The organism is Promicromonospora kroppenstedtii, assembly GCF_044389675.1.
GTDB classification, from domain to species: domain Bacteria; phylum Actinomycetota; class Actinomycetes; order Actinomycetales; family Cellulomonadaceae; genus Promicromonospora; species Promicromonospora kroppenstedtii.
In genome coordinates this window covers 513,320-570,313 of record NZ_JBIRYI010000001.1, presented here as the reverse complement: position 1 = coordinate 570,313, position 56,994 = coordinate 513,320, and the positions used below count along the sequence as shown (strand labels likewise).

Below are 56,994 nucleotides of genomic sequence, written 5' to 3'. Positions count from 1 at the left end.
CCGGGCGGGTAGCCGATCTCGGCGTTGTCCAGCCCGATGCCGACGACCGGCGCGTCCATGGCGAGCAGCCGCTCGAGGACGTCGAGCGCGTCGGCGACGGGCTTGTCGCGGTGGAACGCGGCGATGAGCAGCGTGGAGATCCCGTGGTCGGCCTCGGCACGCTCCAGGACGCCGGTGATGCCGCCCACCACGGCCTCGAGCGGCACGTCGCGCACGAGGTGCGCCTGCGGGTCGAAGCTGATCTCCGCGTGCCGCACCCCGGCGCGGGCGGCGCGGACGAGGTAGGCGCGCGTGAGGTCGGCGAAGTCGGCCTCCGTACGCAGTACCGCCATGTTGGCGGTGTACAGGTCGAGGAACGCGGGCAGGTCCGCGAAGTCGTAGGCGGCGCGCAGGCTCTCCGGGTCCGGGTACGGCAGCTCGACGCCGTTGCGGGCGGCGAGCTCGAAGGCCAGGTCCGGCTCCAGCGTGCCTTCGAGGTGCACGTGCAGCTCGGCCCGGGGCGGGCGGGACGACGGCGCGGGTGAGGTCATGAGGGCAGGTTACGTGCCGGACTTTCGTGGGGGCTGTCAGTGTGCGCCACTAGCATCGCGCCCACCATGACGACGCAAGAGACCCCGACGGATTCACCGCACACGTTCCAGGTCGACCTCCGCGGGTTGGTGGACCTGTTGTCCCAGCACCTGTACGCCAGCCCGCGCGTCTACGTCCGCGAGCTGCTCCAGAACGGCGTCGATGCCATCACGGCGCGGCGCGCCCTCGACCCGGACGCCCCGGGCACGGTACGCATCCAGGCCACCGGCACGTCGGTGCGGGTCACCGACTCCGGGATCGGGCTGACCGAGCCGGAGGTGCACCAGCTCCTGGCCACGATCGGCCGCAGCTCCAAGCGTGACGGCCTGGCCGAGGCCCGCAAGGAGTTCCTCGGCCAGTTCGGCATCGGACTGCTGGCCTGCTTCGTCGTGGCCGAGACCATCCGGGTGGTAAGCCGGTCGGCCCGCACGCCGGACGCGCTGCCCGTCGAGTGGGTGGCCCGCGGCGACGGCTCGTACACGGTGCGCACCCTGGACGTCGCCGAGCACCCCGAGCCGGGCACCACGGTGCATCTCGCGGCGCGCCACGGCAGCGAGCAGTGGTTCGAGGCCGACACCGTGGCCGACCTCGCCGCCGACTTCGGGGCGCTGCTCCCCTACGACGTCCGCGTGGGCGACGAGCCGATCACCGGGCAGCGCCCGCCGTGGGAGACCCCGCACGCCAGCCCGACCGCGCGGGCCGCCGCCCTGTCCGCCTACTGCCAGGACACGTTCGGCTTCGCGCCGCTCGACTCCATCGAGCTGGACCTGCCGCTGGTCGGCATCCGCGGCGTCGCCTACGTGCTACCCGGCGTCGTCAGCCCGGCCCAGCGCGGCGGGCACCGCGTCCACCTCAAGGGCATGCTGCTGACCGATCGCGCCGAGACGCTGCTGCCCGACTGGGCGTTCTTCGTGCGGTGCGTGCTGGACACCGACGCGCTGCGCCCCACGGCCAGCCGCGAGCAGCTCTACGAGGACGAGACGCTCGCCGCCGTCCGCGACGCGCTGGGCGACCGGGTCAGGGGCTGGCTCGCGCAGCTCGCGACCGCGTCGCCGGAGCGCCTGCGGCGCTTCCTGGCCGTGCACCACCTAGGGGTCAAGGCGCTGGCCCTGCACGACGAGGACGTGCTGCGCACCATGCTGCCGTGGCTGCCGTTCGAGACGTCGGAGGGCGAGCTCACGCTCGACGACCTGGCCCGGCGGCACGCCACCGTGCACTTCACGCGTACCGTCGACGAGTTCCGGCAGGTCTCCGCCATCGCGGCGGCGCAGGGCATGGCCGTGGTCAACGGCGGGTACACCTACGACGCCGCCCTGGTGCAGGCGCTCCCCCTGGCCCGGCCCGGGGTGGCGGTCGAGGAGCTCGACGCGTCGGTCGTGACGGCGCACCTCGACCACCTGGACCCGGCGGCCGAGCTCGCGCTGGCCCCGTTCCTGGCCACGGCCCGGGTCCGCCTGGACCCGCTGGACTGCGACGTCGTGGTACGTGCCTTCCACCCGGCGTCGTTGGCCGCGGTGCACCTGGACGACCGGTCCGCGCGGCACGAACGAGCCCGGGCCGAGGCCGAGAGCGAGGCCGACGACCTGTGGGCCGGCATCCTCGGGTCCCTGCGCGACGAGGCGCCGCGCGCCCGGCTCGTGCTGAACCACCTCAACCCGCTGGTGCGGCGCATCGCGGGGCTGCCCGACCCGGACCTGACGGGCGTGGCCGTCGAGGCCCTGTACGGGCAGTCGCTGCTCCAGGCGCGCCGGCCCCTGCGCCCGGTGGACCAGGCCCTCGTGAACCGTGCGTTCGGCGAGCTCCTGGAATGGGCCACGCCCACCCCGACCCGCGACGACCGGCCCGGTGACCGCGCCGACGACACCCAGGAGAACGACCGATGAACCAGATCACCGACCTCGCGACCCTCCAGGAGGCGATCTGGGAGAACAACCAGCGCCCCCACGGCACCTCGCAGGCCGCGGCCGCCGAGAACATCCTCGACCAGGCGGCACAGCTCGGCCCGGAGGCCGAGATCAAGGCGGTCTTCCACCTGATCAGCGCCTACGAGTTCAGCGCCGACCGGCACAAGGTGCTGGTCCCGTTCGCCCGCGCCCTGCGGCTGTGGGACCAGGACCCGAGCGTCTTCGACGCGTCCGCCACCCACTCCCTGTTCTGGGACTTCAAGTGGGTCACCACGGGCATGCTCGACCTGCCGCGGGTGCCCCTGGCCGCGATCGAGAACTGGCTCACCGAGATGGACCGGCGCTACCGGCTGGCGGGGCACACGGAGCGCGCCGTGCGGATGTCCGAGTTCTACATCGCCGACCACATCGGTGACACCGAGCGGGCGCAGCGGGCATTCGACGGCTGGCTCGCCGCAGAGCGCGGCGAGCTCGCCGACTGCCACGCCTGCGAGACCGCGCGGCAGGGCGAGTTCTTCTCCGACGGCGGCGACGACGCGAAGGCGGTGCGGCACTGGACCCCCGTCCTGGACGGCCGGCTGACCTGCGCCGAGGAGCCGCACCGCGCGCTGGCCCGCTCGCTCCTGCCGCTGGTGCGGCTCGGCCGCCTCGACGAGGCCCGGGCGAACCACATGCGCGGCTACCCCATGGTCAAGGGCTCGGAGAGCCTGATGCACTCGGTGGCCAAGCACATCGAGTTCTGCACGCTGACCGGTAACGAGGCCCGCGCGCTGGAGCTCCTGGCCGACACCCCCGGCTACTTCCAGGCCGACGGCGAGCCCGAGCCGCGGATGGGCTTCTACGCCGTGACCGCGCTGCTCATGGACCGCCTGGTCGCCCTCGGCCGCGGCGACCTGCCGGTCACCGGCCCCGCCGGGCGCACCTGGACCGCCGCCGAGCTCGCCGGGCACGCCCGGACCGAGGCCCTCCGCATCGCCGCCGCGTTCGACGAGCGCAACGGTACGACGGCGGTCAGCGAGCGGGTGCGCTCGACCCTGGACGCCGAGCCGCTGCTGGACCGGCTGCCGCTGGGCCTGCGGGCGGTGCTCCCCGCAGCGGGGTCCGAAAGCGCTGTTCCGGTGGGCGTCGCGGGCGCGGCGACCATCGACGACGCAGACGCTGGCGGGCCGGCAAGCGGCCGTGGCGAGGCCGCAGCGGCGTCCGGACCCGACGTCGCCGACGGCCCCGCCGACGAGATGCCCGCCGCCGTCCGCGAGGCGATCGACCGGTACGAGAGTGCCCGGGACGCCGAGGACCTCGACGGGATGCGAGCGGGGATGTCCGAGGCGATCGACCGCGCCGGTGACTCCGCCGCTCCGGGCTGGCGGGCGGGCGCGCACCTGCAACTCTCGGAGGTGCTGGTCGTCGCGGACGACCTCCCCGGCGCCGTGCACCACGGCTACGAGGCGGTGGCCTGGGCCGACCTCGCCGACCCGCGGTTCGCCGTGGTGGCGCGGACCCGGCTCGGCGGCCACCTCATGGCGGGCGGGCGGCACGACGAGGCGGCGCCCGTGCTGGAGCAGGCCCTGAGCGACCTGGACCCCTCCCCCGAGGTGCACGGCGAGGGCAACCTCGTGCAGGTGCGCTGGTGGCTCGGCGAGTGCGCGGCCAACCGCCACGAGCCCGCGGAGGCCGCCCAGCACTGGCTCGCGGCCGCGCAGGTGGCGCAGCACTGGCCGGACCAGGCCGACCACGCGATGCTCGCCACGCTGGCCGCGGAGGCACTCGAGCGGGCGGGCGAGGGGCTGTCGGCCGAGCTGGCGTACGAGCGAGCCGCCGACCTGTGGGCCGAGGTGGGCGACGCGCTGCACCAGGTCCGCACCACCCGCGCCTGGGCGTGGGCCGTGCGGGACCGCGACGTCGCCGAGGCGAGCCGGATCATGACGGGCGCGACCCGCGCGTGCGAGGCGGCGCTGGCCGACTCGACCGACGAGGACGAGCTCACGGAGCTGCGGGTCCAGCTGCCCGAGACGCTGGAGCAGCACGCGCGGCTCATCGCCGACGAGGACCTGGACACCGCCCGCTTCCGCGGGCTCTACGAGGGCGCCCTGGCGGAGGCGTGCGCCCTGGCGAGTCGCGCCGAGTCGCTCCTGCGGGAGGGCGACGACGTCGCGCGCTGGTGCCGCAGCGCCCTGCTGGCCGCCGAGCTCGCGGTGGAGTCGGGCAGCACCGCGGCCGGCCTGGAGCTGGTCGCGGCCGTGGAGGCCCGGATCGAGGGCGACGAGGAGCTCAGCGGCTTCGGCGGCCACGCCGGCTGGATCCGCGACCAGGTCAGCGCCTGATACGGCCGGCGGCCGGCCCGCAAGGGCCGGCCGCCGGTGCCTCAGCGCCGCGCCACGACCGGGTGCGGCACGGTCATGTACATGCTGACCGAGGCCAGCAGGAGCCAGGCGAACCCGGCCACGACCGCCAGCCACAGGCCCGCCACGCCCGCGGGTCCCAGCGCGACCCCGCCGACGAACCCCACGAGGACGACCACGCCCGCGGCGCGGGACCAGACGGCCGCCCGCCCCTCGCCGCGCCGGGCGAACCAGCGCCCGAGCAGCAGGGCGGCCACGCCGAGCGAGACGAACCCGATCGCACCGAAGGCCAGGTGCAGGACGCCGGACATGCTCGGCGTCGTCGCTCCGTCCTGCCCGGGCGGGAACCCGGGCATGGGATCGGGCGGGAAGATCGCGCTCGCGATCATCGCGGCGCCGTAGACGCCCACCCCGATTCCCGTGCCCCGTGCGTGCGCCCGGGCCATGCCCACGCCCGCGACCAGGACCATCAGGCCGCTCAGCGCCAGGTTGGTGACCTGCATCCAGCCGAGGTCGCCCAGCATGAGCACGCTGAGCGGGTGCCGCGAGAAGTCGAAGCCGTCCCGCGTGAGCGCCAGGACCAGCCCGACCACCAGGTAGAACGGCCCGGCCACCACACCCCAGCCGAGCATCGACCGCGTGACCGCGGCCGCCGTGTCGAACTCCGTCTCCTGTGCCATCTCGCCCTCCGGGACCGTCGCGCCGGCGGGGTGCCGGCGTCCTACCCCATAGACGACGGCGGGAGCGCGGACTGAGCGGCGAGGGCCCGGCCGGTTGCGCCCGGAGGTTCAGCCGGCCACGCCGTCGAGTGCCGCGACGTGCGCCCGCTGCGCCACCGTGAGCTCCCGGACGATCCGGAGCCAGCAGACGAAGGCGATCAGCAGGGTGACCGCGGCGACGAGCTCGTAGAAAGGCAGCATCACGGGGTCCCCACCGCGCATGGTCACCAGGGTCGCCTGATAGCTGGCGAAGTTGCCGATCAGCCATGTGGACCACCAACCGGCGAGGCCCGACGACTCACGGATGGTGCTCCGGCGCACGTCCCGAACCACCTGGTACGGGAACCACAGGGACACGACCGGGACCACCCAGCCGAGCCACACCCAGACCGGACCACGCTGGTGGCGGTAGGTGGGCTTGACGGCGACCGCGAACTTCCGGCACTCGTTCAGCCACAGGCACGAGACGATGAAGGCCGCGAACATGACCGCGCTGAGCAGCCCGGCCACGGCGTCGTACGCCGTGAAGACGTCCATCGGGTCGGCGGCGGCGGCGTACGCCTCCACGGCCCCGAACGACAGCGCGGTCGAGACTACCTGGACGGCCAGGAAGACCGACGACAGCACGACCACCGCGGTGGCGAGGCCCTCTGGAACCCGCAGCCTGCGCGCCTGGTTCGCGGCCGCGCAGGCGTCGTAGAGCGGCGTGGTGCTCGGTGCCGGGGCTCCTGCGGGAGGCGGGGCGTAGGGATCGAACGGCTGCGTCACGGATGGTGCCCTTCACGGGTGCGTGCGGTGTGAAACACCCGAACGCTAGCCCCGGGAAACCATGACGTTGAGCCAATTAGCGGGTGATCTTCGCAGATCACGACATTCGGCCCTGCCGGGGAGACGACAACACAACGGGCGGGGTAACACCAGAGGTAGCAGTGCTACCTCAGCGTTACCCCGCCCGAAGGGTGGTGCTCAGCTGCCGATCACGCCTCGACGACCACCGGCACGATCATCGGCTTGCGCCGCAGCCGGGTGGCCACGTAGCGACCGATGGTCCGCCGCATGATCTGCTGAAGCTGGTGCGTGTCCGTGGCCCCGCCCGCGATCGCGTTCTCCAGCGCCGCGGTGACCTCCGGCATCACCTTGTCGAACACCGAGGCGTCCTCGGCCATACCCCGCGCCAGCACCTGCGGGGGTGCCAGCACCTTACCCGTCGCCGTGTCGATCACGGCGAAGACTGAGACGAAACCTTCCTCGCCCAGGATCACGCGGTCCTTGAGCTCGGCCTCGGTGATCTCGCCGACCGAGGAACCGTCAACATACACGTAGCCGCACGGCACGGCGCCGACCACGGAGGCCTTGCCGTCCACGAGGTCGACCACGACGCCGTCCTCGGCGAGCACCACTCGGTCGGCCGGCACACCGGTCCGGACCGCGAGCGCCCCGTTGGCCACGAGGTGGCGCACCTCGCCGTGCACCGGCATGACGTTCTTGGGCTTGAGGATGTTGTAGCAGTACATGAGCTCGCCGGCCGAGGCGTGCCCGGAGACGTGCACCTTGGCGTTGCCGCCGTGCACGACGCGCGCGCCGAGGCGGGTGAGGCCGTTGATGATGCGGAAGACGGCGTTCTCGTTGCCCGGGATGAGGGACGACGCGAGGATGACGGTGTCGCCGTACTCGACCTGCACCTTGTGGTCACCGTTGGCCATGCGGCTCAGCGCGGCCATCGGCTCGCCCTGCGAGCCGGTGGACATGTAGACGATCTGGTCGTCCGGCACCGAGTCGGCCTTCTTCAGGTCGATCAGCACGCCCGGCGGCACGTCGAGGTAGCCGAGGTCCGCTGCGATGCCCATGTTGCGCACCATGGAGCGCCCCACGAGGGCGACGCGCCGACCGTGGGCGTGCGCGGCGCGCAGCACCTGCTGCACGCGGTGCACGTGGGAGGAGAACGACGCGACGATGATGCGCTTGTCCGCGTGGGCGAACACGTTGTCCAGCACGGGGCCGATCTCGGCCTCGGGCGTCACGAAGCCGGGCACCTCGGCGTTGGTGGAGTCCACCATGAAGAGGTCCACGCCCTTCTCGCCGAGGCGGGCGAAGGCGCGCAGGTCCGTGATGCGGCCGTCGAGCGGCAGCTGGTCCATCTTGAAGTCACCGGTGTGCAGCACGGTGCCGGCGGCGGTGGTGACCGCCACGGCGAGCGCGTCCGGGATGGAGTGGTTGACCGCGACGAACTCGCAGTCGAAGACGCCGAGCTTCTCGCGCTGCCCCTCCTTCACCTCGAGGGTGTAGGGCTTGATGCGGTGCTCCTTGAGCTTCGCCTCGATGAAGGCGAGGGTCAGGCGCGAGCCGACCAGCGGGATGTCGTTGCGCAGGCGCAGCAGGTAGGGCACGGCACCGATGTGGTCCTCGTGCCCGTGCGTCAGCACGATCGCCTCGATGTCGTCGAGACGGTCCTTGATGTAGTCGAAGTCCGGCAGGATCAGGTCCACGCCGGGCTGGTTGTCCTCGGGGAACAACACGCCGCAGTCGATGATCAGCAGCCGTCCGGCATGCTCCAGGACCGCCATGTTGCGTCCCACCTCGCCCAGGCCGCCGAGGGCGACCACACGCAGACCGCCGTCGGGCAGTGCGGGGGGCAGGGACAGTTCGGGGTGAGGATGACTCACGTGGCCTCCAAGGCCTCGTTCCAACAGAAAAGTTTCAGTGCCCGGCGGAGCTCGCCCGAGCGAGCTCGTTCACCTCGGGCTGGTGTGCGTCGCCGTCGCGCAGCAGGCCGGCCTCGGCCAGCACCGCGCGCAGGGCGGCGACCTCGTCGTCCGACGCGGCGACGTTGGGCAGACGCAGGAAGCGGTTGTCCGTGACGCCGAGCAGCTCGACCGCCGCCTTGGCCATCACGGCCTGGGCGCCCGCGCCGTTCAGCGCGTCGATGACGCCGGTCGTCGTGCGGAAGACCTCGATCGCTCCGGCGATGTCACCGGCGTCGAACCGGCGGACCGTCTCCGCGAAATGGGCGCCGACCACGTGGGCCGACACGGACACGATACCCGCACCGCCGACGCTCAGGAACGGCAGGAGCAGCCCGTCGTCGCCGGAGTACCAGGCGAGGCCGGTCTCGCCGATGAGCTTGCTGGCCGCGTAGACGTCGCCGGTGGCGTCCTTGTTCGCGATGATCCGGGGGTGCCGCGCCAGGCGCCGGTAGGTGTCGGGGGCGATGCGCACCACGGTGCGGCCCGGCACGTCGTACAGCATCACGGGCAGGTCGGTCGCGTCCGCGACGGCCACGAAGTGCTGGTACAGCCCTTCCTGGCTCGGCCGGGAGTAGTACGGGGAGACGACGAGCAGGCCGTCCGCGCCGGACTCTGCGGCCTGCTCGGCCATGCGGATCGCGTGCACGGTGTCGTTCGAGCCGGCACCCGCCACGACCGCGGCGCGGCCGCCCACGGCCTCCACGACCGCGGCGACGAGCTCCTCCTTCTCCGGGGTGTGCGTCACCGGCGACTCGCCGGTCGTGCCGGACAGGACGATGCCGTCGTTGCCGTCGTCCACGAGCTTCTTCGCCAGCTTCGCCGCCGCCTTCAGGTCCACGGCGCCGTCGGGCGTCATCGGGGTGACCATGGCAGTCAGTACCGCGCCGAACGGGCGCGCGGGATCAGTGGGAAGAACCATGGGCCTACCGTACCGTTCCCCGCCCCCGCGACGGGCTCTGGCCCGCCGACCCGCCGGGTGTCACACCAGCCTCCACGAGCACCTCCAGCGCCGCGACCGCGCGCGCGAGATCGTCGTTGACCAGGCGGAGCACGCCGGGGGTCCGCGCCACCTCCCGCAGCCCCTCCGCGTAGGCGTCCGTCAGCGCCGCCCCGAGGTCGCCCCGGTGGGCCGCCGCGTCCCGCCGGAGCCGCTCCGCGACCACCCCGCGCGGTGCCTCCACCAGCACGTGCGTCCAGCGGGCGGACGCCGCCTCGGCCGCCTCCGCGAACCGGCGTACCTGCTCCGGCCGCGCCACGAGCTGCGGGACGACGACGTCGTGCCCGGCGCGCAGGTGCTCCACCGCCATGACGAGCCCGAGCGACCGGGCCGGGCCGGCTGTGTCTCCTGGCGGGCCGCTGATCAGCGCGCGGACCACGTCGATGTCGAGGCTCAGCGTGCCCGGCCGGCGGGCCGCCCAGGCAGCGGCGAGCGTGGACTTGCCCACCCCGGGCAGGCCGTTGAGCAGGACGAGCCGGGTCACCGCTCGACCAGCACGCCGTCCTCGTCCGCGTGGACCATGGCGCCCGGGCGGAACAGCACACCGCCGATCTCGACGGGCTCGTCCAGCACGCCCGCGCCGGTCTTCGCCGACTTGCGCGGGTTGGTGCCGAGCGCCTTGACGCCGAGCCGCAGCCCGCCGATCGCCACCGAGTCACGGATCGCGCCGTGGATGATCGCCCCGGCCCAGCCGTTCTCGACCGCCGCCGCGGCGATGAGGTCGCCCATCAGGGCGCTGCGGAGCGAGCCGCCGCCGTCGACCACCAGGACCGCACCCTCGCCCGGCGTCTGCGTCACCGCCTTGACCAGCGCGTTGTCCTCGTGGCACCGCACGGTGCGCACCGGGCCGGAGAAGGTCCGCACCCCGCCGAAGTCGCGCAGCTGCAGGGCGAGCGAGGCCAGCGCCTCGCCGTGCTCGTCGTAGAGGTCGGCCGTCGCGGTCATCGTGATCCCCCGTCTCGTTGGCGTGGGCCAGACGATACTCGGTCCCGGTTCCGGGGCCCGACGCGCTTGCGCCGGAGTGGATACTCGGAATATGACGGCGACGACGCTCTCCCCCGCCCTCGTGGCGCACCTGCCCACCGGCCTGCTCATCGACGGGCACTGGGGCCCCGCGTCGGGCCGCGCCACGTTCGAGGTCACCGACCCCGCCACCGCCCAGCCCATCTTCGACGTCTCGGACGCCACCGCCGCCGACGCCGTGCGCGCCCTCGACGCCGCGCACGCGGCCGCCCCTGCCTGGCGCGCCGTGCCGCCGCGCGAGCGGTCCGAGCTGCTGCGCGCCGTCTTCGACCGCATCGTCGCCCGCGCCGACGACGTCGCCGCGCTCATCACCGCCGAGGCCGGCAAACCCCTGGCCGAGGCCCGCGCCGAGGTGGTCTACGGCGCCGAGTTCCTGCGCTGGTTCGCCGAGCAGGCGGTGCGCGCCGACGGCCTGGTGCGCACGGCGCCGTCGGGCGGCAACAAGCAGTACGTGAGCCGCCGGCCCGTGGGCCCGTCGCTGCTGATCACGCCCTGGAACTTCCCGATCGCGATGGCGACCCGCAAGATCGCGCCCGCGCTCGCGGCCGGCTGCACCGTGGTGGTCAAGCCGTCCGAGCTCACCCCGATGACCACCCTGCTGGTCGCCGAGATCATCCGCTCGGAGGCCGAGTCGCGCGGCCTGCCGACAGGCATCGTCAACGTGGTCCCGACCACCCAAGCCGGCGCCGTCACCGAGCCGCTGTTCGACGACCCGCGCCTGCGCAAGGTCTCGTTCACCGGCTCCACCCGGGTGGGGCAGGTGCTGCTGGCCCAGGCCTCGAAGAACGTGCTGCGCAGCTCCATGGAGCTGGGCGGCAACGCGCCCTTCGTCGTGTTCGAGGACGCCGACGTCGACGCCGCGGTGCAGGGCGCGCTGATCGCCAAGCTGCGCAACGCCGGCCAGTCCTGCGTCGCGGCCAACCGCTTCCTGGTGCACGACGCCGTCGCGCGCACCTTCGCGGACAAGTTCGCCACCGCGGTGGGCGAGCTCGTGACCGCCCCGGGCACGCAGCCCGGCGCCCAGGTGGGCCCGCTCATCAACGAGGCCGCCGTCGAGAAGGTCTCGGGCCTCGTGGACGACGCCGCCGCGCACGGCGCCCAGGTGCTCACCGGCGGCTCCCGCCTGGAGCGCAGCGGCCACTTCTTCGAGCCCACCGTGCTCACCGGGGTCAGCGGCGACGCGCGGATCGTCACCGAGGAGATCTTCGGCCCGGTCGCGCCGATCGTGGCGTTCGGGTCCGACGACGAGGCCTACGAGCTGGCCAACGGCACCCCGTTCGGCCTGGCCGCCTACGCGTACACGACCTCGCTCGCCCGCGCCCAGCGCGCGATGGACGAGATCGAGGCCGGGATGATCGGCATCAACCGCGGCCTGGTGTCCGACGCGAGCGCGCCGTTCGGCGGCGTGAAGTCCTCCGGCCTGGGCCGCGAGGGCGCGGAGGCGGGCATGGAGGAGTACCAGGAGACCGTGTACGTGGCCCTGTAGCGCGTCCGGCCTGCGGTCGCCGCACCGGGCCCGGTGCGGCGACCACGTAGCCTCACGGCGTGAAGGTCCTCCCCACCGAACCGGCGGCCCGGGCCGCCGTCCGCCAGGGCGTGAGCGTCTCCGTGGCCACCGGCCTCTACGGCATCTCGTTCGGCGCCCTGTCCGTGGCGGCCGGCGTCGGCCTCGGCCCGACCATGGCGCTGAGCCTGCTCATGTTCTCCGGCGGCTCGCAGTTCGCGCTGGTCGGCGTGATCGGCGCCGCGGGCACACCCGTGGCCGCGATCGCCACCGCCACCCTGCTCGGCCTGCGCAACACCCTGTACGGCGCCGTGGTCTCGCCGCTGCTCCAGGTGCGCGGCTGGCGCCGGCTCGCGGCCGCGCAGGTCACGATCGACGAGTCGACGGCGGTCGCCGTGGCCCAGCCCGACCCGGCCGTGTCCCGCATCGGGTTCTGGGTCACCGGGCTCGGCGTCTACGTGCTCTGGAACGCGTTCGTGCTGCTCGGCGCCCTGGCCGGCGACGCACTGGGCGACCCGCGCGCCTGGGGGCTGGACGCCGCCGCCGCGGCCGCGTTCCTCGCACTGGTCTGGCCCCGGCTGGCACCACGCCGCGCCCAGCTCGTCGCGGGCCTGGCGGTGGCGGCCACGGCCGTGCTCATCCCCTTCGTCCCGCCCGGCATCCCGGTGCTCGCGGCGGCCGCCGTGGCGATCGTCGTCGGGCTGGTGGCGCCGGCATCGGTGCCTGCCGAGGCGCCGTCCGACCCGGCCGGAGACACACCCGCCGACGAACCCGAGACCGACCGGGAGCCCGCCCGATGACCACCGCCGCCCTCTGGACCACCGTGCTGGTGGCCTCCCTGGCCTGCTTCGCGCTCAAGCTCGGCGGGCACCTGGTCCCGCGCTCGTGGCTCGCCTCCGAGCGGGTCTCGCGCGTCACGACCCTCGTCACGGTGGCGCTGCTCGTGTCGCTCGTCGTGGTCCAGGGCTTCGCGGACGGCCGCACGCTCGTGGTCGACGCCCGTGTCCCCGCCCTCGCCGTCGCAGCCCTCGCACTGGCCCTGCGTGCCCCGTTCATCCTGGTGGTGGTCCTGGCGGCCGCCACGGCTGCCGGCCTCCGCGCCCTCGGCTGGGGCTGACCCGACGCCGGCCGGCGGGGTGCCGCTAGGGTTGAGCGTGGCCCTTTTTCGCGAGACCGCCGATGTGTCCGTCCGCCCAGCCGTCGCCGGTGACGAGGCGGCGGTGACCGACGTCCAGGTCGCCGCGTGGCGCGCCACGGGTGTGCTGGGCGAGGGGGTGCTCGACCAGCTCGACGTCCCCGCGATGCGCGAGCGCTGGGCCTCGGCGATCACGTCGCCACCCGGACCGGGGTTCGCCGTGCTGGTGGCGCTCGCCGGCCCCAAGGTCGTGGGGTTCGCCGCGGTCTCCCCCGGCCAGGTGCTCTCGCTCGAGGTGCTGCCCGAGTCGCAGCGCGGCGGGCACGGCTCTCGGCTGCTGGCGGCCGCCGTCGACCGGCTGCGCTCCGACGGCTCCGACACCGTGACCACCTGGGCACTGGTGGACGACACCGCCCGCGCGCAGTTCCTCGCGGCCAGCGGCCTCGGCGAGGACGGCCGCAGCCGCACCCTGGCCACCGGGGTGCGCGAGGTCGTCGAGCACCGCTGGTCCGCCCAGATCTGACGCCGCCGCGGCGCGCGGCCGGAACGGTCGCGTTCGGCAGGCGAACTCAAGGTTTCACGCCCGCGTGACAGTCCCGTGACACGACCTTGCGACCATCGACTGCATGGGGATCCGCACGGAGTACTTCGCAGCACCCACCGACGAGGTGGCGGCGACGGCGCTCCACACGCCCGGAGGGCCGTCAGAGCCCGACCTGCGCACCGACCAGCCCCGGTTCGACGCCGTCGCGGTGCCGTCCGTGGACCCGTTCGTGATGCTCGGCGGGCTCGCCGGCGTGCTTTCCGGCCGGCCGTACGCCGAGGTCACGGCGCACCCGCGGCACGGCGCGCTGGTCGGCAGCGGCGGCGAGGAGGGGCCATGGGTGGTGACCGTGTCGCAGATCCTCGTCGACGACCTCGCCTCGGCCGGCCCCATGCGCCTGGCCGCGGCAGCCCGCGAGTGGTCCGGCGACGCGACGCCCGCCGTCGCCCCGCAGGTACTCGTCTCGGCGCTGCTGTCCCTCGGGGCGCTCGCCGCGCGGGCCACGGACGAGCGCAAGGGCGTGTACTGCTGGACGAGCCTGACCGACTGAGCCGGAGCGCAACCGCAGGCTCCGTCGGCACCAAGCAGAGACCGGGAGAAGCAAGACCTTGAGCACCACCGATGCCCCGTCCGTCGTCGTCCACCGGTTCGACCCCGACTCACCCGGCGACGGGGTCACCGCGCTGCTGACGGCCTACCACCTGCGGACCGAGGCCGAGAAGGGCGTCCCGGTCGACGACGTCGCCGCACTGCCCGCGCGCTATCTGGCGGAGATCGTGGACCCGAGCTCGGCGTTCGCGGGCGACACGGTGCTGGTCGCCCGGCACGGGAACGCCGCGGTGGGCTGCCTGGTCGTCACCGCGCCCGTCGCGGGCCGCGCGGAGCTCAAGCGGCTCTGGACCGACCCTGAGCTGCGCGGCCGGGGCATGGCCTCCCGGCTGATCGGCACCGCGCTGACGGGCCTGGCCGACGGCGGCGCGCACACGGCCGCGCTGTCGGTCTGGCGGTGGCGCACGGGCGCGATCGCCCTCTACGAGGGGCTCGGCTTCGCCGTCGTCGACCCGTGGGACGAGCGGGCCGACCTGGTCTGCATGGAACGGGTCCTGTAGTCCGGCTGCCCGAGGGACGAGGCGCGTGCGCGACCGGGTTCGCGGAGGTGCTTCACTTGCCCCGTGAACCGCGCCCGTAACCCGCTCTGGCGGACCCTCGTCGAGCTCCGCGGCAACCCCCGCGCCTGTGTGTGGACCGAGCCGCTGTGGGGCCTGTCCATGGCCCTCGTGCTGCCGTACGCGTCGGTGTTCATGCTGGCCCTGGGCCTGCACGACGCGCAGATCGGGTTCCTCGCGACCATCGGCATGATCTCCCAGGTCGGCTTCGGGCTGGCCGGCGGGATCATCACCGACCGGCTCGGCCGGCGCGCCACGACGGCGTGGTTCGACGTGATCGCCTGGGTGATCCCGTGCGTGCTGTGGGCGTTCGCGCAGGACTTCTGGTTCTTCCTCGCGGCGTCGCTGGTCAACGGCGCGCTGCAGGTCACGCAGAACTCGTGGGACTGCCTCATGGTCGAGGACGCCGAGCGGGGCAAGATCACGCGGATCTACTCCCTGGTGAAGGTCGCGGCCGACTGCTCGGCGCTGTTCGCGCCGCTGGCCGCCGTCCTGGTCGCACAGCTCGGGCTGGAGCCCGCGGTCCGCATCCTGTACATCAACGCCGCGGTGGTGATGTCGGTGAAGATCGTCTGGCTCTACCTGTGGTCCAACGAGACCCGGCAGGGCCGCGTCCGCATGGCGGCCACGCGCGGGCAGAGCGTGTGGAGCCTGCTGGCCGGGTACCGGGGCGTGCTCGGGCTGCTGCTGCGTTCGCGCGGGTCGCTCCTCGCGCTGGCGGTGGCCGCGCTGACCGCAGCGGTCACGCTCGTCAACGGCACGTTCTGGCAGGTGGTGGCCAGCCAGCACCTGGGCGTGCCGGACGCGCTGCTGCCGTTCTTCCCGATGGTCCGCTCGGTGCTGTCGGTGGTCTTCTTCTTCACGCTGATCCCGCTGCTGACCACCGCCGTCGACCTGCGGCGCGCGACGCTGCTGGGGTTCGGGGTGCACCTCGCCGGGCAGGTCGTGCTGGTCGCGATCCCGGCGGCGAACGGCGGCGCGACGGCGTCCACGTACGCGTTCCTCGGCCTGTGCCTGCTGCTGGACAGCTTCGGCGCGGGCATGCTGTTCATGCTCTCGGAGTCGCTCGTGGCGCTGCACGTGGACGAGGGCGAGCGCTCGCGCGTCATGGCGATCCAGCGGACGTGCGTCATGCTGGCCGCGGCGCCGTTCGGCTGGATCTCCGGCTGGCTGTCCGGGATCGACCGCACCTACCCGTTCGTCCTGACGTCGGCGCTGCTCGTCGTCGGCCTCGTGCTGGTGTCGCTGCGCTGGGTGCCGACCCACCCGGGCGAGGAACCCGCGCTGACGGCCGACCCGGCCTGAGGTCAGGCGCGGAACAGCCGGGCCGCGTGCCGCAGCGCCTCGCGCGCCCGGCGGCGGTCGCCCGCGGCGTCGTATGCGAAGGCCAGGCGGTACCGGGCGCGCCAGTCCTCGGGCGCGGCCTCGACGGCCACCCGGTACGGCTCGAAGGCCTCGTCGGCGGCGGCCCGGTCGATGCGCCCGCCGGGTGAGCGCGGCAGATCGTCCACGGGCAGGTTGCCCTCGGCGAACAGGGTGTCCGCCATCTTCTGCACGGTGGCGGCCAGCCAGTACTCCTTGGCGATCAGCCCGATGACCAGCAGCGGGATGACCAGCACGCCCAGGCCGATGGCGATCAGCACCGGTTCGCCGGTGCGCACCATCGAGACGCCGCGGCCCGCGATCTGCCAGATGTACAGCGCGAGCAGCGCCGTGACCGCGATGGCCCCGGGCAGCCCTCGCGGCAGCTTGCGGCCCGACGTCGGCCGCTCGACCGGTCGCCCGGACCCCGGCTCGCTCATGACAGGTCCAGCACGTTCTCGAGGCCGACGGTCAGCCCGGGGCGGGAGACCACGGAGCGCACGGCGAGCAGCACGCCCGGCATGAACGACGCCCGGTCGAACGAGTCCTGCCGGATGATGAGCTGTTCCCCCTCGTTGCCGAAGAGGATCTCCTCGTGCGCCACGAGCCCGCGCAGGCGAACGGCGTGCACCCGCACCCCGTCGACGTCGGCACCGCGGGCCTCCCAGCCCGTCTCGGTCGCGTCGGGCGACGGCCCGCGGCCGGCCTCGGCGCGGGCGCCGGCGATGGCGGCGGCGGTGTGGCGGGCGGTCCCCGAGGGCGCGTCCACCTTGTTCGGGTGGTGCAGCTCGACGACCTCGGCAGACTCGAAGTACCGGGCGGCCTTGGCGGCGAACGTCATCGCCAGCACCGCCGAGAGGCCGAAGTTCGGCGCGATCAGCACGCCGAGCGCGCCCGTGCTGCCCGAGCCCCCGGGCGAGAGCTCGGCGAGGTGCGCCGAGACCCGGGCCCGCGAGGCGTCGTCCCACCCGGTGGTGCCGACCACGGCGTGCGCGCCGGCGTCGAGCACGGCGTGCACGTTGGCCTCGGTGACGGCCGGGACGGTGAAGTCCACGGCGACGTCGGCTCCGGCGAGGGTCTCGGCAGAGACGGTGTCGCCGCGCCCGAGGCGGGCCACGAGCCGGAGCCCGTCGGCCGCCTCGACCGCGGCGCAGGCCTGTGTGCCCATGCGGCCGGTCGCACCGAGCACGGCCACCTTGATGTCACTCACGATCTACACCCTAGTTCCTCGTTGAGTGCTGGATATTTGTCGTCCCGGAGGCCCCGGGACCACAAATACCCAGCACTCAGCGGCGCGGTTCAGTTGTCGAACGGGCCCACGCGGACCACCGAGCGCGGCCGCGCCGCGAGGTCCTGCGCCAGGTCCTGCACGTCAGCCGCGGTGACCGCCTGGATGCGCTCCAGCGACTCGGCCAGCGACAGCAGGTCGCCGTACACCAGCTCGGCCTTGCCGAGCCGGCTCATGCGCGAGCCGGAGTCCTCCAGCCCGAGCACCGTGCCGCCGCTGAGCTGCCCGACGGACCGCTTCAGCTCGGCCTCCGTGATGCCGTCCTGTCCGAGCTTCTCCAGCTCCTCGACGAGCAGCTCGGTGACCTGGTCGGCCTTGGCGGCCGCGCAGCCCGCGTACAGGCCGAACGTGCCGAGCCCGCCGTGCGCCGAGGCGAACGAGTACGTCGAGTACGCCAGGCCCCGCTTCTCGCGGATCTCCTGGAACAGTCGCGACGACATGCCGCCGCCGAGCACCGCGTTCAGCACGGACAGCGCGAAGCGCCGGTCGTCCGTCGCCGAGATGCCTGTGGACCCGACGATGATGTTGGCCTGCTCCACCGAGCGCTTTATCGTCAGCTCGGTGCCTGCCTCCGGCACACCGGCTCTGTCCTCCGTGGTGGACCTGCGGTCCCGCGGCGCGGTGGCCGGGTCGAGGTCCCAGCCGCCGTCGGTCAGCGCCTGGGTGACCTGCTGCACGAGCTTGTCGTGGTCTATGCCGCCGGCCGCCGTGATCACGAGGGTCTCGGGCCGGTAGTTCCAGCGGTAGTGGTCCCAGACCGCGTCGCGCGGCACTGCGTTGATGGTCTCCGGCGTGCCGCCGATGGGGCGGCCCAGCGCGTGGTCGCCCAGGACGACGGCGGAGAACTGCTCGTGCACGACGTCGGTCGGGTCGTCGTCGTTCATCGCCAGCTCTTCGAGGATGACGCCGCGCTCGGTCTCGAGCTCGTCGGTGTCCAGCCGCGCGGAGGTGACCATGTCGGCGATGACGTCCACGGCCATCGGCAGGTCGGAGTCGAGCACCCGCGCGTAGTAGCAGGTGTGCTCCTTGCCGGTGGCCGCGTTGGCCTCACCGCCGACCGCGTCGAACGCCTCGGCGATGTCCATCGCGGAGCGCCGCGCGGTGCCCTTGAAGAGCAGGTGCTCCAGGAAGTGCGTCGAGCCGAAATGTCCGTCGGTCTCGTCCCGAGAGCCGACGCCGATCCATGCGCCCATCGTTGCCGAGCGCTGGCCCGGCATGTTCTCGGTGAGCACACGGACACCGCCGGGCAGGACGGAGCGACGAATCGTCGCCCCGTCCTGCCCGGCGGTCAGCTCGGCACCGGGCTCGCCCGTGGGAACGAGCGGCAGGTGCCACGTCATGTCAGGCGTCCGCGGGCGCGGTGGCCTCGGCGGCCGGCTCGGCGGCGTCGGACGTGGCCGACTCCTCCTCGTCGGTCACGGCGACCAGCGAGAGCTTGCCGCGCGGGTCGATCTCGCCGATCTCGACCTGGACCTTCTGGCCGATGGACAGCACGTCGTCGACGTTCTCGACGCGCTTGCCGCCCACGAGCTTGCGGATCTGGCTGATGTGCAGCAGACCGTCCTTGCCCGGGGACAGCGAGATGAAGGCGCCGAACGACGTCGTCTTGACGACGGTGCCGACGAACCGCTCGCCCACCTCGGGGACGTGCGGGTTGGCGATCGCGTTGATCGCCGCGCGGGCGGCCTCGGCCGAGGGGCCGTCGGTGGCACCGATGTACACGGTGCCGTCGTCCTCGATGGAGATGTCCGCGCCCGTCTCCTCCTGGATCTGGTTGATCATCTTGCCCTTCGGGCCGATGACCTCGCCGATCTTGTCGACCGGCACCTTCACGGTGATGACGCGCGGGGCGTTCGGGGACATCTCGTCGGGGACGTCGATCGCCTCGGCGAGGACCTCGAGGATCGTCAGGCGGGCGTCGCGCGCCTGGCCCAGGGCGGCCGCGAGGACCGACGCCGGGATGCCGTCGAGCTTGGTGTCGAGCTGGATGGCGGTGACGAACTCCTTGGTGCCGGCGACCTTGAAGTCCATGTCGCCGAAGGCGTCCTCGGCACCCAGGATGTCCGTCATCGCGGCGTAGCGGGTCTCGCCCTCCACGGTGTCGGACACGAGGCCCATCGCGATGCCCGCGACCGGGGCGCGCAGCGGCACACCGGCGTTGAGCAGCGACAGCGTGCTGGCGCACACCGAGCCCATGGACGTCGAGCCGTTGGAGCCGAGGGCCTCGGAGACCTGGCGGATCGCGTAGGGGAACTCCTCGCGGCTCGGCAGGACCGGCACGATCGCGCGCTCGGCGAGCGCGCCGTGGCCGATCTCGCGGCGCTTCGGGCTGCCCACGCGGCCCGTCTCACCGGTCGAGTACGGCGGGAAGTTGTAGTTGTGCATGTAGCGCTTGCGCGTCTCCGGACCGAGCGAGTCGATCTGCTGCTCCATGCGGAGCATGTTCAGCGTGGTGACACCCAGGATCTGGGTCTCGCCGCGCTCGAAGATCGCGGAGCCGTGCACGCGGGGCAGCACCTCGACCTCGGCCGAGAGGGTGCGGATGTCCGCGAGGCCACGGCCGTCGATGCGGACGCCGTCGGTCAGCACGCGCTGGCGCACGAGCTGCTTCTGCAGCGAGCGGAAGGCAGCGGAGAGCTCCTTCTCGCGGCCCTCGAACTGGCCGTCGAGCTGCTCGTGGACGGTCGCCTTGATCTCGTCGAGCGTGTTCTCGCGCTGCTGCTTGTCGGCGATCGTGAGCGCGTCGCGGGTGGTGCCGGAGACGGCGCCCTCCACGGCGGCGTAGGCGTCGGGCTGGTAGTCCGGGAAGAGCGGGAACTCCTGCGTCTCCTTGGCGGACTGGCCGGCGAGCTGGGCCTGCGCGTCGCACAGGGCCTTGATGAACGGCTTGGCCGCCTCGATGCCCTCGGCGACGACCTCCTCGGTCGGCGCGGCGACGCCCTCGTTCTTGATGAGGTTCCAGGCACCGTCGGTGGCCTCGGCCTCGATCATGGCGATCGCGACGTCGTCACCGACGACACGGCCGGCCACGACCATGTCGAAGACCGCGCGCTCCTTGTCGGAGTACTTGGGGAACGCGACCCACTGGCCGTCGATCAGCGCGATGCGGACGGCGCCGACCGGGCCGTCGAACGGCAGGCTGGAGATCTGGGTCGACGCCGACGCGGCGTTGATCGCCAGCGTGTCGTAGGCGTCGTCCGGGTGGATCGCCATGACGGTGATGACGACCTGGACCTCGTTGCGCAGGCCCTTGACGAACAGGGGGCGCAGCGGGCGGTCGATCAGGCGGCAGGCCAGGATGGCCTCCGTCGAGGGACGGCCCTCACGGCGGAAGAACGAGCCGGGGATGCGGCCCGCGGCGTACATCCGCTCCTCGACGTCCACCGTCAGCGGGAAGAAGTCGAACTGGTCCTTGGGGTGCTTGCCGGCCGCGGTGGTCGACAGCAGCATGGTCTCGCCGTCGAGGTACGCGGCGACGGAGCCGGCGGCCTGCTTGGCGAGGCGGCCGGTCTCGAACCGGACGGTACGGGTGCCGAAGCGACCGTTGTCGATCACGGCCTCGGCGAACTGGATCTCGGGACCCTCCACGGGTGCCCTCCTTCTCTGTGGTGTTCTCTTGGAACGCCCCCGTGCCTGACGGTCATCGATCGAGGCCCACCGAGCCGCCGCTCGCGTGGAGCGGGAGACTCGGGAAGCCACTACCGAGGACCGGACGAGGTCACGGGCGGCGCTGTTGCGTTGTCGTACTACAGCATCTCACCAGACCAGCCCGGCCCCCGCGACGGGGGCCGGGCTGGTGGGAAGCATGATCAGCGACGCAGGCCGAGCTTGTCGACCAGGGCGCGGTAGCGCTCGATGTCGATCCCCTTGAGGTAACCCTGGAGACGACGGCGCTGACCCACGAGGAGCAGCAGGCCACGACGGCTGTGGTGGTCGTGCTTGTGCTCCTTCAGGTGCTCGGTGAGGTCCTTGATGCGCTGCGTGAGGAGCGCGATCTGCACCTCCGGCGAACCCGAGTCGCCCGGCTTGGTTCCGTACTCGGAAATGATCTGCTGCTTCGTGGCAGTGTCGAGCGGCATGGCTCTCCTTCGGTGTCGTTGCGCGGTGCTCCGGGACTTGATTCACCGGGGCGCTCTGGATCCGCGGCCGTTCTGACGGCGGTACCACATTACCAGTGCTTGACGACCCCGCCTGCCCGCGGATCCGGAGACCTCCGCCACGTGTCGGACGTACAGGTCACCCGGGTGACCTGTACGTCCGACACGGGCGGGGCTCACGCGCCGTCGTGACCCGCGGCTTCGCGGATCGCCCGGATGCGGGCCTCGTACTCCGCCTCGGTGAGCCAGGGCTCGCTGGCGAGCCGCACGATCCGGCCTGACTCACCGTCGACGTGGTCGATCTCTGGCGGTCTGATCATGAAGTTGGGTGCGTAGGGCGACGTCGTGTAGCCAGCCGCATGTTCGACCTCGCGTTGTCCCTGGATGGAGAGAAGAACCAGGCGCCCTCCGACCAGCGAGAACCCCGCAGCGGTCCACGCTGCGAGACCAAGAATCCCGTACGCCCACACAGCCCATGCCGGGTAGACAAGGTCATCGCGCTGAGCAAGGAGGGCACCACCCCCGGCCCAGGCAATCGACGCCAGCAACCCGGGAACTCCGATGCGATCCAGCCTCCGGAGAGTGCGGTACCGGTCATGGGCTGAACGGCCGGGCAAGAGCTCGCGGGTCATCTTCGAATGCCACTCGGTCATCGTGCCGCCGTCGTCTCCCTGGCTGCCTGGAAATGTGAGTGGTCGGTAGTTTGTCAGCTGATCGGCACCCCGGGGTGCCGATCACCTGACAAACTACCGACCACTCACATCCCTGCCGTGAGCACGGCAGCGGGCTCACGCGCCGTCGTGGCCCGCGTAGCCCTTGCCGTTGCGGCGGAAGACCGGGCCCTCCTCGTCCTGGCCGATCGGGAAGACCCCCGCGAACGCCAGGAGGTCCGAGATCGTCGTGACGAGGCGGCCGTCCTCGAACCGGACGCCGTACGCAGGCGTCCAGTCACCGCCGGGACGGCGCATGAACGACTCGGGGTCGAGCCGCAGCAGGTAGACGAACGTCTCCGCCAGGATGCGGCTGCCGACCTCGCCCAGGAAGTTGCCGTTGCCCTGGACCTCGGCCTCCTTGAGCACGTAGTACCAGAGCGGCGTGCCGTCCAGGTCGTCGAGCGCGGCCACGACCTCGGGTGCGGCGTTCTGCCGCAGCTGGGCGGGCGTGAGCGGGCGGGCCCGCAGCTCCTGGGCCACGGCCTCCCCCGTCGGGAGCGCGAGCATGTAGCCACGCAGCAGGTTGCGCTGCGCGAGCTGCTTGAGCAGCGCCTTGATCGGCTCGGAGGCCGCGTTGCCCTCGTTCAGGAGGTGGCCCAGGCCGTCCGCAAGGAACGGGTCGATCTTGCGGGCCATGCGGAACGACAGGGGGTCGCCCTTGTCGGTCAGCCGCGGCCACTCGACGGGCCAGTTGGACGGCAGCGCTGGCGCAGGGTTCGCCGGGTTCGGGGACAGTCCGCCGTTGCCGGTGAACCGGAACAGCAGGTCGAGCGAGGCGACCCCGCCCGGGCCATTGCCGGTGAAGTTGACATTGAAGTCGTAGGCGCCGCGCACCATCGAGTGCCCGAACCGGAACGCCGCGACCGCGAACTCCAGCGGCATCGCCACCCGCCGCGCCGGCCGGAACAGCGTGGGCCCCGTCGCCAGGACGGAGTCCAGCACGCCCGACTTGGTCAGGGTGCGCAGGTAGTCGTTGACGACGAGCCACTGGTAGTGGAACCGCACCAGCTCCCGGGCCCGGTCGAACAGCTCGCGCTGGGTCACGGCGCACCACGGCTCGTACCGCGCCACCCAGTCCACGACGGCGTTGTGGAACCGGATCATCGCCACGTGGAACTGCGCCACGATCAGGTTCTCGTCGTTGCGGCTGTCGGGGATGAGCGGCATCCGCTCGCCGCCCGGGGCGGTGCTGCGCGGCAGGTCGCGCTGCGGGTCGTCGCCGGGGGCGACGAGCGAGAACGGCCCGAACGGCTCGGTGCCGATGCGGCCGAGCCGCAGCTTGGCCGAGTTCGGCACGTACGCGGCCTCGCTGCGTGTGGTGCCGCGGTCCTTCTCGCCCTCGAACCGGGGACCGGACCCGTACAGGCTGTCCAGGTCGAGCAGCGGGTTGCGCCCGTTGTGCAGGCTGCGCCGCACCACGTCGGGCTCGAACGGGCGGAACGGCTCGCTCACGATGTCGCCGAGCGCCTGGTCGCCGCCGGGGCCGGCGCCGTCGTCCGGGCCATTGGTGTTGAGCGTGATGTCGTGGTCGATGAACTGGCCCCAGTAGGTGTAGATGCCGGGGATCGTCGAGTCGCGCGGCGGCGCGGCGGGCGCCCCTGGAGCCGGTGCCCCGGCGGGCGCCTCGATCATGCCCGCGCCGAGCCGCAGCAGGGCGTCCCGGGTGCGGGCCACGTCGTCGCCCACCGGCAGGTGCGCGGCCGGGAAGTCCCGCGCGAGGTCGCGCAGCAGGTAGTCGAACGACGTCGTCGCGTCGAACCGCTGCTCGCGCAGGTCGCGGCGCACCGCGGCCTCCGTGCGCGGCATGAGCGTGGCCGTGCTGTCCTGCGGGTCCTGCGGAGCGTCCGGGTCGGCGGGGACGAACACACCCCCGTGACCGATCCGCCGGACCGTGCGGCCGGTGGGGGTCTGCGCGAGGTCGACGGCCTCGTGCGGGCTGTGGTTCGGGTCGCCCTGCGGCGGGGCTTGCGTGGTCTGGACCATGGGTCTCTCCTTCGCTGGGGTGAAGGTCCTCCACCACACACGGAGTGACGAGGATCACAGCCACGTACACCTCGGCGGGTGAACGCACCGCGCCGGGCCGCCGACCTGCGCCGACGGCCGGGCGCCCGGTCAGCGCGCCGCGCGCCACACCGCCGTCGCGGCCGCCAGCACCTGCGCGACGACGAGCGCCGGCGTCACGCCCGTGACCACCGCCCACGCGAGCGGGATCGTGCCCAGCAGCGCCAGGTCGGGCCCCTTGATCCGGTGCAGCACCAGCCCGGTCGGGAACGCGCCCGCCGGGGTGGCGATCATCGGCACGTCCCACTGCACGGGCCCCCGGTACGCCGCGCGGATCGCGGCCGCCCCGAGCACGACGGCGGCGGGCGCCGCGACGCCGAGCCACGGCCCGACGCCGCCCACCACGGCGACGAGCAGCAGCACAACGCCCGCGGAGAGCACCGGCCACACCGCGCGGACGGCGCGGGTGGTCCGCGCACCGAGCGGCAGGAGGGCGTCCAGCCGCGGGTTCTCCCCCGCCGCGCGCGGCCCTCCGGCACCCGCGAGCGCCCCGGCGTATCCGACGCCGGCCAGGACCGCCCAGAGGCCGATCCCGTCGGCGAGCGCGGGCACCTGCACGGCGACGGCCCCGGTGCACGCCAGTGCGAGCAGCGCCGCGAGGGACGCGGGCGAGCGCAGCAGCAGGCTGGCGTCGGCGGCGAGCAGGGCGCCCACCGGACCGCGCGCCGCACGGGGCACCCAGCCGAAGGCGCGCGACGCCGTCGGCCCGGTGCCCAGCGCCCGGCTGACGCCACCGCCGTCGAGGGAGAGCAGGGCGGCCGAGGCCTGCAGCGCGGCCGAGGCACGGGCGCGTAGTGCCCCGGCCCGGAGCCGGTCCAGGCCCCGCGCCCAGACGATGAGGGCGACGACTCCGACGGCGGCCAGCACCGCGGGCACGCTCCACGGCACGGCCCACGCCGCCCACGCGGGGGCCCAGAGCGCCAGGCCGAGGCCGGCCACCGGCACGGCGGCGAGCAGCAGGTCGAGCACCCGCCCGGGCAAGCTCCCCGAGGCGATGCCGGTCACCTGTAGCACACCGGCACCCGCGACGACCAGGAGCCCGACGGCGCCGCCGAGCACCGCGTCCACGACGATCCCCGCCGGGGCGAGCCCGGCGAGCGCCGCGGGCGCACCGCCCACGACCAGGCCCGCGCCGATGCCGACGAGCACCGAGCGGACCATCGACGGCGAGATGAGCCCCGTCCGGTCGGCGGCGGTGGGCACCCACCACCGCACCCCGGCGGCGGGCAGCCCGGCCGGGCCGAGCCGCAGCGCGACGGACGCTCCCCCGACCACGGCGAGAGCCAGCACGAGGGCCTGGACCAGGCCTGGGCCGAGCCCGAACGCGGTGGCGTCGGAGCCGAGCAGCTCCCGCACCGGGCCCCCGAAGCCCCACAGGTACAGCACGACCAGGGCGAGCGAGATCACGACCTCGGCGATGTCCAGCGCCACCCGGCCCGGTTCGGCGGGGAGGTTGTGCGCCCGCACCCGCGCGGTCAGCCGGCGCAGCTCGGCGCCGGTGAAGCTCTCCTCGTCGCTGCCCACGAGCCGCGGGAGCGGCTCGGTCCCGACCGGGCCGGCGTCGGCCGCGGCGCCCGCCGCCTCGCCGGTCACCGGAAGCCCGCCAGCACGCCCGGCGCCTCGGCCGGATCCAGGAGCGCGGCGTCGTCGTCGGACAGGTGCACGGCGCTCGCGCCCGAAGCCGCCAGCAGCCGGTCGTCGTGCGTGGCGAACAGGACGGCGGTGCCGGCGTCCGCCTCGGCGCGCAGCGTCTCGCCCAGCCGGGCGCGCATCGCGGTGTCCAGGCGCTGCTCCGGCTCGTCGAGCACGAGCAGGTCGCGCGGCCGCACCAGGGCGCTCGCCAGCAGGAACCGGCGGCGCTGCCCGGACGACAGGGTGTGCGGCATGGCGCGCCCGTGCCGTCTGATGCCCACGTGGTCGAGCACCTGGTCGACGACGGCGCCGGCATCCGGCACCCCGTGCCCGCGGGCGGTGAGCACGAGGTGCTCACGGACGGTCACGCCGGGAAAGAACGCGTCGTCGTCCAGCACGCCCGCGACGCGCGCGCGGAACCGCCGCTCCCGTTCGTCCACGCGGCGCCCGAAGGCACTCGCTCTTCCGGAGAGCGGCTCCTGGAGGCCGAGCACGGTGCGCAGGAGGGTGGACTTGCCGGTGCCGTTGGCGCCGATCACGGCGACGATGTCGCCCGCCCCCAGGGTGAGGTTCACGGGTGCGCAGACGGCGTTGCCGCCGTACCCGACCACCAGGTCGGACAGCTCGAGGTAGGTCATGCCCAGCCCAACGCACGAGGCGCGGAAAGGTCTCCCGACCAGCACCTCATCGCCAGGCCGCGACGATCTCGTCCGGGCCCCAGTGCGCGTCCAGCGGAAGGCCTGCCTCGAAGCCGCTTCGAGCCACGGCGACCAGAGGCGTGGCGGCGTCGGTCCCGGGCACAGCGCCCTGCGCCCGGGCGAGCTCGTCGAACTCGTGCCTTCCGAAGCGATCCGTCTCGTACCACTTCACGGAGCCGATGAACTCGACTCTTCGTGCCGTCGGAGCACGGTCCGCACCGACCAGGTCCACCTCGGGGTTGTTCTGCCGGTTCCACCAGCCGCCGACGGCTTCGACCTCAGGCCAGGGCGAGTCGAGCAGGATGCGCATCAACGACTCGCGCACGAGCGGTTCGACGGCCCGGCCGCGCCAAGCGGTCCAGGACCGCTCTATCCGGTCGAGCGCCACGTCCCCGCGCCCGCGTTCCACGAACGGGATCGCCCGGCGCAGGAAGGCGAGCCAGAAGCGCAGGTAGGGATCTCCGAGGCGGTAGCGCTTGTTCTTGGTGTCCGACGCCGTCGACAGCGGCAGGTCGGTCTCCAGGATCCGCTTGGCCTCAAGCGTCTTGAGCAGCGGGTTGAGGGTGCCGGCCGGCAGCGACCCCGAGTTCCCGGCAGCGGCGGCGATAGCCGAGAACGTCCGCTCGCCGTCACCCACCGCTTCGAGGATCGCCCTGCTGCGCGAGGACTCCGGGAACTCGCCGAGCAGCGAGAGCTCCCCGGCGACCAGCAGCGGTGAGAGCGGATCACCGAGTGCGTCGCGCAGGAACTCCGCTCGCGGCTGGCCAGGCGCCCAGGTCTGCACGATCTCGGGGAACCCGCCGGTGATCAGGTGCGCGTCGATCGCCTCCGCGGCGCCCAGGTCCGCCATCGTCTGGACGTCCGCCACGTTCAGCGGTGCGATGTCGATCTTGGTCGCGCGGCCGAAGAACGGCCGGCCGTAGGTCTGGAGCGCCTCCATGACCGACAGGTCGCTGCCGATCAGGAGCAGCAGCACGGGCTTCTGCGACAGGTACTTGTCCCAGACCGTCTGCAGCGCCCCCTCGAACTCGGCGTCCTGCTCGACCAGCCAGGGCACCTCGTCGAGCACCACGACGGCAGGCCGGTCGTCCGGTAGGAACTCGGCGAGCGCGCGGAGGGTTCCGTTCCAGTCCGGCGGACTCAGATGCGCGAAGATCTCGGGTGCCCGGAGGCTCGACTGCGTGAGCGTCGCGAGGAACTCTCGCCGCTCGGCCATGGCGTTGCGCCCTCGCGTCGCCTGGAACACGAAGTACTCGCGCCCGGTGCGGTCGCAGAACTCCTGCGCCAGTCGGGACTTCCCGACACGGCGCCGGCCGGTCATGATCAGCACCTTGCCGCGCGACGCACCCGTGCCCGCCTTGACGCCGCCCAGGAGCCCTTCGAGCCGGCGCAGGTCCGAGTCGCGTCCGCGAAACTCCATCGCCACCCCAAACTAAGATCGAATCTTACTAAGATCCAATCTTAGTTTACCGAGCACGTTGGCGCCTCAGGGCCGCAGGATCTTCCGGGCCCGCGCGACGTCGTCGTTCATCTGGGCGATCAGCGGCTCCATGCCGTCGAACCGCAGCGTCGGGCGCAGGTGGGCCACGAACTCGAGCACGACCGTCTGGTCGTACAGGTCGAGGTCGGTGCGGTCGAGCACGTAGGCCTCGACGCGGCGCTCGACGCCGTCGAACGTGGGGTTGGTGCCGACGGAGATCGCGGCGGGCAGGATCTCCTCCTGTCCCAGGCCGGCGCCGGACGCGGCCGCCCGGTCGTGGTCGGGCCCGGCGAGGCTCGCGCACGTCGCGGCCGTACCGCGGCGCAGCCAGCCCGCGTAGACGCCGTCGGCGGGCACCAGTCCGGTGATGTCGCCGAGGTTGGCGGTCGGGAAGCCCATCTCGCGGCCCCGGGCATCACCGTGCACCACGGTGCCGCGTACGAGGTGCGGGCGGCCGAGGACGTCGGCGGCCTGGTCCACGTCGCCCTCCGCGAGCAGCGCCCGCACGGCGGTCGAGGACCAGCGCTGGTGGCCGTCACCCTCGGCCACCGAGTCGCCGACGTCCTCGATGGCGACGACCTCGAACCCGTGCTGCCCGCCGAGCTCGACCATCGTGGCGAGCGTCCCGGCGTTCTGCTTGCCGAACCGCACGTCGTGCCCCACCACCACGGTCCGCGCCCGCAGGCCGTCCACGAGGTACCGGGAGACGAACTCCTCGGGCGTCTGCGCCGCGAAGTCGAGCGTGTAGTTGACCAGCAGGGTCGCGTCCAGGCCGGTGCGCTCCATGAGCGCCAGGCGGTCCTCCAGGCCCGTGATCAGCTCGGGCGCCGACTCGGGCCGGTGCACTGCCGCCGGATGCGGGTGGAACGTCACGGCGACGGCGCTGGCCGCGTCGCCCCGGGCGAGCCGGAGGATGCGGCCGAGCACCGCCTGGTGGCCGCGGTGGACGCCGTCGAAGTTGCCGATCGTCACCACTGATGGCCCGAAGTCCGGGGGAACCTGTTCCAGGTCCGTCCACAGCTGCACGCGGGTTGCTCCTCATGAATCGGGTGGCGCGGGTGCGGGAGCCGCTCGCGCCGCGCCCCGCACCGGTCGCCAAAAGCCTACGGCGTGTTTCGGCGGTCGTGCGCCCGCCCGCCCGGTCAGGGCGCGGGGGCGAGCACCAGGACGGGCTTGGCCAGGCTCTCGCCGCGGCGCTTCGTGTCCTCCAGCAGCGCGACGAGCGTGCCCGACGGAGAGAGAGCCGCCACGACCTCGGACCGCCCGGACGGCTCGACCCACTGGCCGTAGCCGAGGGCGCGCACCTCGACCTCGTCGAGCTCGCGCACCGGGAACGTGCCGCGGGCGGCGTCGGCGAGCGGGAGGGTGGCCAGCGTGCCGTCGGCGTCCGCCTGGGCCTCCAGCTCCTCCAACGTGCGGGCCCCCGCCAGCGGGTAGCCGCCCACGCGGGTGCGGCGCAGCGCCGTGAGGTGACCGCCGGTGCCGAGCGCGGCGCCGAGGTCACGTGCCAGGGCGCGCACGTAGGTGCCGGACGAGACGGTGACGCGCACGTCGACGTCGACCACGGGCACCTCCCGGGTGGGGCCGTCGCCAGGTTCAGCGGCGGTCGGGGCGAGGCCGGGCTCGGCGGCGGGGTCGGCGGCGGGGTCGGCGGCCGCGTCGTCGGCCTCGACATACACGTCCGCCAGGTCGCCGTCCGGCACCTTCGCCGTGGCCCGGCGGACGTCCAGCACCTCGAACCGGGAGACGGTGACAGGCCGCGCCTTGAGCGCGACCTCCTCCCCCGCCCGGACGCGCGCGTAGGCGCGCTTGCCGTCCACCTTGATCGCGGACACGGACGTGGGCACCTGCAGGATGTCGCCGGTCAGGTCCGCGACCGCCGCGTCCAGCGCGGCCCGCTCCACCTGTCCGACGGCGCCCGGGTCGGCCACGGCGACGACGGACCCCTCCGCGTCGTCCGTGGCGGTGGCCACGCCCAGCCGGATCGTGGCGTCGTAGTCCTTGTCCGCGCCCACGACGTACGTGAGCAGGCGGGTCGCCTTGCCGATGCCGAGCACGAGCACCCCGGTCGCCATCGGGTCCAGCGTGCCGGCGTGGCCGACCTTGCGGGTGCCGGCGAGGCGGCGCATCCGGCCGACGACGTCGTGGCTGGTCCAGCCCTGCGGCTTGTCGACCACGACGAACCCGTCGGCCGCCGTCGGACGGCGGGCCGGAGCCTGCGGGGAGGGGGAAATCATGGGTACCAGTATCGCGCGGGCCGGGTGTGCCGCACGGCACACCCGACCCGCGCGAGCGTGAGGGCCAAGGTCACTCGGACTCGTCGTCCTCGCGCGGCTTCTTGTAGGGGTCCTCGTCGCCCGCGTACCGGGCTCCGGCACGCAGTGCCTCGAGCTCGGCGTCCCGCTTGCGCGCCTCGATCAGCGCGGCGTCGAGGTGGGCCGCCGTCTCGGGGACCGAGTCCAGGTGGAACTCGATGGTGGGCGTCAGGCGCACACCGGTCTGCTTGCCCACCTCCGAACGGATCATGCCCGTGGCGCTCTTCAGCGCCGCGGCCGTGCCGTCCCGGTCCTCGTCCGAGCCGTAGACCGTGTAGAACACCGAGGCGTTCTGCAGGTCGCCGGTGACCCGGACGTCCGTGACCGTCACGAAACCGAGCCGCGGGTCCTTGATCCGCGTGTCGATCATCTGCGCGACGATCACCTTGATGCGGTCGGCGAGCTTACGGGCTCGCGGGTTGTCGACCATCACTGCTTCCTTTCCGGGATGACCGAGCCGGAGCCCGGCGCACCTGTCAGCAGCTCTCGGAGGTGTCAGACGTACAGGTCACTCTGGTGACCTGTACGTCTGACACGTGAGATCGGGTCTGACACGTGCACCGGGCTCCGGCTCGGTGAGGAACGTCAGTCGCGCGGCTTCTCGCGCATCTCGAAGGTCTCGATGGTGTCGCCCTCGGTGACGTCGTTGAACGACCCGAGACCGATACCGCACTCGAAGCCCTCGCGGACCTCGGTGACGTCGTCCTTCTCGCGGCGCAGCGACTCGATCGAGAGGTTGTCGCCCACGACCGTGCCGTTGCGCAGCACGCGCGCCTTGGCGTTGCGGCGGATGACGCCCGAGCGGACCACCGAACCGGCGATGTTGCCGAACTTCGAGGAACGGAAGACCTGACGGATCTCCGCGGTCCCGAGCTGGACCTCCTCGTACTCCGGCTTGAGCATGCCCTTGAGGGCCGCCTCGACGTCCTCGATCGCCTTGTAGATGACCGAGTAGAACTTGACGTCCACGCCCTCGCGCTCCGCCAGCTCCTCGACGCGCTCGCCGTACTTCACGTTGAAGCCGATGATCACGGCGCTGTCGACGGTGGCCAGGTTGACGTCGTTCTGCGTGATCGCACCCACACCACGGTGGATGACGCGCAGCTCGACCTCGTCGCCCACGTCGATCTTGAGCAGCGCGTCCTCGAGTGCCTCGACGGCACCGGACACGTCACCCTTGAGGATGAGGTTGAGGCTCTCGACCTTGCCCTTCTTGAGCTCGGTGTCGAAGTCCTCGAGGCTGATCCGCTTGCGACGCTTGGCCAGCGTCGCGGCGCGCTCGGCCGCCTCGCGCTTCTCGGCGATCTGCCGTGCGGTCCGGTCGTCCGGCGCCACGAGGAACGTGTCGCCGGCGCTCGGGACGCTCGTCAGACCGAGCACCTGCACCGGACGGGCCGGCAGAGCCGCCTCCACCGCGTTGCCGTGCTCGTCGAACATCGCACGGACACGGCCGTGGGCCGTACCGGCGACGATCGAGTCACCGACGTGCAGCGTGCCCGACTGGACCAGCACCGTGGCCACGGGGCCACGGCCCTTGTCGAGGTTGGCCTCGATCGCGACGCCGCGCGCGTCCTTGGTCGGGTTGGCGCGCAGGTCGAGAGCCGCGTCGGCGGTCAGCAGGACGGCCTCGACGAGGTCGTCGATGCCGATCCCCGGCTTGGCCGCGACGTCGACGAACATCGTGTCGCCGCCGTACTCCTCGGCCACCAGGTTGTACTCGGTGAGCTGCTGACGCACCTTCGCCGGGTTGGCACCCTCGACGTCGATCTTGTTGACGGCGACGACGATCGGCACGCCCGCGGCCTGCGCGTGGTTCACGGCCTCGACCGTCTGCGGCATCACGCCGTCGTCGGCCGCGACCACGAGGATCGCGATGTCCGTGACCTGCGCACCACGGGCACGCATGGCGGTGAACGCCTCGTGACCCGGGGTGTCGATGAACGTGATGGCGCGCTCGACGCCCTCGTGCTCGTGCGTGATCTGGTAGGCACCGATGTGCTGGGTGATGCCACCGTGCTCGCCCGCGACGACGTCCGACTTGCGGATGGCGTCGAGCAGCTTCGTCTTACCGTGGTCGACGTGACCCATGACGGTCACGACCGGCGGACGCGCGGCCAGGTCCTCGTCGGACTCGCCTGCCTCCTCGGCCTCCAGGTCGATGTCGAAGGCCCCGAGCAGCTCGCGGTCCTCCTCCTCGGCCGAGACCATCTCGATGACGTAGCCGAGCTCCTGGGCCAGCGTGCCGAACGTGTCCTCGTCCAGGGACTGCGTGGCCGTGGCCATCTCGCCCAGGTGGAACAGCACGGTCACGAGCGCCGCGGGGTTCGCGTCGATCTTGTCGGCGAAGTCGTTCAGCGACGCGCCGTGGCGCAGCCGGACGACCGTGGTGCCGTTGCCGCGAGGAACCTGCACGCCGCCGAGCGACGGCGCCTGCATCGCCTCGAACTCCTGGCGCTTCGCCCGACGCGACTTGCGTCCGCGGACCGGCTTGCCGCCGGCGCGCCCGAAGGCACCCTGGGTCGCACCGCGACCACCGGCACCGCGACGCGGGCCACCGAAGCCACCGCCGCCACCGGGACGACCCGGGGCACCGGCACCGGCGCCACCACCGGCACCACCCGGACGACCGCCACCACCGGGGCGACCGCGGCCGCCACCCGGTGCCGGGCGGTCACCCGGACGCGGCATGTTGGTCTTGCCCGGCATCATGCCGGGGTTGGGGCGCGGACCACCAGTGCCACCGGGACGGGGCGCCGAGGGACGCGGGCCACCAGGACGGGGACCGCCCGGGCGCTCGCCGGACGACTCGCCGGACCGCTCGGGACGCTGCCCCGGACGGGGCATGCCCTGGCTGGTCGCGAAGGGGTTGTTGCCCGGACGCGGGTTACCGCCACCGGACCGGTCGCCGGCGCCGGGCGCCGGACGGCCACCACGGCCACCGCCACCGGGCCGGGGCATGCCCTGGCTGGTCGCGAAGGGGTTGTTGCCCGGACGCGGGTTACCGCCCCCCGGACGGCCACCACGGCCACCGTCGCGGCCGCCGTCACGACCACCCGGGCGCGCGCCGGAGGGCGCGGCGGCCGGCTTCGGGGCACCGGGCTTGGGAGCCGCGGCAGCCGGACGGGGTGCGCCGGGCTTGGGAGCCGCACCGGCAGGCTTGGCGGACGCCGCAGGCGCCGCCGGGGTCTCTGCGGCCGCGGGCGCCGGGGCGGGAGCCGCCGGTGCGGGGGCCGGGGCCGGGGCGGGCGCAGGCGCGGGTGCCTCGGACTTGGGGGCCGGGGCCGGGGCGGGAGCCGGGGCCGGGGTCGCCTCAGCGGGCTTCCGGGCCGCGGGCTTCGCGGCCGGCTTCGGCGCGGGCTTGGCCGCCGCGCCCTTGTCGGACGCGCCGCCGGCGCCGCCGACGGGGAACTTGTCGCGCATCGCTCGCTCGACGGGGGCCTCAAGGGTCGAGGACGCCGAGCGGACGAACTCGCCCGCGGCCTTCAGCTCGCCCATCAGGGTCTTGCTCTCCACTCCGAGCTGCTTCGCAAGCTCGTGAACGCGGATCTTCGCCACATCTCTCCTGTCTCGGTCCGTCCCGGGACAGGGAGGACCACCGTTAGTACTGCGTACTCATCGCTGGGGACTCATCGGGTGCCCATCGGCTTCAAACCCGCTTCCTTGTCGACGAACTTCATGATTCGGCCGGGCGCTCTGTCGCGCCCGGTCGGAACGGTCTTGCGGTCGGCACCCTCACCGGCCGAGGTGTGCTCGTACCTCGCCGAGATCGAGAGGACCGTCGGTGCGCAGTGCGCGGGGGACGGCCCTGCGGCGCTCGGCGAGCTCCAGGCACTGCGGCTCTGGGTGAACCCAGGCACCGCGACCCGGCAGACAGGCGCGGACGTCGACGACGATGCGTCGTGGCTCTGCCACATCGGCATCATGCATCGCGGAGTCCAGCACCAGACGCAGGAGTGCAGACCGCTGGTCGCGCCCCCGGCACCCGACACACGTACGCACCGGGCCCGTGACGGGTGGTGTGGGGTGTGCCGAAAGACGGGCGCGTGGCCCAGACTCGGACAGTCTACCGCGCCGACCCACCGGGCGTTACCGACCGCTCTGCGCGTCGGCGGCGGCGCCACCTGCGTCGGCGTCCGCCGCCTCGTCCGAGCGGATGTCGATCCGCCAGCCCGTCAGCTTCGCGGCCAGCCGGGCGTTCTGCCCTTCCTTGCCGATCGCGAGGGACAGCTGATAGTCGGGGACGATCGCCCGTGCGGCACGCGCGTCGGCGTCCACCACTGTGACTGACGACACACGAGCCGGGGACAGCGCACTCGCCACGAAGGAGGCGGGGTCGTCGCTGTGGTCGACGATGTCGATCTTCTCGCCGTGCAGCTCGGCCATCACGGCACGCACTCGCGCGCCCATCGGGCCGATGCAGGCACCCTTGGCGTTCAGCCCGGACACGCGGGACCGGACGGCCATCTTGGTGCGGTGCCCCGCCTCACGGGCGATGGCGGTGATCTCCACCGAGCCGTCCGCGATCTCCGGGACCTCGAGCTCGAAGAGCTTGCGCACCAGGTTCGGGTGCGTACGGCTCAACGTGATCTGGGGGCCCTTCATTCCGCGGCTGACCTCGACCACGTAGGCGCGCAGCCGCTCTCCGTGCACGTACTCCTCGGTGGGCACCTGCTCGTGCGGCGGAAGCACGGCCTCGGTACCGCCGACGTCGACGAGCACCATGCGCGGGTCGCGGCCCTGCTGGATGACGCCGGCCAGGACCTCGCCCTCCTTGCCGCGGAAGGTGCCGAGCACCTGGTCGTCCTCGGCGTCCCGCAGGCGCTGCACGATCACCTGACGGGCCGTCGCGGTGGCGATGCGGCCGAAGTCCTGGGGCGTGTCGTCGAACTCGGGGCCGAGCTCCACGGCGGGGCGGGCGTCCGGGTCCTCGGGGTCCGCCTCGACGGGCAGCTCCTCGCGGGCCCACACCGTCACGTGGCCCGACGCGCGGTCCACCTCGACGCGGGCCCGGTTGTAGGCGTCCGGGGTGCGGTGGTAGGCCGACAGGAGGGCCTGCTCGATGGCCGCGACGAGGACGTCCAGGCTGAGGTCCCTCTCGCGCTCCAGCATCCGGAGCGTGGTCATGTCGATGTCCATGTCAGCCTTCCTCGTTGCGGCCGGGGCGAGACCCGGTCGGGTTGTCCGTACCAGCACCGTCCGAGTCCTCGTCGGTGTCTTCACCTGCACTCTCGCCCAGTTCCGAATCCTCGGCATCCTGGGCGTCCTCGAGCCGTCGGAGCTCGACCTCGACCTTGCCCCGGGTGACGTCCGCGACGGGGATCCGCCGGTCGTCGTCGAGCACCAGGACGGCGCCGTCGGCGTCGTCGAGCACGTCGGTCAGCCGGCCCTCGGCGCGGCTGCCGTCGGTGAGCTTGAGCGTGACCATACGGGTCCGGGCACGCTTGAAGTGACGCAGCTCGGTCAGCGGCCGGGACGTGCCCGGCGTGGAGATCTCGAGCGTGTACGCACCGGCGACGACATCGTCCGTGTCCAGCGCCGCGGAGATCCCGCGCGACACGTCGCCGAGGGCGTCGGAGTCCAGGCTGCCGACGGCGTCGTCCGGCAGGTCGACCGTGACGCGGACCACGGACTTGCTGCCCGCCCGCGTGGCGCTGACCTCCTCGAGGTAGAGCCCGGCGGCCTCGACCACCGGCCCCACCACCCCGCGGACCGCATCCGCCTGCTGTGTCATCGAGTGCCTCCCGTCGGCTCCCCCATGCGCGGGGGCACGGTTCGAGCCGGAACGGTTCGACCGATGTGCTGTTGTTGTCTGCGTCAAGCGTAACGAAGCCTCCGACCTCGGCACTTCGCGAAGAACGTGATATTCGTGACCCGACCGCAATCGGCCCGGCGACGAACGGGGTTCCGGAACATGACATCATCGGCCACGATGAACCCCTTCGGCCGAACGGCCCGTACCCGTCGCAGGTCTGGCCTGACCGCGCTGGCCCTGACCTGCGCGATCATTCTCTCAGGTTGCGGGCTGCGGCTCGAGACACCGCCGCCGACCGAGCCGGTGCCCGACGCGGCGGAGGTGCTGCGACGGACCGCGGTGGCCGACGCGCTGCTCGTGGCCGACCAGGCCACCGCCGCGGCCGAGACCGACGGGGTCGAGCCCGCGGTCGAGTCGGAGCTGACCGAGATCGCCGAGTCCGCGACCGTGCAGGCGGAGCAGCTCGGCGGCGAGTACGACTCCGGCCTCGGGGACCTCGTGTCGGAGGGCTCCGGCGCGTCCCCCTCCGCACATGTCCAGGAACAGACGCCGCGGGCCGTCGTCGCCTCCCTGCGCGACGCGGCCACGCGCACCCGGGCCGCCGCGAACCAGGCGCAGTCCGGACCGCTGGGCCGGCTGCTCGCCTCGATATCGACGTCGCAGACGCAGCACGCGCAGGAGCTCGCGCGGCTCACCGACGTCAAGGGCCCGACGCTGCCCTCCACGCAGATCCCCGAGCCCGCCGACCCCGCCCCGCAGCCCAGCGAGGGCGACGACGACGCCGCGACCCCGGCGGCCACCGCGAGCGAGGCCCCCGTTGCCCCCACCGGGCTGTCCGCCGAGGACCTGAGCGCCCTGATCCTGGCCGAGGACACCGCGGGCTACGCGCTCGAGGTGCGCGCCGCGCAGTCCAGCGGCGACACCCGCACCAGGACGCACGACCGCGCGGCGCTGCACCGCGCGCGGGCGCAGGCCTGGGCGCTGGTCGCCGGTGTCGACGGGACCGACCAGGACCCGCGCCGCGTCGCGTACGACGTCCCCGGTTCGGAGACGCCGACGACGGACCTGGCCCGCGACCTGGAGACCGGCCTCGCGCAGGACTACGCGACCCTGGTCGGCCTCGCCGAGTCGGGCACCCGCGCCGTCCTGGTCGCGCTGCTGACCGACTCCACGCTGTCCGCCGCCCGCTGGGGCGCCCCGGCGGTCCCGTTCCCGGGGCTGCCGGAGCAGGCCTAGCGACCCGAAACGCACCGGGCCGGCCCCGCCGAGGGGCCGGCCCGGTGGAGGGAATCAGGCGAGGAGCGCCGCGACCTTCTCGGCCACGGCGTCCACGATCCCGTCGACAGGGAACTGCTCCGCCTCGCCAGCACGCGGCCGGACCTCGACCACGCCGTCGGCGAGGGCCTTGCCGACGGTGACCACGAGCGGGGCGCCGAGCAGCTCGGCGTCCTTGAACTTCACGCCCGGCGACACCTTGCCGGTCCGGTCGTCGTAGAGCACCTCGACGCCGCGGGCCGCGAGCTCGTCTGCGATCTTCCCGGCCGCCTCGAACACCGCGGCGTCCTTGCCCGCCGCGACCAGGTGCACGTGCGCCGGAGCCACGTGGGCCGGCCACGCCAGGCCGCGCTCGTCGTGGTTGGCCTCGGCCAGCGCGGCCAGGGCGCGCGTGACGCCGACGCCGTACGAGCCCATGGTCACCACGGCCTGCTTGCCGTTCTCGTCGAGCACGACCAGGCCCAGGGCCTCCGCGTACTTGCGGCCGAGCTGGAAGATGTGGCCCATCTCGATGCCGCGCGCGAGCTCCAGCGGACCGGAGCCGTCGGGCGCCGGGTCACCGGCGCGCACCTCGGCGGCCTCGACGGTGCCGTCGGCCGTGAAGTCGCGGCCGGCCACCAGGTCGAACACGTGCTTGCCGGGCTCGTTGGCGCCGGTGATCCAGCGGGTGCCGGGTACCACGCGGGGGTCCAGCAGGTAGCGGATGGCCGGGACCTTCTCGCCGTCCTCGCCCTCGATCTGCTCGCCCTGAGGGCCGAGCGCCTGCGGTCCGATGTAGCCCTTGACGAGCTGCGGGAACTTCTTGAAGTCCTCCTCGGTGGCGGCCTCGGGCTCGGCCGGCGTCAGCGCCGCCTCGATGCGCTTGAGGTCGACCTCGCGGTCGCCGGGCAGGCCGACCACGACCAGCTCGCGGGTGCCGTCGGGCTGGGCCAGGGCGAGCACGACGTTCTTCAGGGTGTCGGCGGCGGTCCAGGGCCGGTCGGGACGCGGGAACTTCTCGTTCGCCACCGCGACGAGGGTGGCGATCGTGGGGGTGTCGGGCGTGTCCTCGACGTGCGCGGCGGGGGCGTCGTCGTACGGGATGGCCTCGGGGACGGGCGTGACCACGGCCTCCACGTTGGCGGCGTAGCCGCCGGGCGAGCGCACGAAGGTGTCCTCGCCGATGGGCGAGGGCGAGAGGAACTCCTCGGAGCGCGAGCCGCCCATGGCGCCCGACATGGCGGACACGATCACGTAGTCCAGGCCGAGGCGCGTGAAGATCTTCTCGTACGCCTCGCGGTGCTTCTGGTAGCTGACGTCCAGGCCCTCGTCCTTGACGTCGAAGGAGTACGAGTCCTTCATGATGAACTCGCGCCCGCGGATCAGTCCCGCACGGGGACGCGCCTCGTCGCGGTACTTGGTCTGGATCTGGAAGAGCGTGACCGGCAGGTCCTTGTACGACGAGTACAGGTCCTTGACCAGGAGCGCGAACATCTCCTCGTGCGTGGGCGCGAGCAGGTAGTCGGCGTCCTTGCGGTCCTTGAGCCGGAACAGGCCGGCGCCGTACTCCTCCCAGCGGCCCGTCGCCTCGTAGGGCTCCCGCGGCAGCAGCGCCGGGAAGTGCACCTCCTGGCCGCCGATCGCGACCATCTCCGCGCGGACGATCGCCTCGATCTTGGCCAGCACCCGCAGACCGAGCGGCAGCCACGAGTAGATGCCCGGGGCGGCCCGGCGGATGTACCCGGCCCGCACGAGGAGCTTGTGGCTGGCGACCTCGGCCTCGGCCGGGTCCTCGCGCAGGGTACGGACGAAGAGGGACGACATGCGCAGCACGTCGCCCTGAGTGAGGCGTGCGGAAGACATGGGGCACAGCCTATCCGCGCGGGGCCCTGCGGCTCGCCCGGAATTAGTGGTGCACGCCTTGCCGTGCGCCGCGAAGTCTCGGAGGATGAGGCCATGCCGGAGCTGCCCGAGGTCGCCGCGCTCGCCGACTTCCTGCGCGCGCGGACCGCGGGACGCACGGTCAGCGCGGTGGAGGTGGGCTCGATCGCGGCGCTCAAGACGTTCGACCCGCAGCCCGCGGCGCTCGCCGGAGGCCGGGTGTCGGACGTCGCCCGGCACGGCAAGTGGCTGGACCTTGAGGTCTCACCCGCCGGCTCGGAGGCCGACGGCGCCCCGCTCCACCTGGTCTTCCATCTCTCGCGCGGCGGCTGGGTACGCTGGTCGGACGCCCTGCCCACCACACCGGTCAGGCCGTCGCTGGGCGGTTCCAGCCGGGGCGCCGTGCTCGCGCTGCGCGTGCGACTGGACGACGGCTCCGGCTTCGACCTGACCGAGGCGGGCACGCGCAAGCGGCTCGCCGTGCACGTGGTCCGCGACCCTGCCGAGATCGAGATGATCGCCTCCCTGGGCGTGGAACCGCTCGACCCCGGGTTCACGACCGAGGTGCTCGCCGGGCTGCTGGCGGCGAAGAACCAGCAGGTCAAGGGCCTCCTGCGGGACCAGCGCGCCATCGCTGGCATCGGCAACGCCTACAGCGACGAGATCCTGCTCGTGGGCCGGTTCAGCCCGTACAAGCTGACGGGGTCGTTCACGCCCGAGGAGACCGCCCGGCTGCACACCGCCATCGGCGACGTGCTCACGGAGGCGATCGCGGCGGCGTCCGGCAAGCCGGCCAAGGAGCTCAAGGACGCCAAGCGCGCGGGGATGCGGGTGCACGGCCGCACGGGTCAGCCCTGCCCGGGGTGGGACGGGACGCCGTGCGGCGACACGGTGCACGAGGTGTCGTTCGCGGACCGGTCGATGCAGTACTGCCCGACGTGCCAGACGGGCGGTAAACCGCTGGCGGACCGCCGGATGTCCAAACTGCTGCGCTGACCGGCGTCGCCGGCGGCGGTCCGGGTCCCCGGTCAGCGCTCGCCTACTTCTTCTTCGAGGCCCAAGTTTCTTCGCTTTGCGGCGCGCGAAAGCGAAGAAACTTAGGCCTCGAAGGGGAGGGTCAGCCGGCGAGAAGTCAGAACAGGACCGTCGCGAACGTGCCGACCTGCTCGAAGCCGACACGCCGGTAGGCCGCCACGGCGCGCTCGTTGTAGGCGTTCACGTAGAGCGACACGATCGGCGCGACGGTGGCGCGGGTGGCGTCGACCACTGCCGCCATGCCCGACTCGGACCAGCCACGGCCGCGGAACGCCGGCTCGACCCAGACGCCCTGCACCTGGGCGACCCCGCCGGCCACGGCGCCGAGCTCGGCCTTGAAGCCGACGGCGGGCCGCCCGTCGCCATCGGGCACGAGGCGGACGAACGACCGGCCCTCGGTGATGAGCGAGCGCACCCGCTCCGCGTAGGCGGAGCCGCCCGAGGCGATCGGCGAGTAGCCGACCTCCTCGGTGAACATGCGTACGCAGGCGGGCAGCACGAGGTCCAGCTCGGCCGGCACGGAACGGCGGACCGTGGGCTCGGCCGGCACGGCGGGCGCGGTGCCGATGGCCATCGACGGCTGGTCGGCGCGCACATCACGGGCCGGGGGCCAGTACGGGGACAGCCGCTCCCACAGCCCGAGCGCCGCCCGCTGCTCCCCCACGATCGACGACGACCGCCGCCCGTAGAGCCGGGCGACGGTCGTGAAGGCGGCGATCGCCTCGGCGCGGCGGGCGGGATCGGGGATCGGGACCACGGGCACCAGGTTGGCGCCGGACCAGCAGACCGCCTCCAGCGGGCCGACGGCGGGGAACCCCCACGCCTGGCCTGCCGCGGCACCGAACCCGGAGCGGAACGCGATCTCCAGCCGGGCGGTGGCGAGGACCGAGGCGACGGGATCCAGGGCGCAGACCGCCAGCGCCTGCGGCAGGTCGTTCCGGGTCAGCGCCCGGGCGACCACCTCGCCGGTGCCGTCCGCGCGAATGTCCCGTTCGCCCGGTTCGTGCGGCCCGTCAGGGCGCGCCCCGGCCGGAACCGGGGTGCGCCACCGAGACATGCCTTGCTCCGTTCGAGTCTGACCCTTCAGTATCGCCCGAGCCTGGGATCCGACGCGGCTCAGCCGACCGAGACGACCGGCGAACCGGCCTGTGCCTCATTCTCCGGCGTGGGCATCTCATCCGCGATCCGCATCGCCTCTTCGATGAGCGTCTCGACGATCATCGCCTCGGGGACGGTCTTGATGACCTCGCCCTTGACGAAGATCTGGCCCTTACCGTTGCCGGACGCCACACCGAGGTCGGCCTCGCGGGCCTCGCCCGGGCCGTTGACGACGCAGCCCATGACGGCGACGCGCAGCGGAACGGTCATGCCCTCCAGGCCGGCCGTGACCTTCTCGGCGAGCGTGTACACGTCCACCTGGGCGCGACCGCACGACGGGCAGGACACGATCTCGAGCTTGCGGGGGCGCAGGTTGAGCGCCTGCAGGATCTGGTTGCCGACCTTGACCTCCTCGACCGGCGGGGCCGAGAGGGAGACGCGGATCGTGTCGCCGATGCCCTTGCTGAGCAGGGCGCCGAACGCGGTGGCCGACTTGATGGTGCCCTGGAAGGCGGGGCCGGCCTCGGTGACACCGAGGTGCAGGGGCCAGTCGCCGCGCTCGGAGAGCAGCTCGTAGGCGCGCACCATGACCACGGGGTCGTTGTGCTTGACCGAGATCTTGAAGTCGTGGAAGTCGTGCTCCTCGAAGAGGCTGGCCTCCCACACGGCCGACTCCACCAGGGCCTCCGGGGTGGGCTTGCCGTACTTCTCCAGGATGCGCTTGTCGAGCGAGCCGGCGTTGACGCCGATGCGCAGCGAGACGCCGGCGTCCTTCGCGGCGGCCGCGATCTGCTTGACCTGGTCGTCGAACTTGCGGATGTTGCCCGGGTTGACGCGGACGGCGGCGCAGCCGGCGTCGATCGCGGCATACACGTACTTGGGCTGGAAGTGGATGTCCGCGATCACGGGGATCTGCGACTTCTTCGCGATGATCGGCAGCGCCTCCGCGTCGTCGGCGCTCGGGACGGCGACGCGCACGATGTCGCAGCCCGCCGTGGTGAGCTCTGCGATCTGCTGGAGGGTCGCGTTGATGTCGGTGGTGGGCGTGGTGGTCATCGACTGCACGCTGATGGGTGCGTCACCGCCCACGTCGACCTTGCCGACCTTGATCTTGCGGGTCTTGCGGCGAGGGGCGAGGACCGGCGGGGGTGCTGCTGGCATGCCGAGGCTGATTGCGGTCACGAACTCAAGTATCCACTCTTCGAAGGGGTCAAAACGTACTTCGTGCGCGGCGTCACGTGATTCGCACGGGATCCACCAGGTCCGCCACGATGAGCACGCCGCCCACCCCGAGCAGGACGAGGAAGACCACGTAGGCCACGGGGGTCATGCGGGCGACGTCGGCCGGGCCGGGCAGGACCGCCGCCCCGCGCACCCGGGCGACCGTGCGCTTGCCGCCTTCGTAGAGGGCGTTGACCAGGTGCCCGCCGTCGAGCGGCAGCAGCGGGATGAGGTTGAAGACGAACAGCGCGATGTTCAGGCTGGCGAGCAGGCTCAGGTAGATCATCACGCGGTCGAGGATCGCCTCGTCCAGCGCCATGATCTGGCCGCTGATGCGCGCGACGCCCACCATGGACTGCACCGAGTCCTGCGAGCGCTCCTCGGAGGTGAAGGCCTGGGTGGCGGCGTCGGCCACCCGGACCGGGAGGGTGGCCACCATGGTCGCCGTCTGCCACGTCATGTTGCCGACTTCGGGCAGCACGCGGGAGATGGGCTGGGGTTCGCGGACCTGGAGCGGGGAGAAGCCCACGAACCCGCCCGGCTCGGTGAGCGGCTCGCCGTCGGCACCCAGGACGGCGGCGCCCTGCTCGTCGACGACGGGGCGCTCGGTCTCGGCGGGGGTGACCTCGAGCGTGACGCGCTCGCCGTCACGGAGCACCACGACGTCGGACTCGCGGCCCGCGGAGTCGTTGATGAGGCCGACCAGCTGCTGCCAGCCGGTCACCTCGGTGCCGCCGAACGAGACCACCTCGTCGCCCGGCCGGAGCCCGGCCGCGGCGGCGGGCGCGGCGGGCCGGCCCTCGCAGTCGTCACCGGCGGCGCCTGACGTCGCGGACGCCGGGACGCACTCGGAGAGCTGCGCGACCGTGGTCGAGACGGCGGGCAGGCCGTAGCCGATCAGGATGACCGCCATGAGGAACGTGGCGATCACGAGGTTCATGAACGGCCCACCGAACATGACCACGAGCTTCTTGGGCGTGGAGAGGTTGTAGAAGGCGCGGTGCTCCTCACCGGGCCGCACCTCGGCGACCGACGCGTCGCGCGCGTCCGCCACGAGCTCGTTCCAGAAGCCCTTCTTGCGCGGCGTGCCCTCGGGGGCGGGCGGCATCATGCCGACCAGGCGCACGAAACCGCCGAGCGGGATGGCCTTGACGCCGTACTCGGTCTCGCCCTTGGTGCGCGACCAGAGGGTGGGGCCGAAGCCCACCATGTACTGGCTCACGCGGACGCCGAACTTCTTGGCCGGGATCATGTGTCCCAGCTCGTGCAGGCCGACGGAGACGAGGACGCCGACCAGCAGGACGAGCACACCAACGATGTGCGGAACGATGCTCACGGGACCGAGACTACGACACCTGGCTGACAGCCTGACGGGGCGCGCACGGCTCCCCCCGGTACGGCCACCCGACGTTCACCTCGCGGCGAGAACATGGTCATTCCTTGAAACTCTGGTTACCGATCATTAACCTGACGACATGTCGGTTTCGTCTGTCCCGGGGTTCCGGGACCTGCACGCCCACGGCCCGGCCTCCCTCGCGGAGAGCCTGACCTCGATCTTCCAGACCGAGGCCTGGTCCGCCGCGGACGGCGACTCCCGCGTGGCCCGGCAGCTACGCGAGATCGGCGTGGACGTCAGCGAGATCTGGGCGGCCTCGCGCTGGAACATGGGCGATGACGGCGACGCGCCCAACCGCCGCCACCCCGTGCCGGGCGACCCGCGCGGCCCGCAGACCGCCGCCGCGCTGAGGGCGGTGACCGGCCGGCCGCGGGCCGCCGCACTGCTGGGCGTGTACCTGTGGTCGCAGGCCGGTGACGCGCTGCAGTACACGTTCCGGCACGGCCGCATCATCGTGCCGCTGAGGGCCTTCGTCGAGACCTGGGAGACGTGCCGGGAGGACGCGCCCGACGACGTCTGCCGGGCCGAGGGCGACGCCGTCGCCGTGCTGCTGCGCACCCTCATCACCCAGATGCACACGGCTGCCGCGCGCAGCGCGGGCGACCTCGACCGTGTGGCGGACGCCGCCGGCCGCGCCGGGGAACGCTGCGGGGAGCTGCTGCGGGCAGCGCGCGCGATCCCCGACCCGACGTCGCCGTTCCGGCGCGCGCTGGTGCCGCAGGCCGTGACCCGCATCCGGTACTTCCGCGCGCTGGCCGAGGCGGCCCGGGCGGCGTCCGAGGCGATGGCGGGCGAGCCCGCGCGGCTCGGCCCTGCGCTCGACGGCCTGCGCGCCGCCGAGACCGACCGGCACCTGAACTACATCCTGGCCAGCGAGCTGCGCTCCTACCGGATGCACCTGACGCAGCTGCACCGCAACCTCGACTCGACCTGGCTCACCCTCGACCGGCTGCGGACCGTCTACATCTACCCGTTCGGGCTGCGCGACGTGCGTCCGGCCGCCGCGGTCACGGCGATCCGGCGGCTCGCACACCGCGACGAGCGCCCCGAGCTGCTCGGCGTCCAGGCCTTCGCCGTGCGCGGCCGCCTCAAGATGGACGACGTCTGGGCGAGCGTGGACCGGGCGGCACGCCCCTACGGCGGCGCGTCGCTGTCGATGCCCAATGTCCGTCTGGAGCAGCCCGACGGGACGTTCATCGCCGAGCTGTCCTGCGACGTGCGGTTCACCGAGTTCGGTAACCACTACGTGCGGTTCCGCTACTCCTCGCGCGACCAGTCGCCGCAGCAGGTCCGCGACGCTCGGTTCCGGCTGTCCAACCTGCACGCCGACATCCGGGTGCGGTGGATCGCGCTGGACGGCTCGCCCGTCGACGTCGACCCTGGAGGCGCCCTGCCGCCCGAACGCCTCTTCGACCTGGCCGACCTGCTCCAGCGCGCGACGGCGGACCTGGTCCGCGAGGGCACCGAGATCGCCCAGGGACGAGCGCACGTGGTCACCACCGTCTACGAGGCGAGCCGGGGACGCGGCCCGGCGGCGCCGCCGGAACGACGCACGCCGGTCTCCATGGGTGACGAGATGCTGGCCGCGTTCGGCTCGCAGGTGCTGCTGCAGCCCGTGTCGTACGGCACGGCCACGCTGTGCGACTGGACGCTGCCCCAGCGCAACCCCGTGCTGCTGGAGGGGGTGCGGCACCTGGGCGACGTCGTGGCGGTGGCCACCAACTCGACCACCGTGGCGCTGGTCGGCACGGCGCACTTCAAGATCTCCCAGTACGGGTCGCTCGCCGAGTTCGTGGCCAGCCTCAACGGACTGTTCAGCGCCTGGAACGCCACGCTGGCCGACCACCTGCGCACCGTCGCGGCCATGCTCGCCGACCACGACGTGAACAACGGCGCCGACCTGGCCGCCCGCAAGGAGGGGCTCACCCGCGAGCAGCTGCGGCTGCACGAGTTCGCGTCCGAGGTGCGCACCACGCTGACCACCATCACCTCGCCCACGTTCCTCGCGTCCGCGCTGGAGTCGCGCATGCTGAACCAGCTGCTGCACGCCTCGCGGTTCGAGCAGCAGGCCGCCGGGGTCACCGAGCGGCTGCGCGAGCTGCTCCAGGAACCCATCGCGGCACGCCTCGCCGCGCTCGAACGCCTGCACAACGACCGCGAGCGGGCGGCCGAGGCGCGCCGCGAGCGCTCCCGCCGCCGGCTGATGGACGGCACGCTGTCGGCCATCACGGTGTTCGCCGGTGTCTACGCCCTGATCGGCACGGTCCAGGTGGCGCTGGACGCGTCGCTGATCGGTCCGATCCAGGCGGTCACGGCCACCGCGCTGGTCACGGTGGGTGCGCTGGTGACGGGCTGGGCGGTCTTCAGCTGGACGAGCCGCCGGTGACCATCTGCCCGCACGCGTCAGACCCGCAGGCCCCTCGGGTGACCTGAACGTCTGACACGTAGCCTGGTCGGGTCGGCCGCTACGACGGGAGACTTCCATGACCGGATCCCCTGCGCCCACCCCTGGCGAGGCGCACGTCACACCACGCGGCACCCCGCGCGACGACGCCGCCCGGCGGCACCTCTGGGGCCATTTCACGCGGCAGTCCGCCTGGGATGCCGGGGTGCCGACGCTGGTGCGCGGCGAGGGCCACCACGTCTGGGACGCGGCCGGCCGCCGGTACATCGACGGACTGTCGGGGCTGTTCGTGGTCCAGGTCGGGCACGGCCGCCGGGCGCTCGCCGAGGCGGCGGCCAAGCAGGCGGGCGAGCTGGCCTACTTCCCGCTGTGGTCGTTCGCGCACCCGCCGGCCATCGACCTGGCCGAACGGCTGGCCGACCTGGCACCGGGCGACCTGAACCGCGTGTTCTTCACGACCGGCGGCTCCGAGGCCGTGGAGACGGCGTTCAAGCTGGCCAAGCAGTACTGGAAGCTGCAGGGCAGGCCGGGCAAGCACAAGGTGATCTCCCGGAACATCGCCTACCACGGCACCACGCACGGCGCGCTGTCCGTGACGGGCCTGCCGGGGCTCAAGGCGCCGTTCGAGCCGCTGGTGCCGGGCGCGTTCAAGGTGCCGAACACCGACATCTACCGGGCGTCCGAGGACCTGCGCGACGACCCGAAGGCGTTCGGCCGGTGGGCCGCCGACCAGATCGAGGTGCTCATCGAGACGGAGGGCCCGGACTCGGTGGCCGCCGTCTTCCTGGAGCCCGTGCAGAACGCGGGCGGCTGTTTCCCGCCCCCACCGGGTTACTTCGAGCGGGTGCGCGAGATCTGCGACCGGCACGACGTGCTGCTCGTCTCCGACGAGGTGATCTGCGCGTTCGGCCGGACCGGCTCGATCTTCGCGTGCGACGACTTCGGCTACGTGCCCGACATGGTCACGTGCGCGAAGGGCATGGCGTCGGGCTACTCGCCGATCGGCGCCTGCCTGGTCTCCGACCGGGTGTACGAGCCGTTCGCCCACGGTTCGACGACCTTCGCCCACGGGTACACGTTCGGCGGGCACCCGGTCTCAGCCTCGGTGGCGATGGCGAACCTCGACCTGTTCGACCAGGAGGACCTGACGGGACGGGTCAAGGAGAACGCGCCCGCGTTCCGGTCCACCCTGGAGCGGCTGTACGACCTGCCGATCGTGGGCGACGTGCGCGGGGCCGGGTACTTCTACGCGATCGAGCTCGTCCGGGACAAGGTCACGCGGGAGACCTTCTCGGGCGACGACGCCGAGCGCCTGCTGCGCGGGTTCCTCACCCCGGCGCTGTTCGAGGCGGGGCTGTACTGCCGCGCCGACGACCGTGGGGACCCGGTGGTGCAGCTCGCACCGCCCCTGACGATCGGGCAGCCGGAGTTCGACGAGATCGAGCAGATCCTGCGCGGGGTGCTGAGCGAGGCGTGGACGCGGCTGTGACGGGTTGTGCGGAGCGCTCGGCGACGCCGCGGGCGCTCCGCCCGGCCCGCCCGCGAGGTGCGCTTCTACCCAGCTATCAGGCCCGAAACTGACGTGTTTCTTGGGCGTAATGGCTGGGTAGAAGCGCACCTTCGGGGTCACCTCTCGTGTCAGGACTTCCGGACGGCGGTGGGCCGCAGGCGGACCGGCCCCACGCCGCGCGCGACGGCACCCACGAGGCGGTCGTCGGCGGCTTCGTGACGCAGCCGGATGTTCCGCAGCCGCGTGCCGGCCGGCACGACGGCGGACGGACCCTTGCCGGTGAGCTTCTTGAAGACGATCACGGTGTCACCGTCGGCCAGCGGTGTGCCGTCGGCATCCCGGATGACGGCGGCCCAGTCGCTCGGTTCCGGCTCCGGCGGTGCGCCTCGCAGACGGCGGACCTCCTTGTCCCGCCGCGCGGCCTCCCGGGCCAGGGCGAGCCGACGTCGGTGCTCGTCCCGGTCGAGCTCGGGCTCGCCGGCCAGGCGGATGACCCGGTTGCTCCGAGGATCGACGTACGGAACCCGGTCCGGCGTCCGGTACGCGGTCGTGTACCCGGCGCGCAACTCTGCCGCCTGGAGACCGTAGCGCACCCAGAGGTCGCAGGTGGACGCCACGAGCACTGTTGCCCCGGTAAGCGCTGCGAAGGTCTTCAGCACGACAGGAGTCGTGTCCGGAGCAGCGGTCGAGGCCGCGATGAAGAAGACAACGATCAGGAAGAAGACAACACTGATCAGAAGGACGAGCACCGAGAACAGACCGATGACCGAGACAGTACGGACCGATGGCCCTGGGATCCGCCGAGCGCGAATCTCGGGGTTCCATGTCTTCGTCACCACGACCCCACATCCATCACCGCAAACCGGACAGATGTGCTGAACTCTAGCGGTCCGCCCGCGAGGTGCGCTTCTACTCAGCTATCAGGCCCGAAACTGACGTGTCTTTTGGGCGTAATGGCTGGGTAGAAGCGCACCAGCGGACGCAGCGGGCGCAGCCCGGCTGGGTCAGGCCGCCGCCGCGCGCTGCTCCGCCGGGCGGCGGCGCAGGGTGGGCTGCAGGATCGCGGGCGGGTCGTAGGCCGCGTCCAGGCGGCCGACGTCGGTTCCCGGCGGCACGATGGCGTCGATCCGGTCGAGGATCTCGTCGCTCAGGCTGACCTCGGCGCCGGCGAGCGCGCTGTCGAGGTGCTCCATGGTGCGCGGTCCGATGATCGCGGAGGTGACGCCCGGGTGCGCGATCGCGAACGCCATCGCGAGATGGTTCAGCGGCATGCCGGCCTCCTCGGCGACGGGGATGAGCTGCTCGACGACGTCGAGGCGCTGCTCGTCCTGGAGGTGCTTGAAGCCGAACTGCGCCCGGTGCGCGTCGCTGGCCCGCCCCTTGCGGTACCGGCCGGTGAGCATGCCGCCGGCGAGCGGGCTCCAGACCAGCGTGCCCATGCCGTACTGCTGGGCCACCGGCAGCACGTCGCGCTCGATGCCGCGGTTCAGGATCGAGTACGGCGGCTGCTCGGTGCGGAACCGCTCCAGGCCGCGCCGCTCGGCGACCCACTGCGCCTGGACGATGTCGGCGGCGGGCATGGTGGACGAGCCGATGGCGCGCACCTTGCCCGAGTTGATCAGGTAGGTCAGCGCCGCGAGCGTGTCCTCCACGTCGGTGTCGGGGTCGGGACGGTGGATCTGGTACAGGTCGATGTGGTCCGTGCCGAGGCGGCGCAGCGAGTTCTCGACCTCGGCGATGATCCAGCGCCGGGAGTTGCCGCGGTGGTTGGGGTCGTCGCTCATGGGCAGGTGCACCTTGGTGGCCAGGACGACGTCGTCGCGCCGGCCCTTGAGCGCCTTGCCCACGATCTCCTCGGACTCGCCCCGTGAGTAGGCGTCGGCCGTGTCGATGAAGTTGATGCCCGCGTCGAGCGCCTTGTGGATGATCTTGACCGACTCGTCGTGGTCGGGGTTGCCGATCGCGCCGAACATCATCGCGCCGAGCGCGTAGGGGCTGACCTTGATGCCGGTCCGGCCGAGGTTGCGGTACTGCATGGGGCCCTCCTGGGGTCGAGAGGTCTGGTGAGCGCACCCGCGATGCCGTAGTCTGGAACTAAGCGGAACGCTCTTCCAGAACTATATGGAAAGGCGTTCCGGTTAGCAACGGATCGGGAGAGAAGTGACCCAGCACACAGAGCAGCGCCCCCTGCGCCGCGACGCGCAGCGCAACATCGGCGCGCTGCTCGACGCCGCCAAGCAGGTCTTCGGCACGTCCGGCGTGGACGCGCCCGCGAAGGAGATCGCCGACCTCGCGGGCGTCGGCGTCGGCACGCTCTACCGCCACTTCCCCAAGCGGTCCGACCTGGTCAAGGCCGTCTTCCAGGCCGAGGTCGACGCCACCGCCGACGCCGCCCCCGCCCTGGCCGCCGCCCACGAACCCGTCGTCGCACTGGAGAAGTGGCTCCACCGGTACACCGAGTTCCTCGCGACCAAGCGCGGGCTCGCCTCCGCACTGCACTCCGGCGACCCGACGTTCGACGCGCTGCCCGCGTACTTCATGGGCCGGCTCGGCCCCGCCGTCGGCTCCCTGCTCGACGCCGCCGCCGCGGCCGGCGCCATCCGCGCCGTCGCCAGCCCCAAGGACCTGCTCTACGCCGTGTCCAAGCTGTCGGTGACCATGAACGACGAGGAGCCCGACCACGGCCGCCGCATGCTCGACCTGCTCGTCGACGGGCTGCAGCACCGGGCCTGACCCCTCCCCTTCCAGCACGCACCGACGGTTCCGGACACCCGCCGAAGCCGTATAAGGTCGGCACCCAATGGCGCGGGGCGCAGGGCACCAGCCCGGCTGAGATGCACCCGTGGAACCTGATCTAGGTAGTGCTAGCGAAGGGAACGCCTCATGGGCTCAGTCCTGCCCGACGCCGTCGCGTCGGTCGTCACCGCGGTGCGCGACACCGCCCCACTGGTGCACTGCGTGACCAACGTCGTGGTCACGGGCTTCACCGCCAACATGCTGCTCGCCGCCGGCGCGGCACCAGCCATGGTCGCCGACCCCGAGGAGGCGCCGATCATGGCCGGCGTCGCCGGCGGGCTGCTGATCAACCTCGGCACCGTCGAGGGCCGCCAGGCCGACGGCATGCGGGCCGCCGTCGACGGCGCCACCGCCGCCGGCGTGCCCTGGGTGCTCGACCCCGTGGCCATCGGCGCGCTCCCGCTGCGCACGCGGCTCGCCGCCGAGCTCTACGCCCGCGGCCCTGCCGTCGTGCGCGGCAACGCGTCCGAGATCCAGGCGCTCGCGGGCGGGGCCGGCGGCCGCGGCGTCGACTCCCTGGACACGCCGGACGGCGTGCGGGACGTCGCGCTCGGCCTGGCCCGGTCCTCCGGTGCCGTGATCGCCGTGAGCGGCGCGTCCGACCTGATCACCGACGGTGAGCGCGTCGTCCGCGTCCGGGCGGGCAGCTCCCTGATGACGCGCGTGACCGGGGTCGGCTGCTCGCTCGGCGCGCTGGTCGCGGCGTGCGCCGCCGTCACCGAGGACCGGCTGCTCGCCGCGACGGCCGCCACGGCCTGGCTCTGCGTCGCCGCGGACCGCACGACGTCGGCGACGCCCGGCAGCTTCGCCGTCGAGCTGGTGGACCGCGTGTTCGACGTCGACCCCGAGACGGTCGGGTTCGGCGCCGGGCTGGTGGACGAGTCCACGGCGGGGTCTTCCCCGACCACGGTCGCGCGGGCCGGCGCGTGAGCGCCCGGATCCGCCTCGACCCGTCCGTCTACCTGGTCACCGACACCCAGCAGTGCGGCGGCCCCACGGGGGTCGTCGCCACGGTCGGCGCGGCGGTCGACGGCGGCATCACCGCCGTCCAGCTCCGCGACCCGGCGGCGAGCACGCGCGAGCTCGTGGACCTCGGCCGCGCGCTGGTCGCGCTGCTCCGGCCGCTCGGGGTGCCGCTGGTCGTCGACGACCGGGTCGACGTCGCGCTCGCGATCGACGCCGACGGCGCCCACGTGGGCCAGCGCGACCTGGACCCCGTCTCGGCGCGCCGGCTCCTGGGCCCGGACCGGCACCTCGGGCTCAGCGTGAGCACGCCGGAGGAGGCGCGGGCGGTCGCGGACCTGCCCGCCGGCACGGTGGACCTGCTGGGCGTCGGGCCGGTGCGGCCCACCCTGACCAAGACCGACGCCCGCGCGGCGATCGGCTTCGCGCGGCTCGGCGTCGTCACAGCCGCCTCGGCGTTCCCCTGCGTGGCGATCGGCGGGTTGCGGGCCGCCGACGTCGCCGCGCTGCACGCGGCGGGGGCAGCCGGGAGCGCCGTCGTGTCCGCCGTCTGCGGGCGGCCGGACCCGGCCGCCGCAGCCCGGGAGATCGCGCGGGCGTGGGCCTCGGTCCGCGGCGGCTCGGACCCGGGCGGCGGCCCGAGGGGCGAACGTGCGCCCACCGCTCGGCCCGGCACGCCGACGGGACCAGCCGCATGACCGCGCAGCACAGTGCGCCGTCCGCGGAAGCACGTACCCGCTCCACGCCCGACGCCGGACCGCGCACCCGGCCGCCGGGGCATCCGGTCGTGGCGCTGACGATCGCCGGGTCGGACCCGTCCGGCGGCGCAGGGATCCAGGCCGACCTGAAGACCTTCGCGGCGCTCGGCGGCTACGGCTGCGCGGTGCTCACGGGACTGACGGCGCAGTCGACGACCGGCGTGACGCGGGTGCACCCGGTGCCCGCCGACATGGTGCGCGCGCAGCTCGACACGCTGTTCGCCGACGTCGCCGTGGACACGATCAAGATCGGCATGACGACGGACGCCGCCGTCGCCGGGGCGGTCGCCGCCGTCGTGCGTGACCTGCGGGCCGTCGGGCGGGCGCCGTTCGTGGTGCTCGACCCGGTGATGGTCGCGACGTCGGGCGACCGGCTGCTGGCGCCCGACGCCGAGGCCGTGCTCCGCGACGAGCTGCTCCCCCTGGCTGACCTCGTCACGCCCAACCTGCCCGAGGCCGCCGTGCTGCTCGGCGTCGAACCGGCCCGCGACGGCCGTGAGGCGGCGGACCAGGCCCGGGCGCTGAGCGCGCTCGGGGCAGGGTGTGCGCTGGTCAAGGGCGGGCACCTCGACTCGGCCGAGTCGGTCGACCACCTCGCGGGCCCCGGCGTGGACGGCGTCGTCGCTCTGACCGCGCCCCGTGTGCCGACCCGGAACACCCACGGCACGGGCTGCACGCTGAGCTCGGCCTGCGCCGTCCTGCGGCCGGTGCACGACGGCTGGGAACCGGCCGTCCGGGCCGCCAAGGAGTACCTCACCGGGGCGCTGCGTGCCGCGGACGACCTGGTCGTGGGCGGCACCGGGACCGCACCGGGACCGTGGCGGGGCCACGGGCCGGTGCACCACGGCTTCGCGACCCGCTGAGCCGGGGTGGGCCCGGGAGATCCCCTTTGAGGCCTAAGTTTCTTTGCTTTGAGGAGTCCGAAAGCGAAGAAACTTAGGCCTCAAAGGGGATCGGGCGCAGCGGGATCAGGCCAGCCGGACGACCAGCCCCAGCAGGACCGGGCCGGACGGCCGGCCGGCTCCAGCATCAGACCGACTTCAGGATCTCCGCCGCACGCGCCCGGGCCCAGGCGTCGGCCTCCAGGACACCCTCGACCGAGCCCGCGTCGCCCGCCCCGGTGGTCGCGTGCGCCTCGACGACGGCGGCCACGGTGTCGACGATGTCGAGGAACCCGATCGTCCCGTCGTGGAACGCGTCCACGCACACCTCGTTCGCGGCGTTGTACACGGCGGGGTGGGTGCCGCCGGCCTCGCCGACCTGGCGCGCCAGTCGCACGGCGGGGAACGCATCGTCGTCCAGGGGCAGGAACTCCCAGCTCGCGGCCTGCGTCCAGTCGATGCCGACGTCGACGTCCGGCAGCCGGTCCGGCCAGGACAGGCCGAGCGCGATCGGCACGAGCATCCGCGGCGGCCCGGCCTGCGCGATCGTGGAGCCGTCGACGAACTCGACCATGGAGTGGATCATCTGCTGCGGGTGCACCACCACGTCGATGGCGCTGAACGGCAGGTCGAACAGGAGGTGCGCCTCGATCACCTCGAGCCCCTTGTTGACCAGGGTCGCCGAGTTGGTGGTGACCACGCGGCCCATCGCGAAGTTGGGGTGGCGCAGCGCCTGGGCGGGCGTCACGTCGCGCAGCTCGGCGCGCGGCCGGCCGCGGAACGGCCCGCCGCTGGCGGTCACCACGAGCTTGCGCACCTCGGACGACGCACCCGAGCGCAGCGACTGCGCGATCGCGGAGTGCTCCGAGTCCACGGGCACGATCTGGCCCTCGCGCCGCACGGCGGCCTTGACCAGGGCGCCACCCACCACGAGCGACTCCTTGTTCGCCAGCGCCAGGGTCGAGTCCGCGGCCAGCGCGGCCAGGGTGGGGCGCAGCCCGACCGAGCCGGTGATGCCGTTGAGCACCACGTCGCTGCCCCGGCCGGCCACCTCGGTGGCGGCCTCGGGTCCGGTGAGCACCTCGACGTCCCCGGCCCCCGCCTCGCGCAGGAGCGTGGTCAGCGCGGGGCCCGCGGCCGGGTCGGCGACCGCGACGGTGCGCACGTGGAGCATGGCCGCCTGGCTCGCGAGCAGCCGGAGGTCCGAGCCGCCCGCGGACAGGGCGTCCACGCGGAACCGCTCGGGGTTGCGCCCGATGACGTCGATGGCCTGCGTGCCGATGGAACCGGTGGAGCCCAGAAGGGTGACGCTTCGCATGGGCCCATCCTGTCAGCCCTCGCCCGGCTGCTCGGACCGGCCGCGGCCGAACATCCGCCAGCCGCGCACCACGCCGCGCGGGTCGGGCACGGGGGCGTCCGCGGCCTCCCACCCGGCGTCGTCGTCGAGCGGCACCACGTGCAGGCCGAAGTCGGCCAGGATCACCGGAATGGCCCGGATCGCCGCGCGGTCCTTCTCGCGGTCGGCCTCCGAGAGGTCGGCCCAGGGCCGCAGGTCCGGGTGCAGCCGGCGGGCGTCGTCGCGCTCGGGGCCGTAGGTCCAGCCCGCGGCGACCTTCTCGGCCATCCAGCGGTCGTGCTCGTCGACGGCGCGCGCGTCCACGACGGGCTCCGGGATCCGGCCGTGCTCCGCGCTGCCGGCGGGCACCACGGTGCAGCCCATCTGGCGCAGGCGGTCCGGGATCGCGCGGACCTGGGCGCGGTTCGCGGCCCGTAGGTCCTCCGACAGCTCCGCCCACGAGACCATCGCGGGCGTGCTCTGCCAGGGCACGCCCCGGGCACGCTGGTTGCGCAGGTAGGTCAGGTGCGCGGAGACGGCCATGAGGTCGTAGACGTCGTCGTGCACCAGGGCGCCCGGCGCCGTCGCCCGGCGCAGCAGCGTGCCGGGCTCCACGACGTCGAGGCGACCCGCGAGGTCGTCGAGGATGGCGCCGTCGTGCGCGCCGAAGAGCCCGCCCAGCCCGGCGAGCCGGTTCAGGCGCAGCACGACGGCGCCTTCGCTCGCGCGCCAGAGGTCGCTGTCGCGCAGCGCCTCGCGGAGCGCGTCACCGTCGTCGTCGTGGCACACGTAGACACGCTGGGGTGTGCCCACCGACCGGACCTGCGCGAACGTGTCCACGGGGACCAGCCGGCACGCGGCGCTCACGGAGGGCCAGCGGGCACGCAGCGCCGCGGCGGCCTCCCACGCGCCCGGCCCGACCAGGGTCACCGTGAGCGGTTCGCCGCCGGACGCGATCTCGACGCTCCGCAGGCGCGCGAACGCCACGACCAGCGCCCGGCCGAACGTCCCGTGCCCGACGACGGAGATGTGCGGCGCGGTGCCGCGCGCGACGGCCCGGTCGCGCCGCACCAGGGACCGCGCCACGAGCTCGCCGAGCGTGAAGAAGTCGACGCCCGGCTGGGGATGGCTCAGGTGCCGTGCCTGCAGGGCGAGGGCCAGCTCCGGGTCGCTGACGTGCGCGTTCAGGCGCAGGCCTGGCAGGTCGGCGGGCCGGTCCGCGCGGCTGGCCACGGCGACGGTGAGCACGTTGACGCCGGGTTCGTCGTCCTCGGCCTCGCAGGCGTACAGGACGGCGGCGCCCGCCACGCCGGCGTTGCGCAGCGAGGCGGCGTCGCCGGTCGCGGTGCGCACGACGACTGCTCCCCGGGCCGCGAGCGCCGCCGCGATGAGGTCGGCGGCGGGCGCGCGGCCCACGACGATCGCGTGCCCGCGCATGCGGCGGGTGCGCATGAGCACGAACTGGTCGGCGAACAGCGAGCGCACGGCCTCGAAGACGGCGTAGCCGGTGGCGACCGGGGCGAGGAACCGGGCGGTCTGGAGCTGCCAGGGCAGGTCACCGCCCTGGTTCGTGGCCTCGGCGCCGAGCACGAAGAGCTGGACGGAGTAGTAGACGAGGTCCCACGCGCTGGTGCCCCACTCGAAGTCGGGCGAGGTGCGGTAGATCCAGAAGCCCCACAGGCCCAGGCCGAACGCGACGCCGAACAGGGCGACGAAACCGGCGCGGACCCAGGAGCGGCGCACGCGCAGCCGCCGGGGACCGTCGGGCGGGACGACCAGCTCCGGAGCCATCTTGGTGCCTTCCTCGTCGGGCGAGCCAACCATGCTTAACCGTGCATTTCACCACGAAGGTGACTAGCGTCATGACCTGCGGCGACACTACACACCAGGGGATATGTTTCTCCCGGTCCGCGAACATTCGCCGAGGAAAGGCTGCGGGAGCAGGATGACCGACCGGATTGTCCGCTCCCTGCTACCGACCAGCCGTGCCGGGCGGGTGGCCCGGAACAGCCGCGCGCACGCCGCCCCGCCCTCCGGCGGCTACGACGCCTTCCTGTCCTACAGCCGGGACTCCGACGGCGAGTTCGCGCCCGCGTTCCACGCGGAGCTCCTCGACTTCGACAAGCGCGACGACGTGCCGGACCTGAACGTCTTCCTGGACCGGACGGGTCTGGCGAACAACCCGAGCCTCTGGGACGCGATCGAGCGCAAGCTCGAACGGTCCGACTACCTCATCCTGTTCGCCTCGGAGGGTGCCGCGAGCTCGAAGTACGTGGCCAAGGAGGTCGCGTGGTGGCTCGACCACCGCGGTCCGGAGACCCTGCTGGTCGCGCTGACCAGCGGCAAGATCGTCTGGGACCAGACGGCGAACGAGATCGACGCGATCAGCACCACGGCGTTGCCCGCGCCGCTGGTGGA

Annotated in this window: 50 protein-coding genes and 1 riboswitch (2 of these 51 only partly in view); of the genes, 18 read left to right on the top strand and 32 right to left on the bottom strand. The window is 73.0% G+C overall.

The window, feature by feature from the left end; genetic code table 11:
- On the bottom strand, positions 1-530 hold the 5' portion of the coding sequence (gene add, locus ACH47X_RS02545) for an adenosine deaminase (RefSeq protein ID WP_397401080.1). It extends 484 nt beyond the left edge of the window; 530 of the gene's 1,014 nt are visible here — the first part of the coding sequence; the start codon lies at positions 528-530; its stop codon lies off the left edge, out of view.
- A gap of 66 nt (positions 531-596) precedes the next feature.
- Between add and ACH47X_RS02540 the strand changes: the two genes are divergently transcribed.
- Both ACH47X_RS02540 and ACH47X_RS02535 read left to right on the top strand, forming a co-directional pair.
- The gene (locus ACH47X_RS02540) at positions 597-2,453 is read left to right on the top strand and encodes an HSP90 family protein (protein WP_397401078.1); all 1,857 of its coding nucleotides are present in this window, start codon (positions 597-599) and stop codon (positions 2,451-2,453) included.
- A complete protein-coding gene (locus ACH47X_RS02535; RefSeq protein ID WP_397401076.1) occupies positions 2,450-4,795 on the top strand; it encodes a hypothetical protein in 2,346 nt (781 codons plus the stop codon). Before ACH47X_RS02540 ends, ACH47X_RS02535 begins: the two co-directional genes overlap by 4 nt.
- 41 nt (positions 4,796-4,836) lie before the next feature.
- Here the strand turns inward: ACH47X_RS02535 and ACH47X_RS02530 are convergent, their stop codons facing one another.
- The 6 genes from ACH47X_RS02530 to rraA all read right to left on the bottom strand — a co-directional run bounded on the left by ACH47X_RS02530 (position 4,837) and on the right by rraA (position 10,218).
- Complete coding sequence (locus tag ACH47X_RS02530; RefSeq protein WP_397401074.1) at positions 4,837-5,493, bottom strand: DUF998 domain-containing protein; 657 nt, start codon at positions 5,491-5,493, stop codon at positions 4,837-4,839.
- 108 nt (positions 5,494-5,601) lie between these two features.
- A complete protein-coding gene (locus ACH47X_RS02525; protein ID WP_397401072.1) occupies positions 5,602-6,300 on the bottom strand; it encodes a DUF4328 domain-containing protein in 699 nt (232 codons plus the stop codon).
- Between the two features lie 209 nt (positions 6,301-6,509).
- Positions 6,510-8,195 carry a ribonuclease J gene (locus ACH47X_RS02520; RefSeq protein ID WP_397401070.1) on the bottom strand — a complete coding sequence of 562 codons (1,686 nt, stop codon included), beginning with the start codon at positions 8,193-8,195 and terminating at the stop codon, positions 6,510-6,512.
- 34 nt (positions 8,196-8,229) lie between these two features.
- Positions 8,230-9,195 (bottom strand): 4-hydroxy-tetrahydrodipicolinate synthase, encoded by a 966-nt coding sequence (gene dapA / locus ACH47X_RS02515; RefSeq protein WP_397401068.1) that lies wholly within the window; start codon positions 9,193-9,195, stop codon positions 8,230-8,232.
- 4 nt (positions 9,196-9,199) lie between these two features.
- Positions 9,200-9,757, bottom strand: a complete 558-nt coding sequence (locus tag ACH47X_RS02510) for an AAA family ATPase (protein ID WP_397401066.1) — start codon at positions 9,755-9,757, stop codon at positions 9,200-9,202.
- On the bottom strand, positions 9,754-10,218 hold the full coding sequence (gene rraA / locus ACH47X_RS02505) for a ribonuclease E activity regulator RraA (RefSeq protein ID WP_397401064.1): 465 nt from the start codon (positions 10,216-10,218) through the stop codon (positions 9,754-9,756). The genes ACH47X_RS02510 and rraA overlap by 4 nt, the downstream gene beginning before the upstream one ends.
- Before the next feature lie 91 nt (positions 10,219-10,309).
- Here rraA and ACH47X_RS02500 point away from each other — a divergent pair, with 91 nt between their 5' ends.
- From ACH47X_RS02500 to ACH47X_RS02470, 7 genes are all read left to right on the top strand, one after another.
- Positions 10,310-11,782, top strand: coding sequence for an NAD-dependent succinate-semialdehyde dehydrogenase (locus ACH47X_RS02500; protein WP_397401062.1), 1,473 nt, complete (start codon positions 10,310-10,312; stop codon positions 11,780-11,782).
- A gap of 59 nt (positions 11,783-11,841) precedes the next feature.
- On the top strand, positions 11,842-12,600 hold the full coding sequence (locus tag ACH47X_RS02495; protein ID WP_397401060.1) for an AzlC family ABC transporter permease: 759 nt from the start codon (positions 11,842-11,844) through the stop codon (positions 12,598-12,600).
- Positions 12,597-12,917 carry an AzlD domain-containing protein gene (locus ACH47X_RS02490; RefSeq protein ID WP_020016801.1) on the top strand — a complete coding sequence of 107 codons (321 nt, stop codon included), beginning with the start codon at positions 12,597-12,599 and terminating at the stop codon, positions 12,915-12,917. Before ACH47X_RS02495 ends, ACH47X_RS02490 begins: the two co-directional genes overlap by 4 nt.
- Positions 12,918-12,954: 37 nt before the next feature.
- A complete protein-coding gene (locus ACH47X_RS02485; RefSeq protein WP_397401058.1) occupies positions 12,955-13,458 on the top strand; it encodes a GNAT family N-acetyltransferase in 504 nt (167 codons plus the stop codon).
- Positions 13,459-13,561: 103 nt separating this feature from the next.
- Complete coding sequence (locus ACH47X_RS02480; protein WP_397401056.1) at positions 13,562-14,029, top strand: hypothetical protein; 468 nt, start codon at positions 13,562-13,564, stop codon at positions 14,027-14,029.
- 58 nt (positions 14,030-14,087) lie between these two features.
- Positions 14,088-14,588, top strand: coding sequence for a GNAT family N-acetyltransferase (locus tag ACH47X_RS02475; protein WP_397401054.1), 501 nt, complete (start codon positions 14,088-14,090; stop codon positions 14,586-14,588).
- Positions 14,589-14,651: 63 nt separating this feature from the next.
- The gene (locus ACH47X_RS02470) at positions 14,652-15,950 is read left to right on the top strand and encodes an MFS transporter (RefSeq protein ID WP_397401052.1); all 1,299 of its coding nucleotides are present in this window, start codon (positions 14,652-14,654) and stop codon (positions 15,948-15,950) included.
- Positions 15,951-15,952: 2 nt separating this feature from the next.
- On the opposite strand, the gene ACH47X_RS02465 is transcribed toward ACH47X_RS02470, so the two are convergent.
- From ACH47X_RS02465 to ACH47X_RS02385, 17 genes are all read right to left on the bottom strand, one after another.
- Complete coding sequence (locus ACH47X_RS02465) at positions 15,953-16,447, bottom strand: hypothetical protein (protein ID WP_397401050.1); 495 nt, start codon at positions 16,445-16,447, stop codon at positions 15,953-15,955.
- Positions 16,444-17,217: a 4-hydroxy-tetrahydrodipicolinate reductase gene (dapB, locus tag ACH47X_RS02460; protein WP_397401048.1), complete on the bottom strand. Its 774-nt coding sequence runs from the start codon at positions 17,215-17,217 to the stop codon at positions 16,444-16,446. Before dapB ends, ACH47X_RS02465 begins: the two co-directional genes overlap by 4 nt.
- An 89-nt stretch (positions 17,218-17,306) precedes the next feature.
- Entirely contained in the window at positions 17,307-18,635 is a 1,329-nt protein-coding gene (locus ACH47X_RS02455; RefSeq protein WP_397401046.1) for a M16 family metallopeptidase, read from the bottom strand.
- A gap of 1 nt (position 18,636) precedes the next feature.
- On the bottom strand, positions 18,637-20,883 hold the full coding sequence (locus ACH47X_RS02450) for a polyribonucleotide nucleotidyltransferase (RefSeq protein WP_397401044.1): 2,247 nt from the start codon (positions 20,881-20,883) through the stop codon (positions 18,637-18,639).
- Positions 20,884-21,104: 221 nt separating this feature from the next.
- Positions 21,105-21,374, bottom strand: coding sequence for a 30S ribosomal protein S15 (rpsO, locus tag ACH47X_RS02445; protein ID WP_020016810.1), 270 nt, complete (start codon positions 21,372-21,374; stop codon positions 21,105-21,107).
- Positions 21,375-21,568: 194 nt separating this feature from the next.
- Positions 21,569-21,712 (bottom strand): hypothetical protein, encoded by a 144-nt coding sequence (locus ACH47X_RS02440; RefSeq protein WP_397401042.1) that lies wholly within the window; start codon positions 21,710-21,712, stop codon positions 21,569-21,571.
- Between the two features lie 468 nt (positions 21,713-22,180).
- On the bottom strand, positions 22,181-24,088 hold the full coding sequence (locus tag ACH47X_RS02435; protein ID WP_397401040.1) for a heme peroxidase family protein: 1,908 nt from the start codon (positions 24,086-24,088) through the stop codon (positions 22,181-22,183).
- A gap of 129 nt (positions 24,089-24,217) precedes the next feature.
- Positions 24,218-25,759, bottom strand: coding sequence for a DUF6297 family protein (locus ACH47X_RS02430; RefSeq protein WP_397401038.1), 1,542 nt, complete (start codon positions 25,757-25,759; stop codon positions 24,218-24,220).
- Positions 25,756-26,436: an ABC transporter ATP-binding protein gene (locus ACH47X_RS02425; protein ID WP_397401036.1), complete on the bottom strand. Its 681-nt coding sequence runs from the start codon at positions 26,434-26,436 to the stop codon at positions 25,756-25,758. The genes ACH47X_RS02430 and ACH47X_RS02425 overlap by 4 nt, the downstream gene beginning before the upstream one ends.
- Before the next feature lie 46 nt (positions 26,437-26,482).
- The gene (locus ACH47X_RS02420; protein ID WP_397401034.1) at positions 26,483-27,916 is read right to left on the bottom strand and encodes an ATP-binding protein; all 1,434 of its coding nucleotides are present in this window, start codon (positions 27,914-27,916) and stop codon (positions 26,483-26,485) included.
- A 66-nt stretch (positions 27,917-27,982) separates the two neighbouring features.
- Complete coding sequence (locus tag ACH47X_RS02415; protein WP_397401032.1) at positions 27,983-29,002, bottom strand: bifunctional riboflavin kinase/FAD synthetase; 1,020 nt, start codon at positions 29,000-29,002, stop codon at positions 27,983-27,985.
- A 116-nt stretch (positions 29,003-29,118) separates the two neighbouring features.
- On the bottom strand, positions 29,119-30,213 hold the full coding sequence (truB, locus tag ACH47X_RS02410) for a tRNA pseudouridine(55) synthase TruB (protein ID WP_397401030.1): 1,095 nt from the start codon (positions 30,211-30,213) through the stop codon (positions 29,119-29,121).
- Positions 30,214-30,283: 70 nt separating this feature from the next.
- A complete protein-coding gene (gene rbfA, locus ACH47X_RS02405; protein ID WP_036959409.1) occupies positions 30,284-30,721 on the bottom strand; it encodes a 30S ribosome-binding factor RbfA in 438 nt (145 codons plus the stop codon).
- A gap of 155 nt (positions 30,722-30,876) precedes the next feature.
- The gene (gene infB, locus ACH47X_RS02400; protein ID WP_397401027.1) at positions 30,877-33,846 is read right to left on the bottom strand and encodes a translation initiation factor IF-2; all 2,970 of its coding nucleotides are present in this window, start codon (positions 33,844-33,846) and stop codon (positions 30,877-30,879) included.
- A gap of 177 nt (positions 33,847-34,023) precedes the next feature.
- On the bottom strand, positions 34,024-34,290 hold the full coding sequence (locus tag ACH47X_RS02395; RefSeq protein WP_342665890.1) for a YlxR family protein: 267 nt from the start codon (positions 34,288-34,290) through the stop codon (positions 34,024-34,026).
- An 87-nt stretch (positions 34,291-34,377) separates the two neighbouring features.
- Entirely contained in the window at positions 34,378-35,427 is a 1,050-nt protein-coding gene (gene nusA / locus ACH47X_RS02390) for a transcription termination factor NusA (protein WP_020016820.1), read from the bottom strand.
- A gap of 1 nt (position 35,428) precedes the next feature.
- Positions 35,429-36,022: a ribosome maturation factor RimP gene (locus ACH47X_RS02385; RefSeq protein WP_397401024.1), complete on the bottom strand. Its 594-nt coding sequence runs from the start codon at positions 36,020-36,022 to the stop codon at positions 35,429-35,431.
- Between the two features lie 180 nt (positions 36,023-36,202).
- Between ACH47X_RS02385 and ACH47X_RS02380 the strand changes: the two genes are divergently transcribed.
- On the top strand, positions 36,203-37,279 hold the full coding sequence (locus ACH47X_RS02380; protein ID WP_397401023.1) for a DUF4439 domain-containing protein: 1,077 nt from the start codon (positions 36,203-36,205) through the stop codon (positions 37,277-37,279).
- A 54-nt stretch (positions 37,280-37,333) separates the two neighbouring features.
- On the opposite strand, the gene ACH47X_RS02375 is transcribed toward ACH47X_RS02380, so the two are convergent.
- Positions 37,334-39,160, bottom strand: a complete 1,827-nt coding sequence (locus tag ACH47X_RS02375) for a proline--tRNA ligase (protein ID WP_397401021.1) — start codon at positions 39,158-39,160, stop codon at positions 37,334-37,336.
- 93 nt (positions 39,161-39,253) lie between these two features.
- Between ACH47X_RS02375 and ACH47X_RS02370 the strand changes: the two genes are divergently transcribed.
- Entirely contained in the window at positions 39,254-40,174 is a 921-nt protein-coding gene (locus ACH47X_RS02370) for an Fpg/Nei family DNA glycosylase (protein ID WP_397401019.1), read from the top strand.
- 136 nt (positions 40,175-40,310) lie between these two features.
- On the opposite strand, the gene ACH47X_RS02365 is transcribed toward ACH47X_RS02370, so the two are convergent.
- From ACH47X_RS02365 to ACH47X_RS02355, 3 genes are all read right to left on the bottom strand, one after another.
- Complete coding sequence (locus ACH47X_RS02365) at positions 40,311-41,270, bottom strand: GNAT family N-acetyltransferase (RefSeq protein ID WP_397401017.1); 960 nt, start codon at positions 41,268-41,270, stop codon at positions 40,311-40,313.
- 59 nt (positions 41,271-41,329) lie between these two features.
- On the bottom strand, positions 41,330-42,472 hold the full coding sequence (gene ispG, locus ACH47X_RS02360) for a flavodoxin-dependent (E)-4-hydroxy-3-methylbut-2-enyl-diphosphate synthase (protein WP_142041930.1): 1,143 nt from the start codon (positions 42,470-42,472) through the stop codon (positions 41,330-41,332).
- Between the two features lie 73 nt (positions 42,473-42,545).
- The gene (locus ACH47X_RS02355) at positions 42,546-43,868 is read right to left on the bottom strand and encodes a M50 family metallopeptidase (protein WP_397401015.1); all 1,323 of its coding nucleotides are present in this window, start codon (positions 43,866-43,868) and stop codon (positions 42,546-42,548) included.
- Between the two features lie 139 nt (positions 43,869-44,007).
- Between ACH47X_RS02355 and ACH47X_RS02350 the strand changes: the two genes are divergently transcribed.
- Entirely contained in the window at positions 44,008-46,314 is a 2,307-nt protein-coding gene (locus ACH47X_RS02350; protein ID WP_397401013.1) for a hypothetical protein, read from the top strand.
- A gap of 97 nt (positions 46,315-46,411) precedes the next feature.
- Complete coding sequence (locus ACH47X_RS02345; protein ID WP_397401011.1) at positions 46,412-47,821, top strand: aspartate aminotransferase family protein; 1,410 nt, start codon at positions 46,412-46,414, stop codon at positions 47,819-47,821.
- A gap of 149 nt (positions 47,822-47,970) precedes the next feature.
- Here the strand turns inward: ACH47X_RS02345 and ACH47X_RS02340 are convergent, their stop codons facing one another.
- Together ACH47X_RS02340 and ACH47X_RS02335 are read right to left on the bottom strand one after the other, a co-directional pair.
- Positions 47,971-48,591, bottom strand: coding sequence for a PhnA domain-containing protein (locus ACH47X_RS02340; RefSeq protein ID WP_397401009.1), 621 nt, complete (start codon positions 48,589-48,591; stop codon positions 47,971-47,973).
- Between the two features lie 255 nt (positions 48,592-48,846).
- Positions 48,847-49,878, bottom strand: a complete 1,032-nt coding sequence (locus ACH47X_RS02335; RefSeq protein ID WP_397401007.1) for an aldo/keto reductase — start codon at positions 49,876-49,878, stop codon at positions 48,847-48,849.
- Between the two features lie 124 nt (positions 49,879-50,002).
- On the opposite strand from ACH47X_RS02335, the gene ACH47X_RS02330 reads away from it, so the two are divergent.
- From ACH47X_RS02330 to thiD, 4 genes are all read left to right on the top strand, one after another.
- On the top strand, positions 50,003-50,575 hold the full coding sequence (locus ACH47X_RS02330; protein WP_397401005.1) for a TetR/AcrR family transcriptional regulator: 573 nt from the start codon (positions 50,003-50,005) through the stop codon (positions 50,573-50,575).
- A 63-nt stretch (positions 50,576-50,638) separates the two neighbouring features.
- A riboswitch (TPP riboswitch) is annotated at positions 50,639-50,736 on the top strand.
- Positions 50,726-51,568, top strand: a complete 843-nt coding sequence (gene thiM / locus ACH47X_RS02325; protein WP_397401003.1) for a hydroxyethylthiazole kinase — start codon at positions 50,726-50,728, stop codon at positions 51,566-51,568. It overlaps the preceding riboswitch by 11 nt.
- Positions 51,565-52,299: a thiamine phosphate synthase gene (thiE, locus tag ACH47X_RS02320; protein WP_397401001.1), complete on the top strand. Its 735-nt coding sequence runs from the start codon at positions 51,565-51,567 to the stop codon at positions 52,297-52,299. The genes thiM and thiE overlap by 4 nt, the downstream gene beginning before the upstream one ends.
- Positions 52,296-53,222, top strand: a complete 927-nt coding sequence (gene thiD / locus ACH47X_RS02315; protein WP_397400999.1) for a bifunctional hydroxymethylpyrimidine kinase/phosphomethylpyrimidine kinase — start codon at positions 52,296-52,298, stop codon at positions 53,220-53,222. The genes thiE and thiD overlap by 4 nt, the downstream gene beginning before the upstream one ends.
- Before the next feature lie 166 nt (positions 53,223-53,388).
- Here the strand turns inward: thiD and dxr are convergent, their stop codons facing one another.
- Together dxr and ACH47X_RS02305 are read right to left on the bottom strand one after the other, a co-directional pair.
- A complete protein-coding gene (gene dxr, locus ACH47X_RS02310) occupies positions 53,389-54,558 on the bottom strand; it encodes a 1-deoxy-D-xylulose-5-phosphate reductoisomerase (RefSeq protein ID WP_397400997.1) in 1,170 nt (389 codons plus the stop codon).
- 12 nt (positions 54,559-54,570) lie between these two features.
- Positions 54,571-56,400, bottom strand: coding sequence for a RyR domain-containing protein (locus tag ACH47X_RS02305; RefSeq protein WP_397400995.1), 1,830 nt, complete (start codon positions 56,398-56,400; stop codon positions 54,571-54,573).
- Positions 56,401-56,521: 121 nt separating this feature from the next.
- Between ACH47X_RS02305 and ACH47X_RS02300 the strand changes: the two genes are divergently transcribed.
- Positions 56,522-56,994: the 5' portion of a hypothetical protein gene (locus ACH47X_RS02300; RefSeq protein ID WP_397400993.1), read on the top strand. 2,614 nt of this gene lie beyond the right edge of the window; the window shows 473 of its 3,087 coding nt (coding positions 1-473); the start codon lies at positions 56,522-56,524; its stop codon lies off the right edge, out of view.

What these genes read in the sequence shown, in the direction of transcription:
- ACH47X_RS02345 (WP_397401011.1), top strand. Translation starts at nt 46,412, where the DNA reads ATGACCGGATCCCCTGCGCCCACCCCTGGCGAGGCGCACGTCACACCA.
- dxr (WP_397400997.1), bottom strand. Translation starts at nt 54,558, where the DNA reads ATGCGAAGCGTCACCCTTCTGGGCTCCACCGGTTCCATCGGCACGCAG.
- ACH47X_RS02380 (WP_397401023.1), top strand. Translation starts at nt 36,203, where the DNA reads ATGACATCATCGGCCACGATGAACCCCTTCGGCCGAACGGCCCGTACC.
- ACH47X_RS02305 (WP_397400995.1), bottom strand. Translation starts at nt 56,400, where the DNA reads ATGGTTGGCTCGCCCGACGAGGAAGGCACCAAGATGGCTCCGGAGCTG.
- ACH47X_RS02420 (WP_397401034.1), bottom strand. Translation starts at nt 27,916, where the DNA reads ATGGAGTTTCGCGGACGCGACTCGGACCTGCGCCGGCTCGAAGGGCTC.
- ACH47X_RS02385 (WP_397401024.1), bottom strand. Translation starts at nt 36,022, where the DNA reads ATGACACAGCAGGCGGATGCGGTCCGCGGGGTGGTGGGGCCGGTGGTC.
- ispG (WP_142041930.1), bottom strand. Translation starts at nt 42,472, where the DNA reads ATGCCAGCAGCACCCCCGCCGGTCCTCGCCCCTCGCCGCAAGACCCGC.
- thiD (WP_397400999.1), top strand. Translation starts at nt 52,296, where the DNA reads ATGACCGCGCAGCACAGTGCGCCGTCCGCGGAAGCACGTACCCGCTCC.
- ACH47X_RS02435 (WP_397401040.1), bottom strand. Translation starts at nt 24,088, where the DNA reads ATGGTCCAGACCACGCAAGCCCCGCCGCAGGGCGACCCGAACCACAGC.
- dapA (WP_397401068.1), bottom strand. Translation starts at nt 9,195, where the DNA reads ATGGTTCTTCCCACTGATCCCGCGCGCCCGTTCGGCGCGGTACTGACT.
- ACH47X_RS02480 (WP_397401056.1), top strand. Translation starts at nt 13,562, where the DNA reads ATGGGGATCCGCACGGAGTACTTCGCAGCACCCACCGACGAGGTGGCG.
- rraA (WP_397401064.1), bottom strand. Translation starts at nt 10,218, where the DNA reads ATGACCGCGACGGCCGACCTCTACGACGAGCACGGCGAGGCGCTGGCC.
- ACH47X_RS02350 (WP_397401013.1), top strand. Translation starts at nt 44,008, where the DNA reads ATGTCGGTTTCGTCTGTCCCGGGGTTCCGGGACCTGCACGCCCACGGC.
- ACH47X_RS02465 (WP_397401050.1), bottom strand. Translation starts at nt 16,447, where the DNA reads ATGAGCGAGCCGGGGTCCGGGCGACCGGTCGAGCGGCCGACGTCGGGC.
- thiM (WP_397401003.1), top strand. Translation starts at nt 50,726, where the DNA reads ATGGGCTCAGTCCTGCCCGACGCCGTCGCGTCGGTCGTCACCGCGGTG.
- ACH47X_RS02490 (WP_020016801.1), top strand. Translation starts at nt 12,597, where the DNA reads ATGACCACCGCCGCCCTCTGGACCACCGTGCTGGTGGCCTCCCTGGCC.
- nusA (WP_020016820.1), bottom strand. Translation starts at nt 35,427, where the DNA reads ATGGACATCGACATGACCACGCTCCGGATGCTGGAGCGCGAGAGGGAC.
- ACH47X_RS02425 (WP_397401036.1), bottom strand. Translation starts at nt 26,436, where the DNA reads ATGACCTACCTCGAGCTGTCCGACCTGGTGGTCGGGTACGGCGGCAAC.
- ACH47X_RS02455 (WP_397401046.1), bottom strand. Translation starts at nt 18,635, where the DNA reads ATGACGTGGCACCTGCCGCTCGTTCCCACGGGCGAGCCCGGTGCCGAG.
- ACH47X_RS02375 (WP_397401021.1), bottom strand. Translation starts at nt 39,160, where the DNA reads ATGTCTTCCGCACGCCTCACTCAGGGCGACGTGCTGCGCATGTCGTCC.
- rpsO (WP_020016810.1), bottom strand. Translation starts at nt 21,374, where the DNA reads ATGCCGCTCGACACTGCCACGAAGCAGCAGATCATTTCCGAGTACGGA.
- ACH47X_RS02500 (WP_397401062.1), top strand. Translation starts at nt 10,310, where the DNA reads ATGACGGCGACGACGCTCTCCCCCGCCCTCGTGGCGCACCTGCCCACC.
- ACH47X_RS02365 (WP_397401017.1), bottom strand. Translation starts at nt 41,270, where the DNA reads ATGTCTCGGTGGCGCACCCCGGTTCCGGCCGGGGCGCGCCCTGACGGG.
- truB (WP_397401030.1), bottom strand. Translation starts at nt 30,213, where the DNA reads ATGATTTCCCCCTCCCCGCAGGCTCCGGCCCGCCGTCCGACGGCGGCC.
- ACH47X_RS02440 (WP_397401042.1), bottom strand. Translation starts at nt 21,712, where the DNA reads ATGATCAGACCGCCAGAGATCGACCACGTCGACGGTGAGTCAGGCCGG.
- rbfA (WP_036959409.1), bottom strand. Translation starts at nt 30,721, where the DNA reads ATGGTCGACAACCCGCGAGCCCGTAAGCTCGCCGACCGCATCAAGGTG.
- ACH47X_RS02540 (WP_397401078.1), top strand. Translation starts at nt 597, where the DNA reads ATGACGACGCAAGAGACCCCGACGGATTCACCGCACACGTTCCAGGTC.
- ACH47X_RS02370 (WP_397401019.1), top strand. Translation starts at nt 39,254, where the DNA reads ATGCCGGAGCTGCCCGAGGTCGCCGCGCTCGCCGACTTCCTGCGCGCG.
- ACH47X_RS02335 (WP_397401007.1), bottom strand. Translation starts at nt 49,878, where the DNA reads ATGCAGTACCGCAACCTCGGCCGGACCGGCATCAAGGTCAGCCCCTAC.
- ACH47X_RS02530 (WP_397401074.1), bottom strand. Translation starts at nt 5,493, where the DNA reads ATGGCACAGGAGACGGAGTTCGACACGGCGGCCGCGGTCACGCGGTCG.
- ACH47X_RS02535 (WP_397401076.1), top strand. Translation starts at nt 2,450, where the DNA reads ATGAACCAGATCACCGACCTCGCGACCCTCCAGGAGGCGATCTGGGAG.